Below are 54,597 nucleotides of genomic sequence, written 5' to 3'. Positions count from 1 at the left end.
CTGGGTGACACCGAGAGACGCGGCGGCCGACGGAGCCGCGGCGGCCGGCTGGGTCGCCGGGGCGGTCTGGGCCTGGTCGCCGAGGAGGCTGCCGGGGTCGACGGTCGGCGACTGGTAGCCGCACCGGTACTCCTTCGGCCCGCCGTCCTGGGTGCCAGCGCCGGACGCCCACTGAACGGCGATGGTGCCGCCGACCGCGAGGCCCTTGGCGCCGGCCGCCTTGATGGCGTCGCGGAGGGCGGGCTGGATGCGGGAGTGGATGAAGAGGGTCCGCATCCCGTCGTCGTCGGCGTCGACGCGCTCGTCGGTCTGGACGGTGAGGACGATCTGCCGCTTGACCTGCCCGTTGGGCCAGGTGTCGAGTTCGTCGGTGCGCTCCCACCGCTTCTTCACGGCGTCCCACTTCATCTTGAAGCAGTCCTCGACCTTGGGGTCGGCGGTGATCCGGCCCCGGCAGATGTCGCCGAGCTGGTTGAACTGGAAGGCGCGGACGCCGCCGCCCATGAGCAGGTCGTTAGCTTCGTCGAGCTGGTTACTCACTGTGTTCTCCCTGGGTTGTTGATGCGGGTCGGGTTAGGCCAGGCGATGAGGCCGCGCATCTGGTACGCGGCTTCCTGGTCGAGGTCGCCCCGGCAACCGGTCTGGTCGGCCTCGGGACCGGGGCGTTTGAACGGGCACCACGCGCAGGCGCTGCCGGGCACAGCGGGGACGGCGGGCCACCGATCGGGATTCGCGGCCAGGTCCAGGCCGTGCTCGCCGATCAGGTCGTGGGTGGCGAAGTACCGGTCGACGGCCCAGTCGGCGATGTCGGGCCGGTACTCCTCGGTCCACTCCGCGCTGTCGTTGTAGTCGTGCGAGCGGGCCAGGAACACCAGCCGCACCCAGCGGACCTTGCGGCCGGCTCGTTCGTGGCCACGCCCGTACAGGTGCGCCTGGATGCGGTACTCGGGCTTGACCAGCTCAGTGTTGGGGACCTTCTTGCGCTTGACCTGCCGCAGGGCGGTGACGCCGACGTACTTCCAGTCGACGACCGTCGCGTAGTCGTTGTCGAAGGCGTCGCCGTGGCCGGTGATCGGGTCGACACCCGGTAGGCCCGGGTCGACAGTTAGGGTCTCCTCGACCGCCCATCGGTCGCGGCCGAGCTGCCGATTGTGGAAGTGCAGCGCCTCCTCCATGAGCGTGTGCATGGCGGTGCCCTGCATCGGCGCCCACGGTGGCCGCTTGTCCTCCGGCTGCCGCACCACCCCGGCCAGCTTCATCGCGATCTGCCGCTGGCACGGGGTGCCCAGCTCGGACGGGCCGAGGCGGGTCTGCTGGCTACGGGCCCGGGAGCCGTCGAGGTCGGCGAGGACCTGGCGCATCTCTTCGACGGTCGACGGCGGGGGGCCGGCCGGGACCTGGTGAGGCTCGTTGTCCCATTCCGGAGTCGCCGGCCAGCTGCGGATTCCGTCGTCGCGCATCGGGATCATCAGCGCGTACTGCGGCGGCTGGTTGGCCATCGCGTGCTCGATCCCGGGTGCGATGTCGAGGAGGGTCGACGGCGGGACGATCAGCCCGTCGAGCGTCGGCGTAGTCGCGGGCTCGTCGACGTCGCCGCAGCACCGGCCGAGCCACCCGCCGTCACCGTCGGCGCGGATGTCGTCCATCTCTTCGGTGCGGGTGCCGCAGCTGGAGCAGGTGCCCCGGTAGCTGGCGGTGATCCACGGGCCAAGCGGCTTGTCCGACGGTGTCCGAGGCTGTCCGACAGCGTCCGACGCCAGGGCGGGCAGACAATGGGCGCACTGCGCGGCGATCAGCTCGGTGACGGCGCATCGGGGCTCGGCCGCCGGCGTGGCCGGGAGTCGGAGGTCGGCGATGAGCGCGGCCAGCTCGGCGTCGGACACAGCGGCCGTCACTTGGCACCGTCCGACACAAGCCGGTAGCCGGTGCTAGTCGGTCGGAACCGGTCGAGCCGGATTCGGGTGCGACGGCCGGGCTCGGCTTGTTGCTGTGCTTCGTGGCCGCGTGCCGGCCGGCCGCGCTGGTCGACCAGCTCGACGGTGGCGTGTGTGGCGCCAACCTCGACCACGCGGACCTTGCGGCCAGCGCTGCGGCGGTCGTTGTCGGCCCAGACCTGACCGGGCTCGACGTTAGGCGTGGGCGTCTTCATGCGAGCACCCCGTTGAGGGACGGGACGATGACGGCCTGGTGCGACGCCCGGGTCACCGCCGTATACAGCCACCGGCGGCCGTTGATGTGCCCTTCGATCGACGCGGCGGCCGACCCGAGCTCCTTGACGTGCTCCCGGTACGCCGCGTTGTAGAACACCGAGGACTCGTCGACGACGAGGACGCGGGGCCACTGGCTGCCCTGCGACTTGTGGGTGGTGATGGCCTGGGCGAACGTGGCGGCCACGACGGTCCCCCTGCCGTCGCGCTTCGCCTGCTTCTCCCCCTCCAGGTCCCGGAACCCGGACGCCCACACGCTCAGGGTCCGCTCGTCGCCGGTGTCGTCGCGGACGACCAGCTGGTAGCGGTCGGTGCGGGCGTCCTGGTGGGCGTCGAGGACGTCGAACTGCTGGCCGTTGAACACCTCGGCCTGCCCGGAGTTGGCGAGGCAGATGATCCGATCGCCGGGCTGCGGGCCACCGGTCAGGCCGCGCAGCGCCCGGAGCAGGTGGACGGCCTGCCAGCGGGTGGCGTTGCGGCCGACCAACACCTGGTCGAAGGAGAGCAGCCGGTCGATGGTGAGCCGGTCGAAGCGCCCCGACTCGCCATCGCGGCCGGCGACGTCGTACCCGCGGTCACCCGGCTGCGAGTTGCGGATGGCGGTGGCCATCCGGGTGACGGGGCTGTCGAGGGCGGACCGGTGGATCTCGGTGAGCAGGTGGTCCGGTGCCGCGTTGATGAAGTACCCGCCGCCGTCCACCGGGGGCAGCTGGGCGGGGTCACCGAGGCACAGGATGCGGGTGTTGTAGGAGAGCAGGTCCCGGGCCATACGCTCGCCGACCATCGACACCTCGTCGAGGACGAGGACGTCGGCGCCGTCCAGCTCCGACTCCTCGCGGAGGATCCAGTCCGGGGAGTCGACCTTCGCCTGCTCGCGGCGGATCTCCTGGAGCAGCTCCTCCCGCTCGGTCGGATCGTCGCTGTCGCGCATCTGCTGTTTGAGCTGTTCGAGGTGGGCGCGGACCTTTTCCACAGGCTGGTAGATCAGGCTGTGGACGGTGGACGCGTCGGCGCAGCCCTTGCCGCGGAGCACGTAGGCGGCCTTGCCGGTGAACGCGGCGTAGAGGACGCGGCGGGCGCCGAGCTGCTCCACGATGTGCCGGGCGAGGGTGGTCTTGCCGGTGCCGGCGTACCCGAACAGGCGGAACACCTGCTGGTCGCCGGCCCGGTACCAGTCGCTGATCCGGTCGATGGCTTCGGTCTGCTGCGGGGCGAACTCGAGTCCGCCGGGCCGGGCCGGCACCGTCGCCACCGTGGGGGTGGGTTCGGTGCCGACCAGGTCGGCGAGCTTCACGTCGAGGTCGGTCATGCCGGGTCCTTCGTGGTGGTGTCGATGGGCGGGCAGCCGGCGGTGGTGAAGATGTCCGCGACGGCGGCGGCCGGGTCGCCGAGCTGCTCGCGCATCTCCGCGAGCACCTGCGCGCGGTCCGGCTGCTCCGGGGCGCGCTCGGCGAGGACGGCGGTGGTGTCCATACGGCCGGTCAGCTCGCCCTCCGGGGCGGGGAGGTGCCGGTCCGGGTTGGCCCAGTGGTGCGGGGCGAGGTTGGTCCGGACCACACCCGGCAGCGGGTTGTAGTCGCGGCTGACCGGGTTGGTGATGATGCGGCGCCCGACCGTGTCGACCGGGCCGCCCTTGTCCCAGCGGTGCCGGCCACCCTGGCGAACCTGCTCGGCGGCGGTTGGCCAGGCGATGACGGCACCAGTGTTGATGTCGTGGACGGTCACCGGTCGGCCGCCTTCCGGACGTAGACCGGCTGCCACCCATCGGCGAACGGCGACGACTCGCAGGCGTCGCAGCCCTGGTCGTTGACGGGCCCCTGCGCCTTCTCGTTCCACCACTCGATGTGGCGGCACTCGTGGATGAACATCTGGGAGCCGTCCGAGAAGATGACCGGCTGGAAGGCCTCCAGCTCGTCGCAGAGGGCCGGCATGACGTTCCGTGCCTCGGCGATGAACACGGCGTTCTCGACCTGGGCGGACCCGGAGACGGGGTCCCCGATCTGCTCCGACCACACAAGCCCGTCGGGGTGCGCGGTCCACGGTGCGCGGTCGGCCTCGTTGATGAGGACGCGGAGGGCGGCGACGTCGATGCTCACCGGACCACCGCCGGGCCGTCGATGCGGTCGCCGATGAGCGCCCTGTCGAGCAGGTCGTTGGGCTGCACCTCGTACTGCCCGACCGGCAGGTCGGCGGTGGTCATCGCGGCGTGCATGAGCGCGAACATCGGGCAGTGCATTGGGCACGTCGGCGGGTGCTTCAACGTCCACACGCCGGGTTCGCTGACGACCAGGACGTGCTCAGCGGGGCCGTCCCAGACCGGGGTGTTGGTCTGGTCGGCGTACTCGGTGAGTCCGCGCTGGGCGGAGCGGAGGTCGTTCTCGGCTCCGTCGGCGTGCCGGTTCGCGGCGGTGAGCTGGGCGCGGACCTTGGTCAGTTCGTCGAGCAGGTCGTCGACGCGCCGGTTGGCCTGGTTGAGTCGGATGATCGCGAACGCGGCCACGCCGGCGAGGGCCATCCGGCCGCGGATGTTGGCCTCCAGGTCGGCGGTGAGCTGGGCGCCGTAGATGGGTTCGCCGTAGGTGGCGAGGCGGCGGGTGGTTTCCGGGTCGGCGGCGAGCTGGTCGACGTCGGCGAGGGCTTCGGTGGCCGCCTGCTCCAGGCGGCGGGTGTCGTCGGGGCTGAGGTTCACCGGTTGTCCTTCCGGTTGAAGTCGGCGGGGCGGGCGGTGGGGAGCGCCGCGAGCTGGCGGCGGAAGTCGTCGATCAGGGCCTGCTGGTCGGCGGTGAGGAACACCGTGGTGTCGAGGGGGAGCGCCTCGGTGGTGATGGCCTGGCAGGTGTCGGTGACCTTCCGGCCCTCGGCGCGGGCTTCGAGGGTCGCGTCGATCAGGACGATGAGCGCGATTCCGACGGAGACGCCGAGGGACACGGCGAGCCAGGCCAGCAGCGCGTTGAGCAGCGCATCGTTCACTTCGACCCCCCGGGGATGCGTCGGCGGGGCTGCCGGGTCGGACCGGGGGTGGTCGGTGGGATCAGGCCGAGGATCTCGGCGACCTCGTTCTCGCCCCGGTCGAGGAGGAACTTGAGTGCCTTGGCCTGCCGCTCGGCGCGGTAGAGCTTGTCCTGCTCGGCGGCGGACAGGCGGGCGGTGTTGGTGCCGCCGTCGATCCGGTCGATAGCGCCCATCACTCGACCCCGATCCGGGTGACGGTGAAGGTGCCCCCGTTGTTCCAGCCGCAGAGGATGTAGCCGGTGCCCTTCGTTAGGTCGACGACCACGTCAACCTCCCGGGACCGCAGGTGCGGCGTGGCGTACCGGTAGATGACCTCGGCGAGGTGGTTCGGGCCATCAACCGGATCGGTCTCCAGCGGGGGCACGTTGTGATTGCGGCCGACCCTGGTGAACTCGACCCGGTAGCGGGTGGCCTGCGCGGCGAGCACCGCGCGGCCGGCGTCGAGCAACCGCCAGTAGTCGCCGGACTTGTTGACGTACAGCTCGACCCAGCCGGCGGTCTGCATCTCGCGGATCGCGGCGTTGACCTTCCTGTCGCCGGAGATGTAGCTGTCGCCGATCGCGTCACGGAACACCCGGCCGGCGCGGACCTCGTCGAGCAGGGCGATACGGGTCTTCGTCGGGTGAAGGCTCACGCCGCACCGCCAAGGAGGGCGGGGTCGGTGAGCGCCTTGAGGCCGGGCGCGTGGGCCGGGAGGACGATCGGGGCGTTGGCGAACAGGCCGGTGATGAACTCGGCGCAGTTGCAGTCCTCGTCGATCAGGACGGCCCCGCAGCACGGCTTGAAGGTCACGGGGATGACCAGGTGCTGGGTGGGGACGACGGGAACGATGCACGGGCCCACGCCGCCGGTGTTCGGCCCGCCCGGCGGGATGTGCGGGGTGGATGGCTGCGTCATCACGCACCGGCCTCGGCGGGCTGCGATCCCGGCTCGGCGATCGGTTTCCTGGCGTGCACGCGGACGTTGAGACCGTCCAGCTTGAAGTCGACACCGAGGTGCTCGCCGTTGTCGTCAACCTCGGTGCCGCCGGCCGTGGCCCACGCGGTCACGTCATCAGGCGAGTTGGGGATCATCGAGAAGTTGGCGTACCAGTCGACCGGAAGCCGCTTGTCCAGGATGAGGTCGGCGAGCCGTCGCAGCCCCAGGGCCAGCTCGTACCGCTTTCCCTCGGTGCGGGCGTTGGCGATGTCCTGCTCGGTAGCGATCGTGACCAACTCGCTGGCCTTCCAGCGGACGAGCACCGGTTCCCCGCCGTTGATCGCGGTGAGGGTGGCAGCGACGCGGGGGGTGTGGTCTGCGTCGGTGTACGGGGCGACGTGGGCTACCAGCCACACCATCGGGTCGTAGTCCTGGTCGAGCTGGTGGTTGATGTGGTCGCCGGGGGTGAGGTTGTCTGCCGGGCGGTGCCGGGCGGTACGGTTGCTGGGCATCTGGACTCCTAGCTGATCGGTGGGTGTCCGGGTGGGAAGCCCTCGCCGTGGCTGCGGTGGGGGCTTCGTTCGTTCAGGCCTTCGCCGGTGTGCGGCGGCGGGCGCGCTGGCGGGTGACCCGGTTGCGGGTTTCCTCGATGGCCTTGTCGCGGTCGCTGGTCGGCGTCGGTTCCGGCGCGACGGTGTGGGCGGCGAGGAACGCTTCCAGCTGGGCGTCGGTCAGGTAGATCTCCTTGCCGATCGCGACGTGGCTGAACTGGCGCTTGCGGTCGCGCAGCCGGCGGGGCGGGATCCCGAGCTTCGCCGCGACCTCGCCGAGGGTGGTGAGGTTGGGCAGGGTGAGGGGGGTACGGGTCATCGCGTCCTCTCTTCCGCGGTGACGGTGTGGTCGTTGATCCACGTGATGAAGCTGCTGAGAGGGATGCGGACGGCCCCGTTGCGGCCGTGTCCGGTCTTCGTCGCCTTGAGCGCGCCCGACTTGATGTAGCGGGTGACGCTCCAGCGGGAGACCCGCAGGCGCTCAGCCACTTCATCGATCGTCAGGAATTGCTCTTCCACTGCGACGCCTCCACCTGCTTCACGTTGCTCCGTGATGTGCGATGCCTACGTTAACTTACGACACAACACGAAGCAACACGAAGCAGCGACAGGGTACGAAGTTGTGCCATGTCTCAAGTTGCGTCACCGTGCTATGTCCGATACGGCACGTCGTGCTACAACCTGCTACATGGTGGAGCAGTCCGAACGGGGCCCCGCGTACAACTTCTGGGCGCGGGTGAAGTCCGAACAGGCAACACGGGGCTGGTCCGACTCCGAACTGTTCCGCCAGTCAGGGGTCACACGTAACACGATCAACGGACTGAAGACGCGCAAGAGGGTGGAGGCAGCCACCGTGAACGCCATCGCCGACGCGCTCGACATCCCCCGCGACAAAGCCCACGTACTGGCTGGCCTCGTACCATCAGACGACGAGCAGCCGGACACCGAGGCGGCCGACGCCCGAGAGGCGATCCTGCGCGACCCGATCTACAACGACGAGCAGCGCGCGGCCATGCTCCAGCTCCACGACTTGTTCGCCCGCACCAACCGCGGCGAGAGCTAGCCCGCCTGATCGTCGTCGAGGAGGTCGTCCAGGGCGTCGACCGCAGCCTCCTCGGCCTCCGGCATGAGGTCGCCGTAAATCTCGGACGTGGTCGACAGCTGGGCGTGGCCGAGTCGGCGCGAGATGGCCAGGGGTGTCATCCGCCGATCACTGAACAGCCAGGCGGCGTGCGTGTGGCGGAGGTCGTGTGGGGTCGGCCGCCGGCGTAGCACCCCGGGGCAGTCGCAAGGGGACACCGCGCCCGGCTCGGGGCCGAGGTGGTCACGGCAGCGCGTCCACCCGGCTGCCGCGAGGGCGCCGCACGGCTTACCTCGGTCGTTGGTGCCGTCGTAGTCCCGACAGCGGGCCCGGACCGGACCACCCTCGGGGCGGCGTTCACCGCGGTTCGGCGGCGGGTGCTCGGCGCAGCGGCCCGCCTTGTCGAGCGCAGGGTTCCACCGGCGCTGCAAGAAGTTGCTGTAGTAGATCGGCCCACCACCGGGTGCGGTGAAGAGGAAGTCGGTGTCGGGCCGGTCGGCCAGGCAGGGCTTGAGGGTGGTCATCAGGCTGGCCCGGACCGGTGGCTGGCGGCGGCGCCGGCCTTTGGTCGTGCCGAGGTACCAGCCGCCGCGGCCGTCGCGCTTCCACGCCCGCCAGATCCGGATCCGGTCCTTCTCGCTGGGCTCGGTGGCGGGGCGGACGTGGGCGACGCTGAGTGCGGTCGCCTCGGACCATCGGGCGCCGGTGGCGGCGAGCAGCTCGACGAGCGGCCGGTCCTCGGGGGCGAAGGAGCGGAGCAGGATCTTGTACTCGGCGGGGGTGAGCCGGACCTGGGTGGGCTCGCCGGTGTCGTCGTGCTCGACCTGGTCACGCTTGTACTTGACGCCCTCGGCCGGGTTGTCGGTGATGACCTTGTCCTTGACGGCGGCCTCGAAGATCTGGTTGATGAGGGTGAAGTACCGGGTGACCGTGGTGTTGCGCAGGCCTGGCTCGTCGTCGTCCTCGGGGTCGTGCAGCTGGTTGAGCAGGGTGCCGATGGTGGTGGCGGTGACCTTGTCCATCCGCTGCTTGCCGAACGCCGGGAAGATGCGGTTCTCCAGCTGCGACCGGTAGCCGGCCCGGGTGCCGGGGGTGATGCCGGTCTTGGCCGCGAGCCACTGCGGGGCGTACTCCTCGAAGGTCGCCACGTCGGGCTCAGGCTCGGGTTCGAGGATGCCCATGTCCATGTAGATCTGGTCGCGGGTCCTCTTGCCCCGGTAGCCCTCGACGATCTGCTTGGCTTCCAGGGCCAGCTCTTCGGTGGCGAATATCGGCTGCTGCTTGCGCCCCTGGTGTCGCCAGATGACGCGCCATGACGGGCCGTGCTTCTCGATCGACGCCATGCCGGTGAACCTATGTCCCCATGGGGACAGCGGCAAGGTCCGGAGCGGTGAGTTTCCGTCACCTACCGTGCGGACCGCACATGGTGAATCGGGACAGAGCAGGACACCGACAGGTCATGATCACTGGCCGTGGCAGACTGAAAATCGGAAGGTCGGCGGTTCGACCCCGCCCCTGGCCACATAGCCTTTCGCCGGGCTACAGGAACGCCGACCAGCGAAGCCGCGGGTCGGCGTTCTGCTTTTGGCAGGCGACACGAGAAGCCAGCTTGGCTCGGACCGACCGCTGTTGGCCCCTGGCGGCCGTTGCCACACGCTCGGCCGGTGGTAGTGATCTTCGAGGCCGCCGCCCGCTGTCGTCGGCGCATCGGATGTCCTAGGGTTGCTGCTGACAGTACGAGCACCGCCCGCGGAGGGACACGCGATGGCAGCCCGCAGGACCGCGATTGCGGGGTTCGTGGGCGTGCTGATGCTGCCCTTGGGGTTCGGTGCCGTGATTGCTGGACTCGTCGCGCTGCTGGGTGGTCTGCTCAGCTCCGACGAGGGACCGGCGACGTGTGATGGAAAGGTCATGAGCCCCAGCGACTGGTGCAACATCGTCCGGGACGGACGGGGTGAGCTGGTCAGCTACGAAGAGATGGCGCGGCGCAAGGACAGCAGCAAGAGGGACGGGCTGATCATCGGCAGCGTCTTTCTCGGCGGAGGCACGGTGCTGCTGCTCGGCGGTCGGTCGCTCTTCCGCCGCGCCTCCAGCGTGTCGTGACCCGCCCGGTGATCCGGCCTTCCCCGCAGCGGGGTGGGATCCTGCTGTTTGCGGTGCTTCCGCCGCTACCCCTGCTCGACCACTGCTGAATGTCCCGTGTTCATCGTCCGCACCTACGCTCCCGCCCGTGGACAAGAGGCCTGGCGGGACCGTGGAGACCATCGGAACACTCGGCGCTGTTGTCGGCGGCGCCCTCTTCGTCATGGGCCTGACCGGCGACAGCTATCGCGGCGACCTTCTCGTGGTCGGAGCGCTGCTGGTGATCGCGGGCCTGCTGCTGCGCATCGAGGCAGCCGTGCTGGCAGCCCGCTGGCGCGGACCAAACTTCTGACCTGGCCCGTTCCAACGGACCAGCGGCACCACCGACACATGATCGACTCGACTTCCGTGATGTCGGGGTATCCCAGCGCTCGCGACACCGCGATATCAAGGAAGCCGAGTCGATCACGGTCCGGCAGCGCGGCTCCCGCGGCACCGCACCCGTAGGCGGGTGGCGCGGCGTCAGTGGTCGCGGCGACCCTGCGGGCGGTGCTGCGCCACGCCGCCCTGGATCGCCTCCCATACGCTGCGTCCGGCCTGTCGCAGCGTCTCCCCCGCCTGCTCGGCGAGCTGCGCCGCGCTCTGTGCCGCCGCCTGGGCCGCGCCCGGCAGACCGCCGTCGCCACCCCCGGACGAACCGGTGCCGGCTTCACCCGATTGACCCTGCCGGTCGCGAGACTCCCCGGCCACCGAACCCGACGGCCCCGCCGAACCCGATGGCCCCGCCGAACCCGCCGGACCATGGCCCGTCGCTGCCCGTCGTTGTTCCTCACCAGAATCCTCGGCCCGCCTTCCGTCGGGGTGACGCGGCTGCTCGGGTCGCCCGCCTTCCGGGCGGCGACCCTCCGGAGGTCCGGCCGCCAGCCGACGACCCTCCGCCCCATCGCCCCGCGGGCCCTCCGGACGCCGGCCCTCCGGACGCCCCTCGCTGCCTGACCAGGACCGCCCGCCAGCGGCCCAGGTCCCCCGGCGTGGGGCCCAGGTTTTCCGGCGGGAGGCCCTCCACCGGCGTGAGGCTCCCCACCGGCGTGAGGCGCCGGCCCTGCCCCGGCCGACCAGGACCCGGCCGATCGAGACCCGGCCGCGCCGGAGTCGGCCGGGCGCGGTCGGCGGCGGCGCCCACCCCCCGGCCCGGTTCCTTCGGTACGTCGTCGGAGTGCACTGCCGACGCCCTGACCTCGGCAGCTCCGGCGGCCAGTTGTTGGGTGCTGCGGTTCACGTCGTCGATGGCGGTGCCGGCCGTTCGAGCGAGCGCCTCGATGATCTGCGGGTCGTTGTCGAGCGTGTCGAGGGCCCGCCCCAGGATCCTGGTCAGCTGCTCCAGCCGTACCCGCAGCTGCGCCTCGGCGTGCACTCCGTTGACGTCCAGTTCGCAGCCGCTCAGATGCACCCGTACGCCGGCGTCGACCTGGAGCAGGTTCGCCACCCGGGCCCGCAACGACAGGTCGGCGTCCAGACCGTCGACCGCCAGCCGGATCGAGTCGACGGACAATTTCGGAATGTCGAGCAGGACGTCGGGGTCGGTGCTGTCGACGTCCCGGTCCGGCCCTCGCTGCTGCCTGCTCTCGCTCATGCTCTCCCGCCCCCACCCGCACACCGTCCCGGTCGTCCGGCGCGGTTACCCGCTTTCCCGCGGGCCATCCGGTGCGTGAGGGCTCAGCGACCCGCTGTCCGGAACCGGGCACCGCGCGAAGCTGCACACCCGGGCATCAGCCGGTATGGTCCGGGCCTATGGGACAGGAAATGACTGATCCGGCCGAGTTCCGGCAGGACGTCGACCGGTTCTCCTTACGGTGCAGCCTCCTCGTCCCGGGCTCCGCCGAGCACGCGTTCGCGGTCTTCACCGACGAGCTGACCGACTGGTGGGTCATCGAATACACCTGGTCCGGCCCGGATGCCCTCGTCGAACTGGGCATGGAGCCGCGAGCCGGCGGCATGCTCTACGAGATCGGCCCGTACGGCTTCCGCGCCGACTGGGGCCGGGTGCTCACCTGGGACCCACCGCGCCGGCTGGTTTTCGTCTGGCAGATCGGACCCGACCGGGCCCCGGTGCCGGACCCGGCCCGAGCCAGCGAGGTCGAGGTGCTGTTCCACTCCGAGGGGCCGGAGCGCACCCGGGTCGAGCTGGAGCACCGGCACTTCGACCGGCACGGTGAGGCCGCCGAGGGCTACCGCAAGGCGCTCACCGCAGGCTGGCACGAGCTGCTGACCCGCTACGTCGCCACGGTGTCGGGCCACCCCACCACCTCGGCCTGAGCGGCCCGCCGGGTCACCGGCCGAGTCGCCGATCAGTGCCGAAGCTGGCACCAACGCCCCGACCACCCAGGTGCGCCCGTCGACCCGCCTCCGCTCCCGAGCCGAAGCCGGTGCCGCCCAGCCTTCGCGGCGGTGCGGTGCGTAGCCGCGGGTATTCCTCGGTCAGCCGGCGCTGCACCCGGTCGGATCGGTCGGCCAGCACCAGCGCCACCGACGGTGTGCCCGACTCGCTGGCCGCCGCCGTCTCGGCCGCCCAGAGCCGGCCGCCGATCACCTCCGCGAAACCGGCCAGCCAGGAGCGGCGGAAGGCGGCGGGGTGGTCGTCCGCGGGCACCTCGGTGCCGGCCAGGCCGTGCGCCGCCTGTACGAGCAGTGAGGTGAAGAGCAGGTCGACCCGTTCCAGGTCGCTGGCGAAACCGAACAGGTGCGCGACGAAGCCGTTGCCCTGCCGCCGGCGTACGCAGCGGCAGCGCAGCGGCTCGGCGACCGCGGCAAGCAGGCCGACCTTGTCGCGGGCGTACGGGGCGACGATGTCCAGCACCCGGTCGCCGACCGGGTCGGTGGTCGGGTCCTGGGCGGCGAGCAGCGCCCGGTCCACGCCGTAGCGGGCGATCAGCTCGGTCGCCTTGGCGGTGAACGCGGCCGACTCGGCCGGCGTGCACGCCGGATCCTCGGCCTGGGCCAGCAGCTTACGGACCTTGCTGAGCATGGCCTCGGACATGCCTACAGAGCTACCACACGGGCCGGACAACAACGGGCCGCGTCGGCATTGATCGATACGTATCATCGTCACGATCAATGATCAGTCCAATACGGAAGGTCAGTTAACAGTTCTGGAGGCACGGATGCCACGTCCGACCGCTCGCCTGCTCGCCGTCGCCACGGCCACCGCGCTGCTCTTCGCCGGCACCCCCGCCCAGGCGGCGGAGACCGCACCGATCACACCGGCCAACCCCGGGACGAACGCCTTCGCCCCGCTCGCCACCTGTTACGGCGGGGCGGTCCGGTCGTACTTCGAAACGGGCCGCTACGGCGGTTCGGCCGGTCAGTACCGCACCACCACCCGCTGTCGCGACATCAACGTCCGCAACGCGAGCGTGTACGCCACCGAGGCGTGCGTGATCTTCGTCGACAAGACCGGTGCCTGCAACTACTGGACCTACCTACCGGCCAACTCGGGCTGGATCACGGTGGCGACAAACGTCCGGGACGGGGTCAACTTCCGGGTCCGCTTCGAGAACCTGCGCTACGAGTACGAGCCGCTGATCGCGTACCACGCGTTCTGAACACCCCCGCGCGGTCGCGGCGTCCGCCCCCCGACGGACGCCGTGACCCGGCGGCACCTCACCCGGCGCGGCTGCGCAGGGTGGCGATCGTCGAACCGGCGAGGGTGAGCAGGCAGTCGGGAAGCTGCCCGTCGGCCGCCGCCGCGCCGAACAGCGCCTCCCCGGTCGGTTCGTCCTGGTTGGCGTACGCGCTGACGAAGCGGGCCACCCAGCGGGCGTCGTACCCGGCCTGCTCGATGCCCGGAAAGTCCAGCGCCGCCCCGCTGGCCGCCGGCACGTCACCGAGCATCGTCGCGGCCAGGCACCAGGCGACCCCGTACGCGCCGCTCAGGCCGGCCCGGTCGACGACCGCGTCGAACGCCCCCACCACCGCGTCCCCATCGCCGGCCAGCGCCGACTGGAGCACGGCGGCCGCATCGTCGAACGTCTGCTGTGGTAGATCGGTCACCCAGCGCACAGTAGGACGGGCGGTCAAGCCCGCCGAGCGGTCGTCACTCTCCGTATATAACGCGAGTTACCTGCGCATTACCACACCTCCACGGTCCCGCCGCAGGCGTCGGCACGCTAATGTGCGCAGCGGACCTTCGCCGGAGGAAGGACGACCATGTTCGTATCACGCCGCTCGCGGGTAGCCACACTGGCCACCTGCGCGACGATCCTGCTTGCCACCAGCGCATGCGGGGATGACAAGGCCAAGGAGGCGAGCGCCCAACAGGTGCGCCTCTACGGCACGGACGGCAACATGCTCAACTCCTACCCCGCGGAGCTGAAGGAGCGTGCCAGTCTGGTCAACGGGATGAAGGGCACCACGCCACTCGTCCCGCTGCCGGACGACTTCAAGAGCCGGCTCAAGGTCGTCAATCCGGCGTTGACGGACTACGTGTATTCCGCCGAGACGTACGACGCGGTGGTGATCGCCGTGCTCGCCGCCCAGTTGGCCGGCAGCACCGACCCGGCCGCCATCGCGAAGCAGATCGTCGCCGTGACCAACGACGGGCAGCGCTGTGAGGACCCGGCCAGCTGCCTCGCGCTGTCCCGCAACGGGCAGGACATCGAGTACCGTGGCGTGTCGTTGAGCCGGGCGGGCTTCACCGACAAGGGCGAGCCGGCCACCGCGAGCTACGCGACGCTCACCTTCGACGGTCAGCAGATCAACGACGGCAAGACCGAGTTCGTCGGCGCGGGCATCGAGTCGGCGGCGAGCACCAAGGCGCCGCCGAAGCCGAAGAAGCAGCGCCCCGGTGCAGACCCCGACCAGGAACCGCTGAAGCTGGGCGGCCTGCTGCCGAAGACCGGTGACCTGGCGATCGCCTACCCGCCGATGGCCGCCGGCGCGGCGCTGGCGATCAGGGAGGTCAACGCCGCCGGTGGCGCACTGGGCAAGCCGGTGACCTGGGTCGACGGCGACGACGGGACCAACCCCGCGGTGGCCAAGGCGACGGTGGCCAGGCACGTGACGGCCGGCGTCAGCGTGATCATCGGCGCGGGTGGTTCGGGTATCTCCCGGGCGGTCCTGCCGGACGTGGTGCAGGCTGGGAAGATCCTCTTCTCGCCGTCCAACACCGACAGCGGCCTGACCGACGCGGACGACGAGGGCCTGTACTTCCGCACCGCCCCGCCGGACAGCCTCCAGGGTCGGGCGCTGGCCGACGTCATCCTCCGTGACGGGTCGCAAAAGATCGTCATCGTCGCCCGGAAGGACTCCTACGGTGAGGGCCTCCAGGCCACCGTCCGTGCGGAGCTGGAGAAGGCCGGTGTCGCCGGCGACCGGCTCAAGCTGCTGACGTACGAACCGCCCGCCGACGCCAAGGCGGCCCCGGTCGACTTCAGCGGTGGCGCCAAGGAGATCAAGGACTTCGGCGCGGACGCCGTACTGATCATCGGCTTCGGTGAGTCCGCCCAGGTGATCCGTGGCCTGGCCGACGCCGGGGTGCAGATCCAACAGTAGGCAGCAGCGCAGCCGACAACGGCCGCACCGGCATCGCGCCGGTGCGGCCGTTCCGGTTTCCGCAATCAGCGCGACCGGCGGCGGTCCAGGAACTCGGTCATCCGCCGGTGCTTCTCCTCGTCCTCGAAGAGCACCGCCTGGCTGACCAGGTCGAGCTGCGGGTGCGCGGCCGCGGGCGCGTCCACCGCCAGCTTGGTCAGTCGCAACGCCAACGGTGAGCCCAGGGCGATCTCGTCCAACAGCGCGTGCGCCACCCCCGGCAGCTCCTCGGGCTCCGCCACCACCCGGTTCACCAGGCCGATCCGCAACGCCTCGGCGGCGTCCACCCGCCGGCCGGTGAAGAGCAGTTCCTTGGCCCGACCCTCGCCGACCAACGCGGGCAGCCGGTGCGTCGCGCCGGCGCCGGCCAGGATGCCCAACCGCACCTCCGGCTGACCGAAGACCGCCCGGGCCGTGCAGACCCGCAGATCGCAGGCGTACGCCAGCTCCGCGCCACCGCCCAGCGCCGGGCCGTCGACGGCCGCCACGGTCGGCATCGGCAGCGCCCGGATCCGGGCGAAGGCGGCCGAGTTGATCGCGGCGAGCGCGTCCGTGCGATCCCGTTCGCGGAGCTGGCCGATGTCGGCGCCACCGGCGAAGATACCCGCCGTGCCGCCGGTGAGCAGCAGCAGCCGGGGACGCGCCTCCAGCTCGGCACAGACCTGGTGCAGTTCGGCGATCAGGTCGGCGTCGATGGCGTTGCGCTTCTCCGGCCGGTCCAGGGTGACCACCAGCCGGTCCGGCCGCTCCTCGATGCGCAGCCCGCTCACCGTGCCCGCCTCTCGTTCGCGACTGCGGGGCTCGCAGGCTCACTCCTCGCGCTCACTGGGCCCACCTTCCGTTTGCGACTGCGGGGCTCGCAGGCTCACTCCTCGCGCTCACTGCTTGACACCGCCGTTCCACAGGTAGAAGCCGTGCCCCGACTTCTTACCCAGCCGCCCCTGCGCCACCATCTCCGTCAGCAGCGGCGGCGGCGCGAACCGGTCCCCGTACGCGGCCTGGAGGGTGCGGGCGATGTCCAGCCGTACGTCGAGGCCGACCAGGTCGGTGAGTTCCAGCGGACCGATCGGGTGCCGGTAGCCCAGCACCATGGCCTTGTCGATGTCCGCCGGGCTGGCCACCCCGTCGGCCACCATCCGGATCGCCTCCAGCCCGAGGGTGACCCCGAGCCGGGAGGTGGCGAAGCCGGGCAGGTCGCGTACGACCACCGGGTCCTTGCCCAACCGGCCGGCGAGCGCGACGGCCGCGGCGGTGGTCTCCTCGGCGGTGGCCGGGCCCACCACGATCTCCAGCAGTGTCATCGCCCAGACCGGGTTGAAGAAGTGCAGGCCGAGGAAGCGCTCGGGCGCGTCCAGTTCGGCGGCCAGCTCGCCGATGGCGATGCTCGAGGTGTTGCTGCCCAGCAGCGCCGGGCGCAGCGCGGCGGCGTCCCGCAGCACCGCGCGCTTCAGGTCGAGCCGCTCCGGCACCGCCTCCACGATCACCTCGGGTTCCGGAGCGACCTCGGCGAGGGTGGGCCGCAGCGTCACCCGCTGCCGGTTCGTGGCGGCCTCGTCGGCACTCAGCTTGCCGCGCTGCACCGCCCGCTCCCACAGCTCGGCGAGCCGGTTCAGCGCGGTCGCGCCCCGGGCCTGGTCCACCTCTACCAGCTCGACCGCGTGCCCGGCACCGGCCGCCACGTACGCGATGCCGAGCCCCATCGTGCCGGCACCGACGACCACGAAACGATCGCTCATCACGCCTCCCTGTCCCGCCCGCCGGCACGCGGGGTCACCGCAGCACCGACCCGGGTGTTCCGACCGCTCCGTTCACTCATGGTGCGACCCTATTCAGCACGGCGACCCGGCCCATGCGTGGGGGAGCGCGGGTTCGGGTACTGACGGCCTGTCAACCGAGGGAAGGACCGCATCGACATGAGCCAGGCACCGGAGAGCGTCACCGACACCGAGACCGTGGAGACCCGGGGCGACGAGCGGGTCGAGCTGCTGCGCGCTGACACCAACAACGACGGCCAGACCGACGTGTGGGTGGTGGACACCGACGGCGACGGCAAGGCCGACCTGTTCCAGTTCGACACCGACGGTGACGGCAAGGTGGACATCACCATGGTCGACATTGACGAGGACGGCACCCCGGACGAGGTCGTCGACGGCGACGGCGGTCTCCCGCCCGAGCAGCTTCCCCCGACCGTCCAGGTCTGAGCGGTACGGCGGCCTCCGCGCTCGGCCGGTTCGGGCGCGGGGCCGCCGGTCAGTTTTCGAGGCGGAGGGTGGCGAGGTAGTAGGGCGCGTCGCGGTCGTCCACGTCGATCAGCCGCCAGCCGCTGCCGTGCACCAGCTCGGCGAACTCGTCGGCCGAGCAGACCAGGTAGTCGAACCACTCGGTGCTCAACTCCCGGTAGCGCAGCCGCAGCCGCAGCTGGCCCCCCAGTCGGCCACGTCGACGGTTGCGCTCGTGGTAGCCGGTGTGCACCGGGTCGCGGGTGCCGTAGGGGTCGGTGCCGTGCGCGATGATCCGCGCCCCGGGTCGGGCCAGCGCGGCGAGCGCGGTCAGCAGCCCGGGCGCCCGCTCCCGCCCCTCGAACAGTCCGAGGTTGTTGCCGAGCAGCAGGAATGTGTCGTAACGCGCGCCGTCGGCCAGGTGCGTGTCGACGGTGCCGTGCACCAGTCGCCGGACACCGCGACGCCGGCTCACCGCCAGCGCGCCCGCCGAGGTGTCCAGCCCGGTGACCGGTACGCCGCGCTCCTGGAGCAGCAGCGCGATCCGGCCGGCGCCGGTGCCGATGTCGAGCGTCTCGCCGTGGGCCAGGTCGACCGCGCGGTGGTCGTACGGCTGCCAGTCCGCCGGCCCGTCCAGGTAGTGCGCCGCCGGCGCGCCGTTGATCAGACCGTCGTCCCGTTCGATGATCTCGATGACCGGTCGGGGCAGTCGACCGCCGACCAGCGGTCGGGGACCCACCCCGGTGGCCACGGCGAGCGTGTCCCGCAGCAGCTCACCGACCACGTCACCGATTTGAGGCTGTACCGTCACGACGTTCACGCTATCCGGCCACTCAGCGGCCCACAGCGGCCGTATCCTGGCGGCGTGACCATGCTGGACCGGCTGTCGGCTGAGAAGTACATCCTGCTCACGACCTTCCGCAAGGACGGTCGGGCGGTGCCGACCCCGGTCTGGTCGGTACGCGACGGTGACGCGTTGGCGGTCTGGACCCGGGCCGACTCGGGCAAGGTGAAGCGGATCCGGCACAACGGTGCGGTGACCGTCGCGCCCTGCGACGTGCGCGGCCGGCCACACGGCGCGGAGGTGCCGGCGCACGCGACGATCTACGGGGGCGGCGACACCGGTCGGGTCCGCGACCTGCTCAAACACAAGTACCGCCTGATCGGCCGCCTCAGCCTGCTGGGCAGCCGGCTACGTCGCGGCGAGGGCGGCACGGTCGGCATCCGGGTGACGTTGACCGAGGGGCAGCGTTGATCCTGGACCGGGTCGGGCATGGAAAGGGGCGGCGGATCGAGATCCACCGCCCCTGACCGGAACTATCGGTGCCGGCTCAGTCGCCCTGCCGCTGCTGCGGGATCTGGCCCTGCAACAGCGCCCTGACCTCCGACTCGCGGTAGCGACGGTGGCCGCCCAGGGTGCGGATGGCGCTGAGCTTGCCCGCCTTGGCCCACCGGGTCACCGTCTTCGGGTCGACACGGAACATCGACGCCACCTCGGCCGGTGTGAGTAGCGGCTCTGGTTCGTGCGTTCGCGATGCCATCGGTCACTCCTCCACATGTATAGACATCGGCCGGGGTCCCGCCGGCCGACGCGTCTCCCATGGTCCGGCTAGTCCCCGATGTCCGACATGGGCCGAACGGATGAAGGTCCCTAGACGGACGGATGAACCATGCCCGATTTTTACGACTTTTACACGGCAGAAAGTACCTTATTCGGACTCATGATCACGGTTCGTGATGCGTCAACTACGAGTGCACTTCACCTTGGGAGCGCTCCAAGGTCGATATGCCCTAGTTGCACCGCTCCAGCAGCTGCACCGCGCGCCACCGGGCCACCAGCTTGTCGTACGCGGCGGACGCCTCCTCGGCCTCGCCGCGCGACAGCCCCGCGAGGCCGCCGGCAACCAGCTCGGGCGAGTCGTCCGCGGCGAGGGTCTCGTCGGAGAGCAGGTCGACCAGACCGCCGTAGTCCAGCTCGACCACGGACCGCGGGTGGAACTCCTCCAGCCAGCGGGCCGCCTCCTCCACCGCCTCGGTGATCGGCGCCTCGCCCACCGACTTGCGCAGCACCGACAGCGCCCGCGACGAGCGGCGTCGCGCCTTGGAGATCTCGGTGCGGTAGCGCAGTGCCCGTCGGCCCGGCTGGGTGACCAGGTCCCGCTCCGTCGGGTCGAAGAGCACGAACCACCGCAGCGGTACGCCCCAGGTGGCGATCTGCTCGTGCACGCGGGGCACCCCGTGCTCCAGCACCCGGGCACCACTGCGCCAGTCGTCCACCACCGCCCTGGCCTGGCCGGCGAGCACCGGTGGCACGAAGGCGTCGGCAAGCACCGGAGGCACCCCGTCCCGGGCGCTGAGCGCCGCCTCAGCGACCCGGATCCGCAGGTTCCACGGGCAGACCAGCAGGCTGTCGTCCGTCTCCAGGACGTACGCCTCCTCCGGCAGGTCCGGCAGCCGGGTCCAGCCAGCGCCCAGCGCCTCGATCACCGCCGTCCGCTGCCGGCCGGGCCCTTCGACCGGGGCGACCGCGCGCCCCTCCGAGACATAGCGGCGCCAGTAGCTCTGCCGGTCTCGGTCGAAGGCGGCCAACGGTTCGTACACGCGCAGGTAAGAAGCGAAGAGCGACGGCACCGCGCGATCCTCCCACGAACCGCAGCCGTACGCGGCCAGCGGCCGGAGCACGCGCGCCGTAACGTGGGACGGCGGTGGCGCGTCGACGCCGGCACGGCGGCCGATACTAGGCTCGATCACACCGGCAGCATCCCCGCCGGGGTCCACCAGGTCCGCGTCCCACAAGGGCGCACACCACCGTAGGAGCCAGCCATGGGCGTATTCGCGAGCACCGACGACCCGGTATCCACCGGTCACGAGCAGGTCGTGTTCTGCCAGGACAAACAGAGCGGCCTGAAGGCGATCATCGGGATCTACTCCACCGCGCTGGGGCCGGCGCTCGGCGGCACCCGCTTCTACCCGTACGCCAGTGAGGACGCCGCGCTCGCCGACGTGCTCGACCTGTCCCGCGGGATGGCGTACAAGAACGCGCTCGCCGGTCTGGACCTCGGCGGCGGCAAGGCCGTCATCTGGGGCGATCCGGAGCAGGTCAAGAGCGAGGCGTTGCTGCGCGCGTACGGCCGCTTCGTGGAGTCGCTCGGCGGCCGCTACTACACCGCCTGCGACGTCGGCACCTACGTGGCGGACATGGACGTGGTGGCCCGGGAGACCAGCTACGTGACCGGGCGCAGCGTGGAGCACGGCGGCGCGGGCGACTCGTCGATCCTCACCGCCTGGGGCGTCTTCCAGGGGATGCGGGCCGCGGCCGAGCACGTGTGGGGCACCCCGAGCCTGCGGGGTCGGCGGGTTGGCGTGGCCGGCCTGGGCAAGGTCGGCAAGTACCTCACCGGGCACCTGCTGGAGGATGGCGCCGAGGTGGTCGCCACCGACGTCAACCCGAACGCGCTGGCGTGGGTCCGCACCAACCACCCGCAGGTCACCCTCGTCGACGACTCCAGCGCGCTGGTCGCCGCGGACATCGACGTGTACGCCCCGTGCGCGCTGGGCGGGGCGCTGAACGACGACACCGTGCCGGCGCTGCGCGCCAAGGTGGTGGCCGGGGCGGCGAACAACCAACTCGCCCACCCGGGCATCGAGAAGCTGCTGGCCGATCGAGGCATCCTCTACGCCCCGGACTACGTGGTCAACGCGGGTGGCGTCATCCAGGTGGCCGACGAGATCGAGGGCTTCAACTTCGACCGGGCGAAGCTTCGGGCGACCCGGATCTACGACACCACCAGCGAGATCCTGCGCCTGGCTGACGCCGAGGGCGTGCCGCCGGCGGTGGCCGCCGACCGGCTGGCGGAGCGGCGGATGGCGGACGTCGGGCGGCTTCGCGCGATCCACCTGCGCTGAGCGTTCCCGGAGGCGGATCGACCGGATCCGCCTCCGGGCCTCCTGCGCCGACCCGCCTCGGTAGGCTGAGGCGGAGTCGATTTTTTGCGTGGTTTGTCCGGTGTCATGGGTGCCAAACGTTCCGCTCCTTACCCGGTACACTGGGTGACGGCCGGATCGACGCGACGCGCAGAGCCGGCCGACGGTAACCCGAGGTGCCGAACGGTGGCATCCCCATGTACCGTAAGAGCCACGAGAGATGCCTGACGTCATCGGGGCCCGCCTTCGGGCTGCCCCGCATTCTGTGCGAGGGGGTCGAGCCATGGGGCGCGGCCGTGCTAAGGCCAAGCAGACGAAGGTGGCCCGGGAGTTGAAGTACCACTCCCCGAACACCGACCTCACCGCCTTGCAGCGCGAACTGGCGGGTGCTGGTAAGTCTGAGCACCACTTCGACGACGACTCTAAAGAGTTCGTCGACGACGATGATGAGGATCACGCGGACGACGACCCGGATCCCTGGGTCCGTCCGACCCGCTGACCTCTCGACGCAGCTGAGCACGCGGCAACCCCCGCGTGCTCACGCACGTTCCGTGCAGGTGTAGTCGCCGACGATCAGGGGCCTGGCCCGACCGGAGCCACTCCGGCCGCTCGACAGGCCCCTGACGACGGCGGCTTTCAGCGCGGTCGGTTGTTCCAGTTGTAGAACGTCGGGATGTTCTCGAAGTGGTTCCACGCGCAGACCGCGCTGGCACCACCCCCGCCCGGCACCTCCGAGCGCAGCCGCCGTGCGTTCTCGGCCTCCTGGAGCAGCGCGACGAGCGCGGGAGCCGCCTCCCGTACCCGTTCGGTGACTGCGTTGTCCGCTTCGTGTTCACGCCGCCGGTGACTGGTGGTCTCGGGCATGCTCCAACACTCCCTCCAATAGGCGGATCTTGCTGTTGCGGCAGTGCTCGGTCTCCGTACCGTCAAAACGCCCCAGCTCGAAGTACCGGTTGGCCGCGTGGCCACCGCCACAGAAGCCGAAGTACGGGCAGGAGGCCCGGCACGCCTCCACCCCCGCCAGGAACTCCCCGACCCACGGCGTCGCCGCCGCACCGCCGAGGATCTCCGCCAGTGGGGTGGTCAGCACGTTGCCGCTGCTGAAATCGCCGTAACGGGGGTCGGTGAAGCCGGCCAGCTCCGGGGAGAGCACGACCACCGAGCCGTCGTGACCGATCGTCGGAATCGGGTCCAGTTGGCGGGGCAGCACCGCGTCCGCCGAGTTGTCGAGCACCGCGGCGGCGTACCGCAACGACCACTCGACCTCGCGGAGATGGATCCGGGGCTCCCGGCGCCACGCCGCGACCAACTCCGCCCAGAAGGCGGTGACCGCCGACGGGTCATGGCGGTTGTCCCGGGTGTTGACCCCTTCGGTCTCCTCGATGTTGATGCCGAGCACGTCGCAGCCCAGGTCGAGGAAGTAGTCGTACAGCTCGGTGGCGAGCCCCGGCTCCGGCCGGGACACCACGGCCAGCGCGGAGAAGGACAGACCGCGGCGGCGCAGCATCGTGACGCCGCGCAGGATCCGGTCGTACGCCGGCTGACCGCCACGGTTGACCCGGTCACCGTTGCGGGCCCGGGGCCCGTCCACGCTCACGCTCACCCGCATCTGGTGCCGGGCGAAGAAGTCACACCAGTCGTCGTCGATAAGGGTGGCGTTGGTCTGCACGTGGTGCTCGACCTCAGGCCCGAACGGCGCCATCAGGTCGGCCAGGTGCGCCCGGCCGGCCGCCAACGGCTCACCGCCGTGCCACACCACGGAGAACCGGCCAGCCGCGGCCCAGGGGTTGACCGCCTCCGCCACCGCCTCGGCCACCGCCACCGACATCGGCCGGTCGACCGCCCGAAACGGCAGGTAGCAGTACGCGCAGTCGAGGTTGCAGAGGGTGGTCGGCTGCATGACGACGTACGACGGGACGGCGGCCAGGCCGCGCATCCCGCTGAACGACTGTCCCCGAGCAGCCATCGCCCTCCTCCGCCATCCCTGAAGGGTGCCCTTCAGGCTAGGCGGCGATGGCCACTCGGGTGAAGCCCTGATCAGGTGCCCGTACGATCACCAAGAAGTGATCATCCCCGGGTGTGCTGGCCGACCATCTGCACGTTGCCGGTGCCCTCGATGATTTCGCCGGCCTGCCATGCCTCGACCCCACGGCCGGTCAGCGTGGCCAGCGCCCGGTCGGCGTCCTCGGCCGACACGATCGCGAACATGCCGACACCCATGTTGAAGGTCGACTCCATGTCCTGGTCGTCGATCCGACCCTTTGACTGGATCAGGTCGAAGATCGGCTGCGGCTTCCAGGTGGACCGGTTGACCACCGCGTCGACGTGCTCGGGCAGCACCCGGACCAGGTTGCCGGGGATGCCGCCGCCGGTGATGTGCGACAGCGCCCGCACCTCCGCCTCGGCGATCAGCTTGAGGCAGTCCTTGGCGTAGATCTTGGTCGGGGTGAGCAGCTCCTCGCCGAGGGTGCGCTGCCGACCGAAGTCGTCGATCACGATGTCCAGGCGCATCCGGGCCGCGCCGAGCAGCACGTGCCGGACCAGCGAGTAGCCGTTGGAGTGCAGGCCGGACGAGCGCATGGCGATCACCACGTCGCCGACCTCGACCCGATCGGGGCTGAGGATGTCGGCCTCCTCGACCACCCCGACGCCGGTCGCGGAGATGTCGTACTCGTCCGGGCGGAGCACGCCGGGGTGCTCGGCGGTCTCCCCGCCCAGCAGTGCGCAGCCGGCGTAGCGGCAGCCGTCGGCGATGCCCGCGCCGATCTCGGCGACCTTGTCCGGCACGACCTCGCCGGTGGCGATGTAGTCGAGCAGGAACAGCGGCTCGGCACCGCAGGCCACCAGGTCGTCCACGACCATGGCGACCAGGTCGATGCCGACCGTGTCGTGGATGTCCATCTGCTGGGCGATGACCAGCTTGGTGCCCACCCCGTCCGTCGAGGACGCCAGGATCGGGCTCTTGTACTTCTTCGTGTCCAGCCGGAACAGGCCGGCGAACCCACCGAGGTCACCAAGCACCTCGGGGCGGCGGGTCTGGCGCACCTTCGACTTGAGCAGCTCCACCGCGCGGTCGCCCGCGTCGATGGACACCCCGGCGTCGGCGTACGAGACCGAGCGTTTGCGCGCCTGACGGCCAGCGCCGGCCGTCCAGGGCTGGCGGTCACCACCGGCGCCGGTCGGGCTGCTTCCTGCGCCGCTGCGCTCGGACACGTGCGTCACGGTTCTCCCCTTTGGTTCTCGGTGCCGCGCCGGCGGTGGCCGGGCCGCGCCGGTTGGTGCTACGGGCGGTTTGCGGTAACGCCACCCGGAGTGGCGACGGACGAGCCGTTGGTGTGCGGGGCCTCCGGCGTCGAGTTCGCGACCCGTCGGCCCACCCCTTCGAGCACGTGCTTGCCGATCAGGTTGCCGGCCGGCAACTCGATCGGGTACTCCCCATCGAAACACGCCCGACACAGCCGGGTCTTCGGCTGCTCGGTCGCGGCGATCAGGCCAGGAAGCGAAACGTAACCCAGCGTGTCGGCGCCGATGGAGCGCCGGATGCCGTCGTTGTCCAACCCGTTGGCCAGCAGCTCCGCCCGGGTGGCGAAGTCGATGCCGTAGAAGCACGGCCAGCTGACCGGCGGGGAGGAGATCCGGACGTGCACCTCCAGCGCGCCCGCCTCCCGCAACATCCGGACGATGGCGCGCTGGGTGTTGCCGCGCACGATCGAGTCGTCCACGACCACCAACCGCTTGCCCCGGACGTTCTCCCGCAGCGGGTTGAGCTTGAGCCGGATGCCGAGCTGACGCAGGGTCTGCGACGGCTGGATGAAGGTGCGCCCCACGTACGGGTTCTTCATCAGGCCGGCGCCGTAGGTGATGCCGGAGGCTTCCGCGTACCCGATCGCGGCCGGGGTGCCCGACTCGGGCACCGGGATCACCAGGTCGGCCTCGACCGGGTGCTCCTTCGCCAACTGCCGACCGATCTGCACCCGCGCCGCGTGCACGTTGCGCCCGGCGATGGTGGCGTCCGGGCGGGCGATGTAGACGTACTCGAAGAGGCAGCCCTTCGGCTCCGGCGCGGCGAACCGGGTGGAGCGCAGCCCGTTCTCGTCGATCGCGATCAGCTCGCCCGGCTCGACCTCGCGGACCACGCTGGCGCCGACGATGTCCAGTGCGGCCGTCTCGCTGGCCACCACCCAGCCGCGCTCCAGGCGGCCGAGCACCAGCGGACGGACGCCGTGCGCGTCGCGGGCCGCGTAGAGCGTCGACTCGTCCATGAAAACGAAGCTGAACGCGCCGCGCAGTTGGGGCAGCACCTCCAGCGCGGCCGCCTCGACCGACAGGTCCGGTCGGCCGGCGAGCAGCATCGTCACCAGGGAGGTGTCGTTTGTCGAGCCGTCCGCGATGAGGCCGCGCTCGGCGACCTCCTTCTCCAGCTCGGCGGTGTTGACCAGGTTGCCGTTGTGGGCCAGCGCGATGGTCGTGCCCGAGGTGGTCGAGCGGATCGTCGGCTGGGCGTTCTCCCAGTTCGACGCGCCGGTCGTGGAGTATCGGGCGTGCCCGATCGCCAGGTGACCGCGCAGACTCGCCAGGGTCGGCTCGTCGAAGACCTGGGCCACCAGGCCGAGATCCTTGTAGACCACCACACCGGAACCGTCGCTCACCGCCATGCCCGCGGCCTCCTGGCCGCGGTGCTGGAGTGCGTAGAGGCCGAAGTAGGTCAGGTTGGCGACCTCTTCGCCGGGGGCCCAGACGCCGAAGACGCCGCAGGCATCCTGGGGGCCAGGTCGTTGGGGGTCAAGGTCGTGGCTCAGCCGGCCGTCGCCTCGGGGCACCTACCGCTCCCTCATGCTGGTCTGGACCGGCCGGGCGGGATCAAGGATGGATCCGCACTCCGCTGCCGGGACCACTGTCGTCGCCTGACAGTGTACGCGAGTCGCCGTCGATACAGAAAGTCACGATTCCTGCGCGAAGCGTTACGGTGAGTAGGACATCCGGTTGACTAGAGGGGCAGGTAGGCCGAGAGGTCCGCGCGGTTCCCACTCACCTGAAGGCGACCCTCCGTGACCGCCTGATCCCAGTCGAGCCGCCCGGTGGCCAACTCCAGCCAGGTATCCGGGGCCATCTCGACCACATTTGGTGGATTTCCTCTGGTGTGTCGAGGTCCCGGTACGCACTGGATCGCACCGTATGGTGGGACACGCACCTCCACCGATCGGCCGGGGGCGCGCTCCGCGAGGACGGCCAACAACGACCGGACCGCCTCTCGGAACACCGGCCGTTCGGGCGTACGCCCCTCGTCGAGCGCCGACAACGCCGCTACAACGGCGGCGGACTTACTGTGCGGAGAGGACACGACGGGACGATACGACCCCCAGGCCAGACACCGGACGCTGGCCCTGGGTCGCGCTGACGCAGTCGGACAAGGCATAGTTGCCGACGGCGTATTCGTACCGTGATGATCCCCGGCCCGGCGCCCCGCCGGTCAGAGGGAAGTCAGCCCGGAAGGCGGTGGACGTGTCAACACACCGACGTGCCTGGAAGCAGCGGGCCGGTGTGGTCGTAGCGCTGGTTGCCGGCGCTCTGCTCGCCGTCCCCGCCACACCGGCAATGGCCGCAGACGTCGACGTTTCCCCCGGCTCGGTCACCGTAAACGCCGGCAGCGACGCCACGATCACCGTGCGCGTCACCGGGGGTGACGACGACGAGTCGGCGAAGGTCAGTCTCTCCGGCCTGCCGTCCGGCGTCAGCTGCGCCAGTGGCTGCGGCGATGTCAAGCTCTCCGGCGGCGGCCTGGGAACCAGCCCGAAAGGGTCGGTGCTGGTCCGGATCGCGGCCAGCGCCAACGCTGGCGACGCGACCGCGACCATCACGGTGGCGGTCGAGGCCGCTTCGGGTCCAGACACCGCCAACGTTGCGCTGACGGTGAAGGGCAAGGCCGCGCCGCCGCCGCCGCAGAACCAGACGGTACGGTCGATCTCCGGCAAGGTGATCTCGCAGGCCGACAGCAAGGCGGTCGCGAACGCGGTGGTCATGCTGCGGGACAGCACCGGCCGGCAATTCGACACCACAAGCGACGGCAGCGGCAACTTCCGGTTCAACGGGACCACCGAGAAGCCGATCGCGCCCGGCCGGATCGACCTGGGTGCCTCCTTCGACAACGTGGTCAACACCAAGACCATCAACGCTGCCGCTGGGCAGTCCCTCAGCGGCCAGCGGATCAGCCTCGCGCTCAAGGTCGAGGTGACGCCCTCCGCGACCCCCTCCGCCACCCCCGAGGCCACGCCCACCGACGAGGCCCTTGAGGAGGGCACCGAGGAGGAGCCGAGCGAGGAGGCCAGCCCGGGTGCCGCGAACAACGCCTCGAACAACGAGGACAGCGGCGGTGGCTTCAGCTCGTACCTGATCATCCTGCTCGGTGGCCTGCTGGTGGCCGCCGGTGTCGGCACGATCGTGCTGCTCTGGATGAAGCGCAAGGAGAACGGCGACGACGACGCCCCGGCAGAGGCTGGTGGCGGCGGTGTGGTGCCGCCGGCGCGAGGCGGGTTCCGTGGCGCGGACGACCAGACCAGGGTGGTCGGCGGTCGGCCCGGCGGCGGCGCGGACCCGACCATGGTCGGCGGTGCGGCGCTGAGCGAGGCACCGACGATGATGCACCGCCCGGTGGTCGACGACGTCCCGCCCGACCCGTACGGCGCTCCGGCGCCGGCGTACGGCGGCGCGGGTCAGCAGGGCTGGGGCGGTGCCGGCTACGGCGACGAGCCAGCGCCTGGCGGTTACGGTGCCGGTGGCTATGGCAACGCGCCCGCGTCGGGTGGCGGCTACGGCGCTCCGGCCGGCCCGGCCGGCCCGGACGGCGGCTACGGCGCTGGCGCGGCCGGTGACGGCTACGGAGCCGCACCCGGTTCCGGTGCCGGCTACGGTGCGCCGACCTCCGGCGGTGGTTACGGCAACGATCCGGCCGCCGGTGGCGGCTACGGCAGCCGTGACTACGACGCTCCGGCCGGGACCGCCGCCTACCCGCCGGCTCCCGCTGGCGGCGCGGCCTACGGCGAGCGGTACGACGAACCAACCGGCCGGTACACCGGTGACAGCACCCAGTACCCGGCACCGGCCGACCCGTACGCCACCGGCGTCTACCAGCCGGAGCAGGGGCAGGGGTACGGCCAGCCCGACCCGGCTCCGTACGGCGGTCGCGCGGCCGAGCCGACCGCGGGGTACGGCGGCGCCGAGTCCGGCGGTTACGACCAGGGCGGCTACGGTCAGCCCGCCGGCGGCGGCTACGACCAGGGCGGCAACTACGGCCAGGAGCCCCCGCAGCAGCGCGGCGGCGGCTACGACGAGCGCGGTTACGACCAGGGCGGCTACGGCCAACAAGCCGGCCGAAACCGACCGGACACCCCGCCGACCGAGCGGGGCGGCCGACGCCTCGACTGGCTGGACGACTGACCCCACCACAGCACATGAAAACGCCACCCGGATCTCCGGGTGGCCGTTTTCGCGGCAAGACCCACTCGCGATCAATGAAGTCGGGCCATCCCGCAGACCTGGATACCCCGATTTCCTGGAAGCCGAGTTGATCACGGAGTACGGGCCGCCGAATGCGGGCGGCCGGCGCGGCCGGACGGCCCGAGCGGCCGGCGCGGCCAGACGGCCCGAGCGGCCGGCGCGGCCCGAGCGGTCAGGCGGCGGAGAAGACGCCCTGGTGCAGCACCGGCACGACGTCCGACACGCCGATCCGGACGGCGATGTCCACGTCCCCGGCGAAGCCGTTCTCGGTCAGCTCCCGCCCGGAGACGCTGCCCCGCACCGCGGCCGGCACATCCGGCGTGCTCGCCAGCGCGGCGAGTGCCATGGCCGCCTCCACCGAGAGCCCACCGGGCACACCGGAGAGCGCGTCCAGGACGGAGGCGGCACCGAGCTGGTCCTCCACGGACGGGCGCAGCGAGCCGTCCGGCCACCGCTCCCCGGAAGCGATCACGCCGATCGGAGCGTCCACCGTGCCGTACCCCTGGCGGCGCAGCCAACGCCCGACGGCCCGTGCGTTACGCAGACAGCCCGCGACCACCGGCAGGCCGGTGCGCTGGCGGCGGCGCTGATGGCGGAGCCGTTCGGCGAGGGCAGCACCAGGTCCGCCACCACGGGTGCGGTGCTCAGCGCGGCGGGCGAGAGCGACCACGGATGGGCCGCTGTCACCTGCCGCCGACCGACCGCGGCGACCGCCCCGACCCGCACGGCGTACTCGGCGGCCTGCGCACCCCACGGAAACGGGTGCACCCGCATGCCACGGGCGAGCGCCACCTCCACGGCGGTGGTGAACGACAACACGTCCACCACCACCAGCGCGGCACAGACCCGACCGAGTTCGGCAGCCCCGGTCAGCCCCCAGTCGAACCGGGCGCCGGAACCGGGTTGGCCGTAGACGGTGGCCGCCACCGCCTCAGCGCTCGTCAGGCGCCGGTTCGGTGACACCGGAGTCAGACTCGGACACCGCACCGGACCGCTCGGAGCCGATCGGCTCGACCGCGCCGGTCTCCGGGGAGGGCCCCGAAGAGGCGATCGGCTCGGAGACCACCTCGGCCGGGTCGACCGGCTCGGCCGGGTCGCCCGGCAGCGGAACGGCCTCGACCGCACCGGCCACGCCGGCGGCCGGCGCGGGCACCTCGACGGCCGCCGAGCCGCCGAACAGGCGGGGCAACGTCTCGGTGTGGGCGGCGCGCAGTTCGTCCAGCTCGATCCGGAACTGGCCGTGCACCTCCAGCGCATTGCCGGACGGGTCGGTGACGCCGATCAGCTCGAACGGCACGCCCCGCTCGGCGCAGAGCGCCGCGAACGCCTTGTCGTGACCGCGCGGAACCGACACCAGCGCCCGCGTGGCGGACTCGCTGAACAGGTAGACGAACGGCATCGAGCCCTCGGCGAACTGCTCCGGCACGGCGATCCGGGCACCGACGCCGCGACGCAGGCAGGACTCGACCAGGCTCTGGGCGAGGCCCCCGTCGGAGAGGTCGTGTGCCGAGCTGAGGTGACCGACGCGGGCCGCCTCGGCCAGCAGGTCGGCGAGCGCCTTCTCCCGGGCGAGGTCGACCTGCGGCGGGATGCCGCCGAGGTGCTCGTGCGTCACCCAGGCCCACTCCGAGCCGGACAGCTCGACGTTCGTCTCGCCGAGCAGGTAGAGCTGGTCGTGGTCGCCACCGGCGCGCGGCACGAAGCCCATCGGCACCCGGTTGGCGACGTTGTCCAGCACGCCCAGCACGCCGACCACCGGGGTCGGGTGGATGGGCGCGGCGCCGGTCTGGTTGTAGAAGCTGACGTTGCCGCCGGTCACCGGGATGCCGAGCTCGAGGCAGCCGTCCGCCAGGCCGCGCACGGCCTCGGCGAACTGCCACATCACGCCCGGGTCCTCCGGCGAGCCGAAGTTGAGGCAGTTGGTGACGGCGATCGGCTTCGCGCCGGTCACCGCGACGTTCCGGTACGCCTCGGCCAGGGCCAGCTTGGTGCCGTTGTACGGGTCCAGCCGGGTGTAGCGGCCGTTGCCGTCCACCGACAGCGCCACGCCGAGCCCGGTCCGCTCGTCGATCCGGATCACGCCGCCGTCCTCCGGCTGGGCGAGCACCGTGTTGCCCAGCACGTAGCGGTCGTACTGCTCGGTGACCCAGGTCTTGTCGGCCAGGTTGGGCGACGCGATCATGCGCAGCACGGTCTCCCGCAGCGCCTGCGGGTCGGCCGGGCGGGGCAACGTCTCGGCCCGGTCGGCCTGGAGCAGGATCAGGTCGGCCGGCTCCCGCATGGGCCGGGCGTAGACCGGGCCGTCGTCGACGAGCGAGCCCGGCGGCACGTCCACGACCAGGTGGTCCTGCCAGGTGATCAGCAACCGGCCCGGACGGCCGTCCGGCTCCGGGGCGGTGACCTCGCCGATCGCGGTGGCGAGCACGCCCCACTTCTCGGCGGTCTTGAGCACCGCGTCGAGCTTGTCCGGCTCGACGACCAGCAGCATCCGCTCCTGCGACTCGCTGGCCAGGATCTCGTGCGGGTCCATCGAGGGCTCGCGCAGCGGCACCCGCTCAAGCCAGACCCGCATGCCGGTGCCGGCAGCGGCGGCGGTCTCGGTGAGCGCACAGGTCAGCCCGGCACCGCCGAGGTCCTGGATGCCGACGACCAGTTGGCCGTCGTACAGCTCCAGGCACGCCTCGATCAGCAGCTTCTCGGTGAACGGGTCGCCGACCTGCACGGCGGGGCGGCGCTGCTGGCTGGCCTCGTCGAAGGTGGCGCTGGCCAGCACCGAGACGCCGCCGATGCCGTCGCGACCGGTCTTGGCACCCATCAGAACGACAACGTTGCCCGGCCCGGCGGCGGCCTTGTTCTGCAGCCGGTCGACCGGCAGCACGCCCAGGCAGAGCGCGTTCAGCAGCGGGTTGCCCTGGTAGGAGGGGTCGAAGACCAGCTCGCCACCGATGTTGGGCAGGCCGAGGCAGTTGCCGTAGCCGCCGACACCGGCGACCACGCCGGTGAGCACCCGGGCGGTGTCCGGGTGGTCCGCGGCACCGAAGCGCAGCGGGTCCATCACCGCGACCGGGCGGGCGCCCATGGCGAGGATGTCCCGGACGATGCCGCCGACGCCGGTGGCCGCGCCCTGGTACGGCTCGACAAAGCTCGGGTGGTTGTGCGACTCGACCTTGAAGGTCACCGCCAGCTCGTCGGAGATCCGCACGACGCCGGCGTTCTCGCCGATGCCGGCGAGCAGCCGGTCGCTGTGCGGGGCCTTCTCACCGAACTGGCGCAGGTGCACCTTGCTCGACTTGTAGGAGCAGTGCTCGCTCCACATGATCGAGTACATGGCGAGCTCGGACTGCGTGGGCCGGCGGCCGAGGATCTGCCGGATCCGGTCGTACTCGTCGTCGCGCAGACCCAGCTCGGTGTACGGCTGAAGTTCGCCGGGGGTGCCACCGGCACGCGGCACGGTGTCCACGCCCTCGGTCCAGACGACGGCGGCCGGCGACGCCGGGTTGGGCTCGGCCGGCTGCGTCGGGGCGGTGTACGCCTCCGGGGTGTCCCGCACCGGATCCGGATGGGTGGTCATGACCTCTCCTCGCTGCGCTGGTGCCCGCCGGAGTCGCTCCTCGCACTCACGGCACCACTTCTGGTTCGCGACTGCGGGGCTCGCGGAACCGGCTCACTCCTCGCACTCACGCTGGCGCCCCGACCAGGTGCTTGAGGGCCGACGTGAAGAAGCCGAGACCGTCGAGCGAGGGGCCGGTGAGCGCCTCCACCGCGTGCTCGGGGTGCGGCATGATGCCGACCACGTTGCCGGCGGCGTTGGTGATCGCGGCGATGTCGCGCTGGGACCCGTTGGGGTTGCCGCCGACGTACCGGGCCACCACGCGACCCTCGGCTTCGAGCTGGTCCAGCGTCGCGGTGTCCGCGACGTAGCAGCCCTCGCCGTTCTTGACCGGGATCAGCACCTCCTGGCCGGGCTGGAACGCGTTGGTCCACGCGGTCCCGGCCGACTCGATGCGGAGGACCTGGTCCCGGTTGCGGAAGTGCAGGTGCTGGTTTCGGGTGAGCGCGCCGGGCAGCAGGTGCGCCTCGCACAGGATCTGGAAGCCGTTGCAGATGCCGAGCACCGGCAGGCCACCCTGCGCGGCGTCCACGATCGTCTCCATCACCGGGGCGAACCGGGCGATGGCACCGCACCGCAGGTAGTCACCGTAGGAGAACCCGCCGGGCAGGACGACCGCGTCCACGCCGTGCAGCTCCGCGTCGCCGTGCCAGAGCCGGACCGGCTCGGCGCCGGCGATCCGGACGGCCCGGGCCGCGTCCCCGTCGTCGAGCGAGCCGGGGAAGGTGACCACACCGACCCGGGCGGTCACGAGCGGGCGTCCGCGGTCTCGTCGGCCTCGACCAGGCGGACGGTGAAGTCCTCGATGACCGGGTTGGCGAGCAGTTTGTCGGCAATCTCCCGAGCACGGTCCAGGTCCGGTTCACCGGTGAACTCGATCTCGATCCGCCTGCCGATCCGAACCGAGGCGACATCACCGACGCCGAGCCGGGGCAGCGCGTTTGCGACGGCCTGGCCCTGCGGATCGAGGATCTCGGGCTTGAGCATGACGTCGACGACGACGCGAGGCACTGGGCACTCCTGACTGTGTACGCAGTTGGGTGCCGACCCACAACGGGCGAGCGCAGCCAGCGTACCTGGCAGATACCGCCACGGACGCACCGGCCGGCCGCAGTTCAGGCAGTGATCAACATTACCGACGCCCAAGGCGACCCGCCAGGCGCGAAAGGTGACCCGAGCAGGGCATTCAAGGCGCAGCAGGTGGCCGAATCGTTACATTGATCAATCTCAATCGGAGGCTTGATAACGATCACGGCGGGCTCTACTGTACATCGACGTAAGTCGATTGGGCGTCGGCGGGAACCCCCGCTGCCGCCCCTTCCCGCACCCGGCGACCCCGGGCCCGCCCCGTCCAAGGAGTCCACCCGATGCGCATCCGCCCCCTGCTCGCCCTGCTCGGCACCGCGATGATCGGCGTCTTCGGCGCCTCATCCGGAGCCGTCGCCGCCCCCGCCGGCCCGCAACCCATCATCGGTGGTGACACCGTCTCCTCCGCGCCCTGGGCCGCCGCGGTGCTCAGCAACGGCTCGTTCACCTGCTCCGGAAGCGTCATCGCCCCGCAGTGGGTGCTCACCGCCCGGCACTGCATCAGCGGCACCATGTCCGTCCGGGTCGGCAGCGTGAACCGCACCTCCGGCGGGGTCACCCGTACGGTCAGCGCCACCTACACCCGCAGCGACCTCGCGCTCATGCGGCTCTCCAGCGCGGTCAGCACCTCGACGGTGACCCTGGCCAACAGCAACCCGCCGATCAACTCCACGAACTCGATCTACGGGTGGGGCATGACCTGCTACAGCGGCTGCTCCGCGTCGACCGTGCTGAAGACCGCCACCGTCCGGGTGACCAGCAACAGCGTGACCGACGCGTACGGCGGGCAGGCGATCCGCAGCACCAGGATCAACGGCAACGCCTGGCGTGGCGACTCGGGTGGCCCGCAGTTCTACAACGGCCAGCAGGTCGGCGTCGCCTCCACCGCCGACGGGCAGAGCATCCAGAACTACGGCAGCGTCGCGTACAACCGGGCCTGGATCACCGCGACGGCCGGTGTCTGACGGTTAGCGCCGCGGCGCGCGGATGGTCGGTCCCGTGCCGGCCGTCCGCGCCGCGCCGTTTTGCAGCATCCGATCAGGTGAACAAGGCACCCGATCGGGTCACGCCACTCCTGACAGCATCAGAAACGTGCTGGTCGTGACGACGGAGCAACTACCTGGGTACGAGATCCGCCAGGTTCTCGGTGAGGTGGTGTCATCGATGGCCAGGACGCGCAACCCGTACCGCGAGGGTGTCAAGAACCTGCGCGGTGGCGCGTACGACCCGATGGCCCCGGACAACCTGACCCGGTGGCGCACCGACTCGGTGGCCCGCCTCGGCGAGGAGGCGCTACGACTCGGCGCGAACGCGGTGATCGGCATGCGCTTCGACAGCCGGGACTGCGGCGAGATGTGGATGGAGATCTGCGCGTACGGCACGGCGGTGGTCGCCGTACCCAAGATGCCCGAGGTGATGCCACCCGACCAGCCGGCGGTGGCGGCGGGCAGCACGCACGAGGCGGGCTTCACCGAGTCGCCAGGCGGCATCGCCGAACCGGCCAGCGCCCCCAACCTCCGCACCGCCGCCGAAACCCCCACCGGCGACTAACCCCCCACCCCACCGCGTTGATCATGAAGTTGTTGCCACTCCGACCGGCGTGTCCTGGCGATAACTTCATGATCAACAGGGGCAGGGGGTGCGGGTTAGAGGATGGGGGGTGGGGAGTAGGTGGCTGCTTCTGGGTGGGTTTCGACCACCTTGGTGATGCGTCGGGTGATGGCGGCCACCTGGGCCTGGGCGCGCCCACGAAGGCGCTGCGGTCGGCGACCAGAGCGTCGATGTCGGCCCGGGACAGGCCGAGCCGGCCGTCCGCCGCCAACCGGTCGAAGAAGTCGTTCTCCGGCACGCCCTTCTCCCGCATGGCCAGGGCCACCGCCACCGCGTGCTCCTTGATCACCTCGTGGGCGACCTCCCGGCCGACGCCCCGCCGGACCGCCGCCACCAGGATCTTCGTGGTCGCCAGGAAGGGCAGGAACCGCTCCAGCTCCCGGTTGATCACCGCCGGGTACGCGCCGAACTCGTCGAGCACGGTGAGGAAGGTCTGGAACAGCCCGTCGGCGGCGAAGAAGGCGTCCGGCAGGGCCACCCGGCGGACCACCGAGCAGGACACGTCCCCCTCGTTCCACTGGTCCCCGGCCAGCTCACCGACCATCGACAGGTAGCCCCGGATGATCACCGCGAAGCCGTTCACCCGCTCCGACGAGCGGGTGTTCATCTTGTGCGGCATCGCGCTGGAACCGACCTGACCCGGTTTGAAGCCCTCGGTCGCCAGCTCCTGACCGACCATCAGCCGAATCGTGGTGGCCAGCGACGACGGCGCGGCGGCGGTCTGGGCCAGCGCGGCCAGCACGTCGAAGTCCAGCGAGCGCGGGTAGACCTGCCCGACACTGTCCAGCACCCTTGAGAAACCGAGGTGCTCGGCGACCCGCCGCTCCAACTCGGTCACCTTGTCGGCGTCGCCGTCGAAGAGGTCGAGCTGGTCGGCCGCCGTGCCGACCGGTCCCTTGATCCCTCGCAACGGATAGCGGGCGATCAGCTCCTCCAGCCGCTGGTACGCGATCAGCAGCTCCTCCGCCGCCGACGCGAAGCGCTTGCCCAGCGTGGTGGCCTGCGCCGCCACGTTGTGCGAACGACCGGTCATGACCAGCTCGGAATGCTCGTGAGCCAGCCAGGCCAACCGGGCGAGGGTGGCCACCACCCGGTCCCTGATCAACTCCAGCGAGGCACGCACCTGGAGCTGCTCGACGTTCTCGGTGAGATCCCGCGAGGTCATCCCCTTGTGCACGTGCTCGTGCCCGGCGAGCGCGCTGAACTCCTCGATCCGGGCCTTCACGTCATGCCGGGTGACCCGCTCGCGCTCCGCGATCGAGGCCAGGTCGACCTGGTCGAGCACCCGCTCGTACGCCTCGACCACCCCGTCCGGGACCGGCACGCCCAGATCGCGCTGAGCGCGGAGCACAGCGAGCCAGAGCCGCCGCTCCATCCGGACCTTCTCCTCCGGAGACCAGAGGGCGACCAACTCGGGCGAGGCGTACCGGTTGGCCAGCACGTTGGGGATCGTCGTCACGTACCTCATTCTCCCGCACCGGGCGGGCAGCCCTGGAAGGAGCCCCGAGGAAGGGCGGCACCGGGCGCGTGCCCGGCGAGGCTCAGCGCTCCAGGATCGCCGTCACGCCCTGGCCGCCGGCCGCGCAGATCGAGATCAGGCCGCGCCCACCGCCCTTCTCCGCCAGCAGCTTGGCCAGGGTCGCCACGATCCGCCCGCCGGTGGCGGCGAACGGGTGCCCGGCGGCCAGTGACGAGCCGTTGACGTTGAGCCGGTCGGTGTCGATCGCGCCCAGCGGCGCGTCCAGGCCGAGCCGGTCCTTGCAGAACTCCGGCGACTCCCAGGCCGCGAGGGTGGCCAGCACCTGCGAGGCGAACGCCTCGTGGATCTCGTAGTAGTCGAAGTCCTGCAACGTCAGACCGGCTCGGGCCAGCATCCGGGGCACCGCGTACGCGGGGGCCATCAGCAGCCCCTCGTCGCCGTGCACGAAGTCCACCGCCGCCGTCTCCGACCAGCCGAACCAGGCCAGCACCGGCAGGTGGTGCGCGGCAGCCCACTCCTCGCTGGCCAGCAGCACTGTGGACGCGCCGTCGGTCAGCGGCGACGAGTTGCCGGCGGTCATGGTGGCCTGCTCGGCGTCCGGGCCTCGAGTGCCGAAGACCGGCTTCAGCGCGCCGAGCTTCTCCACGCTGGTGTCCGGACGCAGGTTCTGGTCCCGGGTCAGCCCGAGGTACGGGGTCATCAGGTCGTCGAAGAAACCGCTGTCGTACGCGGCGGCCAGCCGCTGGTGTGAGCGCAGCGCCAGCTCGTCCTGGGAGCGCCGGTCGATCTGCCAGCGCAGCGCGGTGCGGGCGGCGTGGTCACCCATGGAGAGGCCGGTACGCGGTTCGGCGTTGCGGGGAATCTCCGGCTTGAACGGCTGGAGCGGGCGCAGCTTCGCCGCGATCTTGAGTCGTTCGCCAAGCGTGCGGGCGGAGTTGAGCTTCAGTAGCGTGCGGCGCATCTCCTCGTTGACCGCGAGCGGGGCGTCGGAGGTGGTGTCGACGCCGCCGGCGATGCCCACCTCCAACTGACCGAGGGCGATCTTGTTGGCGACCAGGATCGCCGCCTCCAGGCCGGTGCCGCAGGCCTGCTGGATGTCGTACGCCGGGGTGTGCGGGTCGAGTCGGGAGCCGAGGACCACCTCCCGGCTGAGGTTGAAGTCGCGGGAGTGTTTGAGCACCGCCCCGGTGACCACCTCGCCGACCCGCTGGCCGGCCAGCCCGTAGCGGGCGATCAGGCCGTCGAGCGCGGCGCCGAGCAGGTCCGCGTTGGACGCGTCCGCGTAGCGGGAGTTCGAACGGGCGAAGGGGATGCGGTTGCCCCCGATGACCGCGACGCGCCGGATGCTCTGCACGATCCGCCTCCTGGAGATGTGTTTGCCCAAACCCTACTCGCCAGTAGGCTACGCCCATGACCGACAGGTACGCGAGCTTCGTCCAATCGGCCGCCGGCCGCGCGCTGGTCAAGCGCCTCGGGCTGCCCGATCCGCCCCGGCTGCGTCGGCACCACCCCGGCGACCCGTTGCTGCCCGGGCCCGCCCTGCTCGGCGCGGCCACCGGCGGTTGGCTCGCCGAACCGGTCGCCGCGATCCTGACCGGTGCCGGGGTCGAGCTACCCGACGACGCCGGGGCAGCGGACCGCTTCGGCGCCCTGGTGTACGACGCCACCGGGATCACCGACTCGACCGACCTGCGGCAGCTCTACGACTTCTTCCACCCGCGGGCCCGGTCCGTGCTGCCCAGCGGCCGGGTGATCGTGCTGGGCACCCCGCCGCAGGAGTGCCCCACCCCTCGTGAGGCGACCGCCCAGCGCGCCCTGGAAGGGCTGGTCCGCAGCATCGGCAAGGAGTTCGGCCGGGGCGTCACCGCGCAACTCGTCTACGTGACCGGTGCCGAGGGCACCACCCACACCAGCCTGGAGTCGACTCTCCGGTTCCTGCTGTCCGGCCGGTCCGCGTACGTCTCGGGGCAGGTCATCCGGGTCGGCGCCAACGCGGCGACCGCCCCGGCGGACTGGGACCGCCCGCTGGACGGGCAGGTCGTGCTGGTCACCGGAGCCGCCCGAGGTATCGGCGCGGCGCTGGCGAAGGTGCTCGCCCGGGACGGCGCACGGGTGGTGGCGCTGGACATCCCGGCCGCCGGGGACGCCCTGGCGGCGGTGGCGAACGACATCGGCGGCACCGCCCTCCAGCTCGACCTGACCGCACCGGACGCGCCGACCCGGCTTGCCGAGCACCTGGCCGGCCGGCACGGCCGAGTCGACGTGGTGGTGCACAACGCCGGCATCACCCGGGACAAGACGCTCGGCCGGATGGACGCCGACCGGTGGGACCAGGTGATCGACGTCAACCTCTCCAGCCAGGAGCGGATCAACGACGTCCTGCTGGCGCGGGAGCTGATCCCGACCGGCGGGCGGATCGTGTCGGTCTCCTCGATCGCCGGGATCGCCGGAAACCGAGGCCAGACCAACTACGCCACCAGCAAGGCCGGTGTGATCGGGTTGGTCGACGCACTCGCGCCGGCCCTGCGCGAGCGGGGGATCAGCGTCAACGCCGTCGCTCCCGGCTTCATCGAGACCCGGCTGACCGCGCGCATCCCGCTGGTGGTCCGCGAGGCGGGCCGGCGGATGAACAGCCTGGCCCAGGGCGGGTTGCCGGTGGACGTGGCCGAGACGATCAGCTGGCTGGCCTGGCCGGCGTCCGGCGCGGTCAGCGGCAACGTGATCCGGGTCTGCGGCCAGAGCCTGCTGGGGGCGTGATGGACGGCGCGGAGGACGACCTCTCTCTGCACGAGCTGATCGACGGCCGACCGAGGCGCTGTCGGCGCAGACCCAGGCCGCGGCACGCCGGCCCGAGTCGGACGGCCGCACCCTGGTGCAGCTGTCCAGGATGCCGGCGGCCGGCGCGCTGTACCGGCGGGCCGTGCTCGGTGCGGTGCCCGGCGTCGGCGGCGGCCGGCGCGGAACCGACCTGCCGGCGGTCGAGTTGGCGGTCAGCGGAGTGACAGTCGACCGGGCGCACCTGGCCGACTACGACCGGGTCTGCGGATTCCGTCTCACCGACCGACTTCCAGCCACCTTTCCGCACGTCATGGGCTTTCCGCTGACGCTGCGGCTGATGACCGCGCCGGGCTTCCCCATCCCACTGACCGGCGTGGTGCACGTCGGCAACCGGATCACCGTGCACCGCCCGATCACCGCCGACGAGACCCTCGACTTCAGCACGTACGCGGCGAACCTGCGCCCGCACGATCGGGGCCGGCAGGTGGACGTGGTGCTGGTCGGCTCGGTCGACGGGGAGGAGGTCTGGCGCGGCGTCTCGACGTACCTGGGTCGGGGCCGTACGTCCGGCGGCGGTGCGCGGGGCGAGCGTCCCGAGGCACCGGCCGCGACGGCCCGCTGGCGGGTGGAACCCCGTGTCGGCACGGGGTACGCACGGGTCTCCGGGGACCACAACCCGATCCACACCTCCCGGCTCGGGGCGCGGCTGTTCGGGTTCCGTCGGCCGATCGCCCACGGCATGTGGAGCAAGGCGCGCTGCCTGGCCGCTCTGGAGAGTCGACTGCCGGACGCGTACACGGTCGAGGTCGCGTTCAAGCTGCCCGTACCGCTGCCGAGCACGGTGAGCTTCACCCTCCTGCCGGACGGCGGGTTCGCGCTGCACGACTCGCGCGGTCGACCGCATCTGGCGGGTCTGCTGCGCTGACGCGTTCCGGGGTTGGCAGGGGCACCTTCGTACGCTAAGTTGTTCTCACAACGAGATGTTCTCAGAATGAGAGTGACATGGTGAACGAGCAGGAGTTCCTGGCGGCGTACGACCCCCGGGCCTATCCGTCGGTCGCGGTGACCGTCGACGTGGTGGCGCTGACCATCCGCGAGGACGCCCTGCACCTGCTACTGATCCGGCGCGGCCAGGCACCCTTCGCGGGGCACTGGGCGCTGCCCGGCGGCTTCGTCCGCCCCGACGAGGACCTGACCGCCGGCGCTCGGCGGGAGTTGGCCGAGGAGACCGGGCTCGGCGGCGAGACGCTGCGTCGCGTACACCTGGAGCAGTTGGGCAGCTATGGCGCACCCGACCGTGACCCGCGGATGCGGGTCGTCTCGGTCGCCCACCTCGCGTTCGCCCCCGACCTGCCCGATCCGGCCGCCGGCAGCGACGCCGACGAGGCGATCTGGTTGCCGGTGACCGCGTTGACCAGCCGCCAGCTCGCCTTCGACCACGGCCGAATCATCGACGACGCGCTGGAGCGGGCCCGGTCCAAGCTGGAGTACACCCCGCTCGCCACCCGCTTCCTGGCCGCCGAGTTCACCATCAGCGAGCTACGCGCCGTCTACGAGACGGTCTGGGGTCACCCGCTGCACGCCGGCAACTTCCACCGCAAGGTGCTCTCGGTGCCGGGCTTCGTGGAGAGCACCGGCACCCACACCGAGCGTGGCGGCGCCCGGGGTGGCCCCCGGGCCCGGCTCTACCGGGCCGGCGATGCCCGGCTGCTGCACCCGGCGCTGCTGCGCCCCGCCCGAGAGGAGACGGTGCGGTGAGGGCCGTGGAGGCGATCGGCCTGGTCGCGGCCGCCCGCACCGACGCCGACCTGTTCGGCGCGGAGCAGCCGGCCCGCCGCTACCGCGAGCTGGTAGCGGCCCTGCACCCCGACCGCCTGCCGGCCGACCCGGCGGTACGCGCCGAAGCCCTCGACGCGTTCGTCCACGTCACCACCCGGTGGCAGGCCCGACGGGTCACCGTCCTCGGCGACTACCGGATCGGCGCCCCGGCCCACTCGGGCGACCTGGCCGACCTCTACGACGTCGGCGCCGACCGACTCCTCAAGCTCCCCCGACGGCCCACCGACAACGATCTGATGGCCCGCGAGGCGCACGCCCTGCGCACCATCGCCGAGCGCGGCGACCCGCGCTACCTGCCGTACCTGCCCCGGCTCGTCGACGAACTCCGGCACCGCGACGCCACCACCGGCGCGGAACGGCGGATCAACGTCGTCGCCACCGCACCCGACCTGCACGATCTCCACGAGGTGCGACACGCGTACCCGGACGGGCTGGACGGCCGCGACGTCGCCTGGATGTGGCGGCGACTGCTGGTGGTGCTCGGCCTGGCCCACCGGGCGGGCATCGTGCACGGCGCGGTGCTGCCGCGACACGTGCTGATCGAGCCGGACGCCCACGGCGTGGTGCTCGTCGACTGGTGCTTCTCCGCCCCCATCGGCGGCACGATCCCCGCGCTGGTGCCCGGCCACCAGGACTGGTATCCGCCGGAGGTCGTCCAGCAGCGGCCCTGCGGGCCGGGCACCGACATCTGGATGGCCACCCAGTGCATGACCTCGCTGCTGGACCGACACGCGCCGCGCGAGCTGCGCACCTTCGCCCAGGGCTGCCGGCAACGCTTCCTGTCCCACCGGCCCGACGACGCCTGGCGACTGCTCCGCGAACTCGACCAGGTGCTGGACCGGATCTACGGGCCACGCACCTTCCGACCCTTCACCCTCACCCCCTAGGGAGTTGTCATGGGCAGTGGAATCTGGTCCACCGACGTGTACGACGCCGCCGACCGCTACCGCCGGTCCACCGGCGGCAGCGCCTTCTCCTACAGCGACAGCGGGGCACGCACCGTGCACCCCGCACTCGACCCCAGGGACGCGACCCGGGAGAGCCGCGACTCCGCCGAGCACCCCCGGTCGACCCCGGTCGCGGTGCTCTTCGACGTGACCGGGTCGATGCGCACGGTGCCGCGCGTGCTACAGACCAAGCTGCCGCAGCTGCTCGGGCTGCTGCAACGGCAGGGCTACGCCAGCGACCCGCAGATCATGTTCGGCGCGATCGGTGACGCCACCTGCGACCGCGTGCCGTTGCAGGTGGGCCAGTTCGAGTCGGACAACCGGATGGACGACGACCTCGGCCGGATCGTCCTCGAAGGCGGCGGTGGCGGCCAGATGACCGAGTCGTACGAGCTGGCCATGTACTTCATGGCCCGGCACACCGTCACGGACAGCTGGGAGAAGCGCGGCCGGCGCGGCTACCTGTTCGTCATCGGCGACGAGCTGGCCTACCCACGGGCGAAGTCCCGGGAGGTGTCCAGGGTGATCGGTGACGACCTGGCCGAGGACCTGCCGCTACGACAGATCGTCGACGAGGTGACCCGCCGCTGGGACACCTACTACCTGCTGCCGGCCGGCAGCCACTACGCCGGCAACGCCACTGTGCTCGACTTCTGGCGTGGCCTGCTCGGGCAGAACGCCGTGGTCCTCGACGACCTCGACGCGGTCTGCGAGACCATTGCGCTCACCGTCGGCCTCGGCGAGCAGGCCATCGACCTGGACGAGGGTCTGCGCCACCTGGACCGCGCCGGCTCCAGCGCCACCGGGACCGTGTCGAAGGCGCTGGCCCGGCTCGGCCGGGGACGGCGGGCCGAGGTGTCCACGCTGCCCACCCTCACCGACACCACCGACGGGGTGACCCGGCTGTGAGGCACCTGGCGGTGGTCGACCTCGGCTACGGCGACGCCGGTAAGGGCACCGTGGTGGACTGGCTCTGCGCCACCCGTCCGGTGCACACGGTGGTCCGCTTCAACGGGGGCGCGCAGGCGGCACACAACGTCGTGCGGCGCGACCGGCGGCACCACACGTTCGCGCAGTTCGGCGCCGGCACGTTCCATCCCGGTGTGCGTACGCACCTGTCCCGGCACGTGGTGGTGGACCCGCTGGCGCTGGCCGCCGAGGCCGACCACCTCGCCACGGTCGGGGTGCCCGACGCGCTCGACCGATTGACCATCGACGGGGACGCGCTGCTCGCCACCCCGTACCACCGGGCCGCCAACCGGGCCCGGGAGACCGCCCGGGGAGCCGACCGGCACGGCTCCTGCGGGCTGGGGGTGGGCGAGGCCGTCGGGTACGGCCTCGCCACCCCGACGACGCGCCCCGGGTCGTCGACTGCCGCGACCCGGCGCTGCTGCGCCGCCGGCTGACCGTCCTGCGGGACCGGCTGACCGCCGAGCTGGGCCCGCTGGACGCGCCACCGGTCGAGGCCTGCCTGCCTGCGTTCACCGGGTTCGCCGGGCGGGTCGCGATCGTGGACGGAAGCTGGCTCGCCGGGGCGCTGCGCGCCGGGACCTGCGTCTTCGAGGGCGCGCAGGGGGTGCTGCTCGACGAGTGGCACGGCTTCCACCCGTACACCACCTGGAGCACCACCACGTTCGCCAACGCCGACAGCCTGCTCGCCGAGGCGGGCCAGGCCGGTGAGCTGACCCGGGTCGGGGTGCTCCGGGTGGTCACCACCCGGCACGGGCCCGGCCCGCTGGTGACCGAGGACCCGGCCCTGCCGCTGGCCGACCCGCACAACCCGACGAACCAGTGGCAGGGCCGGTTCCGGTTCGGTCACTTCGACGCGGTAGCCCACCGGTACGCCCTCGACGTCGTCGGCGGCGTCGATGGCCTGGCCCTGACCCACCTCGACCTCGCCGGTCCCGGGCTGCGGATCTGCCGCCGCTACGACACCACCGACCGGCTCACCCCGGGCCCACCCGGCGACCTGGACCGGCAGGCCGCGCTCACCGCCCGCCTACTGCGCTCCCGTCCGGTCTACGACGACCCACCGGCCGACTGGGCGGCGGCGGTCAGCGCGGAGCTGGGCACCCCGGTGGTGCTGACCTCGGCTGGTCCCACCGCCGGGGACAAGACCCCGCTCGGCCCGCTGCTCACCGCACCGGCGCTGGTCCGCGCCGGCTGACCGGCAGAGCCGTGAAGGGCGTTCCGGCGACTCGACCACCGGGCGGCCCGTCCCCGGCGAGCATGAGTGCATGGACGCCCTGCTCGACCTCCTCCGTGGGACGGTCACGTCACCGTGGGTGTACCTGCTGATCTTCGGGCTCACCGCGGTCGACGCGTTCTTTCCCGCGGTGCCGGGCGAGGCAGCGGTGATCACCGCCGGGGTGCTGTCGGCCAGCGGCGGCCACCCCGCCCTGGTCCTGGTGATCGTCAGCGCCGCCGTCGGCGCGCTTGTCGGCGACCACGTCTCGTACGCCATCGGTCGGGGCGGCGGCGCGCAGCGGCTGGCGCGGCTGCCGAACGGCAGCGCCGACGGGCCAGCTCAGAGTGGGCCCGGCGGGCGGTGGACCGGCGCGGCGGAATCATCCTGACCACCTCCCGGTACCTGCCGGGCGGCCGGACCGCCGTGACCCTCACCATGGGCGCGGTGGGCTATCCCCGCCGGGCGTTCCTGCTGTACGACAGCATCGCGACCGTCAGCTGGGCGGTGTACTGCGGGCTGCTCGGCTACTTCGGTGGGCTCGCCTTCGAACGGGAGCCGATCAAGGGACTGCTGGTCGGCGTGGGGATCTCGGTGATCGTCACCTTCGGCCTGGAGGGAATTCGTTGGCTGCGCCGCCGGGCACACCGTCGCGCGGCGTCGCACCGCTGACCGGTGTCGGCCGGTCACGTCACAGCAGGTCGGCGTCGTGCACCAGGATCGCCAACTGCACCCGGTTGCCCGCGTGCAGTTTCGCCAGCGCCCGGCTGACATGCGCCTTCACCGTGGCCTCGCTCATCGTCAGCCGCCGGGCGATCTCCGCGTTGCCGTGCCCGAGCGCCACCTCCCGGACGATCGCCAGCTCCCGCTCGGTGAGCGCGGCGAGCCGCTCGCGCGCCGTGTCCCGGCGGCCCGGACCACGCTCGGCGAACGAGCTGATCAGTCGCCGGGTCACCGTCGGGGCCAGCATCGCGTGCCCGGCGGCCACCGTACGGACGGCCGCGGCCAACTCGCGGGGTGGGGTGTCCTTGAGCAGGAAGCCGACCGCGCCGGCCCGCAGCGCCCGGTGCACGTACTCGTCGAGGTCGAAGGTGGTCAACATGATCACCTTCGGGCCGGCGGCGACCACCTCGGGCGCGACGGTCAGCCCGTCGACGCCCGGCATCCGCACGTCGAGCAGCACCACATCGGGGCGTAACCGGTGGGCCTGCTCCAGCGCGCCGGCGCCGTCGGCCGCCTCACCGACGACCGTGATGTCCGCCGCCGCCTCGAGGATCAACCGCAGCCCGGCCCGGACCAGTTGCTCGTCGTCGACCACCACCACCCGGATCACGCCGCACCCGCCAGCGGAAGCAGGGCCCGGACCAGGAATCCGCCGTCCACCGCGGTGGCCTCCAGCCGGCCGCCGAGCAGCTCCACCCGCTCACGCAGCCCGAGCAGCCCCTGCCCGGCACCGGGCAGCGCCGACCGGCGGTCGGACGGGCCGTTGCGGACCACCACCTCCAGCCCGTCGGGCAGGTAGCGCAGGCAGACGACCGTCTCGGCGTCGGCGGCGTGCTTGCGCACGTTCGTCAACGCCTCCCGGACCACCCGATACGCGGTGCGCCCCAGGGTCGCCGGTAGTGCCGGCGGCACGCCCTCGTCCTGCCGGGACACCCGCAGACCGGCGGTACGGGACTCCTCGATCAGCTCGTCCAACGCGTCGAGTCCCCGCTCCGGCACCACGGCCGGGCCGGCCTGCCGCAGCACGCCCAGCACCTCCCGCAGGTCGGTGAGCGCCTGCCGGCCGGTCGCCCGGATCAGCGCGGCGGCCTCGACGGTGGCCGAATCGGCGGCGGTCACCTCCAGCGCTCCGGCGTGCACCACCATGAGCGAGACCCGGTGCGCCACCACGTCGTGCATCTCCCGGGCGATCCTGGTCCGCTCCTCGGCACGAACCCGGTCGGCGTGCGCCTCCCGCTCGCGTTCCAACCGCTCGGCCCGGTCCCGCAGCGCGGCGAGGGTGTCCCGGCGGGCTCGCACCCAGAGGCCGAAGACCAGCGGAAGCCCGACCAGACAGGCGGCGAGCAGCAGCACGTTGCCGGTGGTGGCGGTGGTGATCCGACGCGGGCCACCCACCGCCAGCCCGACCAGCACCCCACCGGCCAGCACCACTGCCACACCGGCGAGGTAGCCGGCGAGTCGCCGGCCACGCAGCCGCAGACCCGCCTGGTACGAGGCGACCACCCCGGCCGCCGCCGCGGCGAGCACCAGCCATCCGACCGCCGCGGCCAGGAACAACGGCCAGCGGCGGGTCCGGACGGTGGCGGTGGCCCAACCCGAGGACACCGCGAGCACCAGCACGACGGCACCGGGCAGCGGCGAGCGGACGCCGATGTCACCGGCGGCGCTGGCCCAGACCGCTGCCGCGACCGTGACGGCGAGCAACAGTGGGGCGTACCGCTGGACGGCCCGCCGGACGGCGGCGGGGCTGGAGGCCACCCAGCGAGCGTAGGGCTTCGCGAACGGATCGGCCCGCCCCGCGCCGCCGGACCGGGGCGGGATGGGGGAAGACCCCGAGCCGTCGTCCGGGCCGGCCGCTACCAAAGTAGTGCCGCCTGCCTGACCACTGGCCGATGGCGGCGACCGCCACCCGCAGCAGCATCAGCATCATGGATCTGCTCGACCTGCTGCACCAGACGATGTCCTCGCCCTGGGTGTACCTGGCGATCTTCGCGATCGCGGTGCTCGACGGCTTCTTTCCCGTCGTGCCGAGCGAGACGGCGGTGATCACCGCTGGGGTGTTCGCGGCCGCTGGCGCGCCGTACCTGCCGCTGGTGATCGTGGTGGCCGCCGCCGGAGCGCTGGTTGGTGACCACGTCTCGTACGCCATCGGCCGCAAGGGTGGCACCCGCCTGCTCGACCGGCTGCCGCCCGACGGCCGACGCCGCAGGGCCATCGACTGGGCCCGTCGGGGAATCGCGACCCGGGGCGGCCTGATCCTCACCGTGGCCCGCTACGTGCCGGGGGGCCGGACCGCTGTCACCCTCACCATGGGCGCGGTGCGGTATCCCCGGCGGCGTTTTCTGGCCTTCGACGCGCTCGCCGCCGGCTCCTGGGGGCTCTACTCGGCGGTGGTCGGCTACGTCGGCGGGCTGGCCTTCGAGCAGAACCCGCTGCGCGGCCTCCTGCTCGGTCTGGGTCTCGCCCTGACCGTGACGCTTGTCGTGGAGGTGGTCCGCTGGCTCCGCAACCGTCGTCGATCCGCCCGGCCGACTCCCGCGAGCCAGCCGGTGGCGCGGACCCCGGTGCGGTGATCCGGGTCGGTCAGTGCGTCGGCGGTCGCCAGGTCACGCCGTGCAGGAGCTGGGCCGCGCCGAGCCAGGCGACGTTCATCATCCGGGTGGCGGTCTTCTCCGGGTCGGCCTCCGGGTGGTCGGCGAGCCAGTCGGCCAGCGACTCGCTCGCGCCGACCAGCGCGTACGCGACGACCTCCAGATCGACGGCGGCGATCTCGCGGCCTTCGGCGCGCAGCGCGTGGTCGAGCATCCCGGCGACCACCTCGACCAGCCGGGCCCGCATGGCGGCCAGCTCACCGGCGAACGGTTGCTCGCCCCGGGCCTGCCGGTAGAGCACCGCCCAGCCGTCCCGGTGGGCGCCGACGAAGCCGAAGAACGCCCGTAGCCCGCGCCAGAGCCGCTCGTCGGCCGGCAGGTCGGGGGCCGCCGCCCCGGCGATGGCCTGCATCATCCGGGTGCCCTCCCGGTGCAGGCAGGCGACGAAGAGCTCCTCCTTGGTGCCGAGGTACGCGTAGACCATGGGTTTGGAGATGCCGGCGTCCTCCGCGATCTCGTCCATGCTGGCGGCGTGGAAGCCGCGCCGGGAGAAGACCCGCACGGCCGCGTCGAGCATCTGCTGCTCGCGGACGGCACGTGGCAGGCGCTTGAAGGCGGGGACGGTGGACACCTTGCGAGCATACCTACTCGTGCGTAGGGTTACGCGCGAGTAGCCAAACTTCCGGAAGGCGCACCTGATGACTGACTTCGACCCGGCCACCTTCGCCAACGTCGGCCCCAAGGAGTTCGCCCAGCTGGTCAAGTCCACCCCGGACGACAAGATCGCCAAGGCGATGTCCGGTGACCTGCGCGGCAAGATCCTCGGTGAGGTGTTCGGCCGGATGCCGTCGCTGTTCCGCGCGGACCGGGCCGGTTCCACCAACGCGGTCATCCACTGGATCATCACTGGTCGCCCCGACGGCGGCAACGACACCTACGAGGTGGTCATCGCCGACGGCACGTGTGTCGTGAACGAGACCCCGCAGCACGACCCGAAGCTCAGCCTGACCATGGGCCCGGTCGAGTTCCTGAAGATCGTCTCCGGTGGCGCCAACCCGGTGATGATGTTCATGACCGGCAAGCTGAAGGCGAAGGGCGACCTCGGCCTCGCCGCCAACATCGCCAACCTGTTCGACATCCCCAAGGCCTGACATGGCTGAGTTCTCGCTCGACCTGAACGAGGAACAGCGGGATCTACGCGACTGGGTGCACGGCTTCGCCGCCGAGGTCGTGCGCCCGGCCGCCGCCGAGTGGGACGAGCGCGAGGACACCCCGTGGCCGGTGATCCAGGAAGCCGCCAAGGTCGGCCTCTACGGCTTCGAGTTCCTCGCCACCTGCTGGGCCGACCCGACCGGGCTCTCCCTGCCGATCGCCAGCGAGGAACTCTTCTGGGGTGACGCCGGCATCGGCCTGAGCATCTTCGGCACCTCGCTCGCCGTCGCCGCCATCTACGGCGCCGGCACCCCCGACCAGATGATCGAGTGGGTGCCGCAGTGCTTCGGCGACGTCGACTCGCCGGCCGTCGCCGCGTTCTGCACCAGCGAACCCGAGGCCGGCTCCGACGTCGGCGCGATGCGCACCCGGGCCGTCTACGACGAGGCCACCGACGAGTGGGTGCTGACTGGGCAGAAGGCGTACGCCACCAACGGCGGCATCGCCGGAGTGCACGTGGTCACCGCCTCCGTCGACCCCACGCTCGGCTCCCGAGGTCAGGCGGCGTTCGTCGTACCGCCCGGCACCCCCGGCCTGGCCGCCACCCGCAAGCTGCGCAAACTCGGTCTTCGCGCGTCACACACCGCCGACGTCTTCCTCGACGGGGTACGCGTACCGGGCCGTTGCCTGCTCGGCGGCAAGGACTCGCTTGACGAGCGGTTGGCCCGGGCCCGTTCCGGTCAGCGGTCCACCGGGCAGGCCGCGATGCGCACCTTCGAGCTGTCCCGGCCCACCGTCGGCGCGCAGGCGCTCGGCGTGGCCCGGGCCGCCTACGAGTACGCCCTGGACTACGCGAAGGAACGGGTCCAGTTCGGACGCCCGATCATCGAGAACCAGGCGGTCGCGTTCGCGCTGGCCGACATGCGGATGGAGATCGACGCGGCGCGGCTGCTGGTGTGGCGTGCCTCGTGGATGGGCCGCAACAACCGCCCGTTCACCGCGGGCGAGGGGTCGATGTCCAAGCTCAAGGCCGGCGAGGTGGCGGTGTCGGTCACCGAGAAGGCGGTGCAACTGCTCGGTGGGGCAGGTTTCCTGCGCGACCACCCGGTCGAGCGCTGGTACCGGGACGCCAAGATCTACACCATCTTCGAGGGCACCTCGGAGATCCAGCGGCTGGTCATCTCCCGGGCGGTCTCCGGGATGCAGATCCGCTGACCCGGTGGCCCGGCCCGCCTCGGCGAAGCCGGGCCATCCGGTCCGCCTCCGCCGGGGGCGGGCCATTCGGTCCGGAGAATCCCACCACGTGTGCCGTCTTCGTCACCCCATGCCGACGCCGACTGGGCCGCCGACCGCGCCCGGTGCATGATCAAGGAAAGAAGCCCTGGTGGGCGGGGAGCCGCGTCGCCCCGTCCGCGCACCACCCCGAGGAGGTCTGCGGCATGGACCTGCCGTTCATGGTCGCCACGCTGACCCGTCGCGGGCTGCTCACCCCCGGCAGCCCGATCCGGGTCGCCTCGCAGCTCAACGCGTTGCGGACCTGGGGGTGGAGCCTCGCCGGCGAGCTACGCCAGGCAGCCGCCCGGGATCCCGGCCGGCCGGCCGTCATCGACGAGGACGGCGTCGAGCTGACCTACCAGGACCTGCTCGACCGGGCCGAACGGATGGCCCGGTCGATGCGGGCCGGGCTCGGCGTGCAGGCCGGCGACCGGATCGGCGTGCTCTGCCGCAACCACCACGGGCTGATCGAGACGATCGTCGCCGCCACCCTGCTCGGCGTCGACGCGGTACTGGTCAACACCGGGCTCTCCGCCGCCCAGCTGGCCACCGTCGCCGAGGAACAGCGACTGCGGGTGCTGGTACACGACGACGAGTTCGCCGAGCGGGTCCTCGGCCTCCCCGCCGAGCTGCCCCGACTCGACGAACGCGCCCGCGAAGAGTTGGTGGCCGGGGCACTGCCGGGTGACCTGCACCCGCCGGAGCGCGACGGCCGGATCATCGTGCTGACCTCCGGCACCACCGGCACACCCAAGGGCGCCCGCCGGCCGACGCCCGGCGGCTTCGGCCCGCTGGTCTCCATCATCGACCGCATCCCCCTGCACGTCCGGGACCGGGTGCTGATCGCCGCCCCGATCTTCCACACCTGGGGACTCGCCGCCCTACAGGTCTGCCTGGCACTGCGGGCCACCATCGTGCTGCACCGCCGCTTCGACCCGGCCGCCACGCTCGCCGCCCTGACGACGCACCGATGCGACGCGCTGTTCGCCGTACCGGTGATGCTGCAACGGCTGCTGGAGGTGACCCCGCCGGAGCCACGCCCCCCGCTCACTGTCGTCGCGGTCAGCGGGTCCGCCCTGCCCGGCGGGCTGGCACCGAAGTTCATGGACGCCTACGGGGATGTGTTGTACAACCTCTACGGCTCCACCGAGGTCTCCTGGGCCTCCATCGCCGGCCCGCAGGATCTGCGCCAGGCACCGACCACTGCCGGCCGACCACCGCACGGCACCCGATTGGCGATGCTCGACGACGACGGCCAGCCGGTGCCGGACGGGCGGGTCGGGCGGATCTTCGTCGGCAACGAGATGCTCTTCGAGGGCTACACCTCCGGTGCCAGCCGGGAAACCCACGACGGACTGCTGGACACCGGTGACCTCGGCCGGCTCAACGCCGACGGGCTGCTCTTCGTCGACGGCCGGGCCGACGACATGATCGTCTCCGGTGGGGAGAACGTCTTCCCGTCCGAGGTGGAGGACCTGCTCGCGCAACTGCCGCAGGTCCGCGAGGCAGCCGTGATCGGCGTACCCGACGACGAGTACGGCCAGCGCCTGTCGGCGTTCCTCGCCCTACACCCCGGCGAGACGCTCGACCCCGAGGCGGTACGCGAGTACGTCCGGCACTACCTGGCCCGATTCAGCGTCCCCCGAGACGTGGTCTTCGTGAAGTACCTGCCCCGCAACGCCACCGGCAAGGTGCTCGCCCGCGAGCTGCGCCGCTACTACGGCTGAGTTGACCCGCCGGGAATGGTGATCCGGCCGTCGATCGCGGTTGCGGCGATATCGGTACGGTGCTGCGAGCCGGCCAACCGCACCCCGTCCACCAGCGCGTACGCGGCATCCCGGGCGGCGGCCAGATCGGCGCCGGTGGCCGTACCGCAGAGGACCCGGCCGCCGGCGGAGAGCAACGCGCCGTCGTCGGCCCGGCGGGCGGTGCCGGCGTGGATGATGCCCGGGCCGTCCGCGCCGGTGATCACGTCGCCGGTGCGCGGCGCGGCCGGATAGCCCCGCGAGGCGAGCACCACGGTGACCGCGCTGCCGTCCCGCCACCGCAGCGGCGGATGCTCGGCCAGCGTGCCGGTGGCCGCCGCGTGCAGCAGCCCGCCCAGTGGAGTCTCCAGCAACGCGAGCACCACCTGGGTCTCCGGGTCACCGAAGCGGGCGTTGAACTCGATCACCCGAGGGCCGGCAGCCGTGATCGCGAGCCCGACATAGAGCAGCCCGGCGAACGGGGTGCCCCGACGACGCATCTCCGCGAGCGTCGGGTGAACCACGTCACGCAGCACGTCGTCGACCAGGCCGGGCGGGGCCCACGGCAGCGGTGCGTACGCGCCCATGCCGCCGGTGTTCGGCCCGGTGTCGCCGTCGCCGAGTCGCTTGAAGTCCTGGGCCGGCAGCAGCGGCAGCGCCGCCTCGCCGTCGGTGACCACGAAGAGGCTGACCTCCGGGCCGGCGAGGAACTCCTCGACCACGACCCGCCCGCACTCCCGTGCGTGCGCCAGCGCGGCCGACCGGTCGTCGGTCACCACCACGCCCTTGCCGGCGGCGAGCCCGTCGTCCTTCACCACGTACGGGGCACCGAACTCGTCCAGCGCCCGCGCGGTGCTCTCGTCGTCCGTGCAGACGTACGCCCGGGCGGTCGGCACACCGGCGGCCGTCATCACGTCCTTGGCGAAGGCCTTGGAGCCCTCCAACTGGGCAGCCGCACCGGACGGACCGAACACGGCGATGCCCTTGGCTCGGATCGCGTCGGCGACCCCGGCGACCAGCGGCGCCTCGGGCCCGATCACCACCAGGTCAGCCGCGGTCTCCACGGCCAACGCCGCCACCGAGGCCGGATCGGAGGCATTGACCGCCCGCACCTCGGCAACCCCGGCGATGCCCGGGTTACCGGGCGCGGCGATCAGCGCGTCAACAGCCGGATCCGCCACCAGACCAAGGGCGAGCGCATGCTCCCGCCCGCCCCCACCAACCAAAAGAACCCGCACGCCGAGATCCTACTGCCCCCCGCGCACCCCTCGTTGATCATGAGGTTATTGCCAGTCGCGCCGGCGTTTCTTGGTAATAACTTCATGATCAACAAGGGGTGTGAGTGGTGCCGTTAGAGGGGGGTTGGGGGCGGTGGGGGGCGGCGGCGATCGCCTGACGGACGGTCCAGGGGATGTAGTCGGGGCGGAGGGTGTCCGACCAGGTGAAACGGAGAACGGTCCAGCCGGCGTTGACCAGTCGGTTCTGCCTGCGTCGTCCGCGAAGGCTGCTTCGGGAGCACCGTGCGGGCCGCGGCCGTCGGCCTCGGCGATGATCCGTGGCCCTCGCCAGCCAAGGTCACCAATGCCCAGCAGGTACCCGTCATCGTCGCGGACCTCAAGTTGCAACACATCGGGCGGCACCCCGCCGTCGACACAGCGGAGACGGGTCCGCGTCTCGAGCGGCGACTGCGCACGCCCATCAGCCTCGGCGAGGTAACCACGAGCCGCGAGCGCACCGCGACGCCCCCGTACGAGGCGCGGGATGGAGAGCAGGTCATCGGCGTTGACGATTCGACGGTTCAGCGCGGAATCCAGCACGCTCACCGCCGAATACCGGTCAGTTCGCAGACACAGGTCGGCGAGGGTCCGTAGCGGCGCGGTGACGGTGATTCCGTCTAGCCGCACGGCGTGCTCCGGCGGGATGACGAACTGGTGGACCAGCACCTCCGGCTGGGCAGGGCGAGCCGGCCTGGCGAGCGGGCCGGGAACCGATAGGTGAATCTGCTCCGTCGCTCGCAAGCCGGCCAGGCCGTGCAACTCGGCGGCAGTGGACAGCACGGCTGTCGCCGCTGGGCCGAACGAGGCGACCACCGCCCTGATCTTGGCGCGGCGGGGTGTGCCGTCGTACAGATCGGCGTCCACGAGATAACCACTCCGCGCCACCGCCCGCCAGCGGCCAGCGCGGCACAACCGCTGCACCTCGTGCGCGGTCAGGCCGGCGGATCGCGCCTGCGCGAGCGTCACGATCCCGTCCCTGGCGGCCGCGATCCGCCGCACCACGTCCAAGGCGTCCACCCGACCACCCTGACGCCCCCAGAGGCCCCAAAAAACCCCCTGTGGACAAACCCCCGCCCCCTGTGGATAACTCAGTCGCCCCGCCTGGTTGATCATGAAGCTATTGTCCCTGGCGGCCGCGATCCGCCGCACCACGTCCAAGGCGTCCACCCGACCACCCTGACGCCCCCAGAGGCCCCAAAAAACCCCCTGTGGACAAACCCC

The 54,597-nt window shown here is 71.6% G+C and carries 60 protein-coding genes, 1 tRNA gene and 4 pseudogenes (1 of these 65 only partly in view); 25 read left to right on the top strand and 40 right to left on the bottom strand.

What is annotated here, in order from left to right; all coding sequences use genetic code 11:
* The 14 genes from JM949_RS00885 to JM949_RS00820 form a co-directional block, all read right to left on the bottom strand.
* On the bottom strand, nt 1-540 hold the 5' portion of the coding sequence (locus JM949_RS00885; RefSeq protein WP_203146546.1) for a hypothetical protein. It extends 129 nt beyond the left edge of the window; only the first 540 of its 669 coding nucleotides appear in the window; it begins with the start codon at nt 538-540; its stop codon lies beyond the left edge, outside the window.
* On the bottom strand, nt 537-1,895 hold the full coding sequence (locus tag JM949_RS00880) for a hypothetical protein (RefSeq protein WP_203146545.1): 1,359 nt from the start codon (nt 1,893-1,895) through the stop codon (nt 537-539). Before JM949_RS00880 ends, JM949_RS00885 begins: the two co-directional genes overlap by 4 nt.
* Nucleotides 1,892-2,149, bottom strand: a complete 258-nt coding sequence (locus JM949_RS00875) for a DUF6354 family protein (protein ID WP_203146544.1) — start codon at nt 2,147-2,149, stop codon at nt 1,892-1,894. The genes JM949_RS00880 and JM949_RS00875 overlap by 4 nt, the downstream gene beginning before the upstream one ends.
* Nucleotides 2,146-3,516, bottom strand: coding sequence for an ATP-dependent DNA helicase (locus JM949_RS00870; protein ID WP_203146543.1), 1,371 nt, complete (start codon nt 3,514-3,516; stop codon nt 2,146-2,148). Before JM949_RS00870 ends, JM949_RS00875 begins: the two co-directional genes overlap by 4 nt.
* On the bottom strand, nt 3,513-3,932 hold the full coding sequence (locus JM949_RS00865) for a hypothetical protein (RefSeq protein ID WP_203146542.1): 420 nt from the start codon (nt 3,930-3,932) through the stop codon (nt 3,513-3,515). Before JM949_RS00865 ends, JM949_RS00870 begins: the two co-directional genes overlap by 4 nt.
* A complete protein-coding gene (locus tag JM949_RS00860) occupies nt 3,929-4,303 on the bottom strand; it encodes a hypothetical protein (RefSeq protein ID WP_203146541.1) in 375 nt (124 codons plus the stop codon). Before JM949_RS00860 ends, JM949_RS00865 begins: the two co-directional genes overlap by 4 nt.
* Entirely contained in the window at nt 4,300-4,896 is a 597-nt protein-coding gene (locus JM949_RS00855; RefSeq protein WP_203146540.1) for a hypothetical protein, read from the bottom strand. The genes JM949_RS00860 and JM949_RS00855 overlap by 4 nt, the downstream gene beginning before the upstream one ends.
* Nucleotides 4,893-5,177 (bottom strand): hypothetical protein, encoded by a 285-nt coding sequence (locus JM949_RS00850; RefSeq protein WP_203146539.1) that lies wholly within the window; start codon nt 5,175-5,177, stop codon nt 4,893-4,895. The genes JM949_RS00855 and JM949_RS00850 overlap by 4 nt, the downstream gene beginning before the upstream one ends.
* On the bottom strand, nt 5,174-5,392 hold the full coding sequence (locus tag JM949_RS00845) for a hypothetical protein (RefSeq protein WP_203146538.1): 219 nt from the start codon (nt 5,390-5,392) through the stop codon (nt 5,174-5,176). The genes JM949_RS00850 and JM949_RS00845 overlap by 4 nt, the downstream gene beginning before the upstream one ends.
* A complete protein-coding gene (locus JM949_RS00840) occupies nt 5,392-5,853 on the bottom strand; it encodes a hypothetical protein (RefSeq protein WP_203146537.1) in 462 nt (153 codons plus the stop codon). The genes JM949_RS00845 and JM949_RS00840 overlap by 1 nt, the downstream gene beginning before the upstream one ends.
* Nucleotides 5,850-6,116 carry a hypothetical protein gene (locus JM949_RS00835; RefSeq protein ID WP_203146536.1) on the bottom strand — a complete coding sequence of 89 codons (267 nt, stop codon included), beginning with the start codon at nt 6,114-6,116 and terminating at the stop codon, nt 5,850-5,852. The genes JM949_RS00840 and JM949_RS00835 overlap by 4 nt, the downstream gene beginning before the upstream one ends.
* Entirely contained in the window at nt 6,116-6,649 is a 534-nt protein-coding gene (locus JM949_RS00830; RefSeq protein WP_203146535.1) for a hypothetical protein, read from the bottom strand. Before JM949_RS00830 ends, JM949_RS00835 begins: the two co-directional genes overlap by 1 nt.
* A 73-nt stretch (nt 6,650-6,722) precedes the next feature.
* Nucleotides 6,723-7,007: a MerR family transcriptional regulator gene (locus JM949_RS00825; protein WP_203146534.1), complete on the bottom strand. Its 285-nt coding sequence runs from the start codon at nt 7,005-7,007 to the stop codon at nt 6,723-6,725.
* Nucleotides 7,004-7,207 (bottom strand): helix-turn-helix domain-containing protein, encoded by a 204-nt coding sequence (locus JM949_RS00820; protein WP_203146533.1) that lies wholly within the window; start codon nt 7,205-7,207, stop codon nt 7,004-7,006. Before JM949_RS00820 ends, JM949_RS00825 begins: the two co-directional genes overlap by 4 nt.
* A 169-nt stretch (nt 7,208-7,376) precedes the next feature.
* Between JM949_RS00820 and JM949_RS00815 the strand changes: the two genes are divergently transcribed.
* On the top strand, nt 7,377-7,751 hold the full coding sequence (locus tag JM949_RS00815) for a helix-turn-helix domain-containing protein (protein WP_203146532.1): 375 nt from the start codon (nt 7,377-7,379) through the stop codon (nt 7,749-7,751).
* Here the strand turns inward: JM949_RS00815 and JM949_RS00810 are convergent.
* On the bottom strand, nt 7,748-9,112 hold the full coding sequence (locus JM949_RS00810) for a tyrosine-type recombinase/integrase (RefSeq protein WP_203146531.1): 1,365 nt from the start codon (nt 9,110-9,112) through the stop codon (nt 7,748-7,750). The two genes, JM949_RS00815 and JM949_RS00810, sit on opposite strands and share 4 nt — an antisense overlap.
* 108 nt (nt 9,113-9,220) lie before the next feature.
* Here JM949_RS00810 and JM949_RS00805 point away from each other — a divergent pair.
* From JM949_RS00805 to JM949_RS00795, 3 genes are all read left to right on the top strand, one after another.
* Nucleotides 9,221-9,291, top strand: a tRNA-Phe gene (locus tag JM949_RS00805).
* Between the two features lie 242 nt (nt 9,292-9,533).
* A complete protein-coding gene (locus tag JM949_RS00800) occupies nt 9,534-9,872 on the top strand; it encodes a hypothetical protein (RefSeq protein ID WP_203146530.1) in 339 nt (112 codons plus the stop codon).
* A gap of 151 nt (nt 9,873-10,023) precedes the next feature.
* Nucleotides 10,024-10,203 (top strand): hypothetical protein, encoded by a 180-nt coding sequence (locus tag JM949_RS00795; RefSeq protein ID WP_203146529.1) that lies wholly within the window; start codon nt 10,024-10,026, stop codon nt 10,201-10,203.
* Between the two features lie 170 nt (nt 10,204-10,373).
* On the opposite strand, the gene JM949_RS00790 is transcribed toward JM949_RS00795, so the two are convergent.
* On the bottom strand, nt 10,374-10,601 hold the full coding sequence (locus JM949_RS00790) for a hypothetical protein (protein WP_203146528.1): 228 nt from the start codon (nt 10,599-10,601) through the stop codon (nt 10,374-10,376).
* A 79-nt stretch (nt 10,602-10,680) separates the two neighbouring features.
* Entirely contained in the window at nt 10,681-11,484 is an 804-nt protein-coding gene (locus tag JM949_RS00785; RefSeq protein ID WP_203146527.1) for a hypothetical protein, read from the bottom strand.
* A 158-nt stretch (nt 11,485-11,642) separates the two neighbouring features.
* On the opposite strand from JM949_RS00785, the gene JM949_RS00780 reads away from it, so the two are divergent.
* The gene (locus JM949_RS00780) at nt 11,643-12,167 is read left to right on the top strand and encodes an SRPBCC family protein (protein WP_203146526.1); all 525 of its coding nucleotides are present in this window, start codon (nt 11,643-11,645) and stop codon (nt 12,165-12,167) included.
* A 13-nt stretch (nt 12,168-12,180) separates the two neighbouring features.
* Here the strand turns inward: JM949_RS00780 and JM949_RS00775 are convergent, their stop codons facing one another.
* Entirely contained in the window at nt 12,181-12,888 is a 708-nt protein-coding gene (locus tag JM949_RS00775) for a DUF2786 domain-containing protein (RefSeq protein ID WP_203146525.1), read from the bottom strand.
* Between the two features lie 124 nt (nt 12,889-13,012).
* Here JM949_RS00775 and JM949_RS00770 point away from each other — a divergent pair, with 124 nt between their 5' ends.
* Nucleotides 13,013-13,453, top strand: a complete 441-nt coding sequence (locus JM949_RS00770) for a hypothetical protein (RefSeq protein WP_203146524.1) — start codon at nt 13,013-13,015, stop codon at nt 13,451-13,453.
* A 58-nt stretch (nt 13,454-13,511) separates the two neighbouring features.
* On the opposite strand, the gene JM949_RS00765 is transcribed toward JM949_RS00770, so the two are convergent.
* On the bottom strand, nt 13,512-13,901 hold the full coding sequence (locus tag JM949_RS00765) for a hypothetical protein (RefSeq protein WP_203146523.1): 390 nt from the start codon (nt 13,899-13,901) through the stop codon (nt 13,512-13,514).
* Between the two features lie 156 nt (nt 13,902-14,057).
* On the opposite strand from JM949_RS00765, the gene JM949_RS00760 reads away from it, so the two are divergent.
* Nucleotides 14,058-15,401, top strand: coding sequence for an ABC transporter substrate-binding protein (locus JM949_RS00760; RefSeq protein WP_203146522.1), 1,344 nt, complete (start codon nt 14,058-14,060; stop codon nt 15,399-15,401).
* A gap of 65 nt (nt 15,402-15,466) precedes the next feature.
* Here the strand turns inward: JM949_RS00760 and JM949_RS00755 are convergent, their stop codons facing one another.
* Both JM949_RS00755 and JM949_RS00750 read right to left on the bottom strand, forming a co-directional pair.
* Nucleotides 15,467-16,210 carry an enoyl-CoA hydratase/isomerase family protein gene (locus JM949_RS00755; RefSeq protein WP_203146521.1) on the bottom strand — a complete coding sequence of 248 codons (744 nt, stop codon included), beginning with the start codon at nt 16,208-16,210 and terminating at the stop codon, nt 15,467-15,469.
* Between the two features lie 108 nt (nt 16,211-16,318).
* The gene (locus tag JM949_RS00750) at nt 16,319-17,176 is read right to left on the bottom strand and encodes a 3-hydroxyacyl-CoA dehydrogenase family protein (RefSeq protein WP_203146520.1); all 858 of its coding nucleotides are present in this window, start codon (nt 17,174-17,176) and stop codon (nt 16,319-16,321) included.
* A gap of 177 nt (nt 17,177-17,353) precedes the next feature.
* Between JM949_RS00750 and JM949_RS00745 the strand changes: the two genes are divergently transcribed.
* On the top strand, nt 17,354-17,641 hold the full coding sequence (locus JM949_RS00745; RefSeq protein ID WP_203146519.1) for a hypothetical protein: 288 nt from the start codon (nt 17,354-17,356) through the stop codon (nt 17,639-17,641).
* A 49-nt stretch (nt 17,642-17,690) separates the two neighbouring features.
* Here JM949_RS00745 and JM949_RS00740 read toward each other — a convergent pair whose 3' ends face one another.
* A complete protein-coding gene (locus tag JM949_RS00740) occupies nt 17,691-18,470 on the bottom strand; it encodes a class I SAM-dependent methyltransferase (RefSeq protein WP_203146518.1) in 780 nt (259 codons plus the stop codon).
* Nucleotides 18,471-18,524: 54 nt separating this feature from the next.
* On the opposite strand from JM949_RS00740, the gene JM949_RS00735 reads away from it, so the two are divergent.
* Nucleotides 18,525-18,914, top strand: a complete 390-nt coding sequence (locus JM949_RS00735; RefSeq protein WP_203146517.1) for a PPOX class F420-dependent oxidoreductase — start codon at nt 18,525-18,527, stop codon at nt 18,912-18,914.
* Nucleotides 18,915-18,990: 76 nt separating this feature from the next.
* On the opposite strand, the gene JM949_RS00730 is transcribed toward JM949_RS00735, so the two are convergent.
* Together JM949_RS00730 and JM949_RS00725 are read right to left on the bottom strand one after the other, a co-directional pair.
* Nucleotides 18,991-19,200 carry a BldC family transcriptional regulator gene (locus JM949_RS00730; protein ID WP_007073996.1) on the bottom strand — a complete coding sequence of 70 codons (210 nt, stop codon included), beginning with the start codon at nt 19,198-19,200 and terminating at the stop codon, nt 18,991-18,993.
* Nucleotides 19,201-19,450: 250 nt separating this feature from the next.
* Complete coding sequence (locus tag JM949_RS00725; protein WP_203146611.1) at nt 19,451-20,290, bottom strand: hypothetical protein; 840 nt, start codon at nt 20,288-20,290, stop codon at nt 19,451-19,453.
* Nucleotides 20,291-20,482: 192 nt separating this feature from the next.
* On the opposite strand from JM949_RS00725, the gene JM949_RS00720 reads away from it, so the two are divergent.
* Both JM949_RS00720 and JM949_RS00715 read left to right on the top strand, forming a co-directional pair.
* Nucleotides 20,483-21,565: a Glu/Leu/Phe/Val family dehydrogenase gene (locus tag JM949_RS00720; RefSeq protein WP_203146516.1), complete on the top strand. Its 1,083-nt coding sequence runs from the start codon at nt 20,483-20,485 to the stop codon at nt 21,563-21,565.
* A gap of 301 nt (nt 21,566-21,866) precedes the next feature.
* Nucleotides 21,867-22,082 carry a DUF3073 domain-containing protein gene (locus JM949_RS00715; RefSeq protein ID WP_030332207.1) on the top strand — a complete coding sequence of 72 codons (216 nt, stop codon included), beginning with the start codon at nt 21,867-21,869 and terminating at the stop codon, nt 22,080-22,082.
* 137 nt (nt 22,083-22,219) lie between these two features.
* Here JM949_RS00715 and amcA read toward each other — a convergent pair whose 3' ends face one another.
* The 5 genes from amcA to JM949_RS00690 all read right to left on the bottom strand — a co-directional run bounded on the left by amcA (nt 22,220) and on the right by JM949_RS00690 (nt 26,924).
* The gene (gene amcA, locus JM949_RS00710; RefSeq protein ID WP_203146515.1) at nt 22,220-22,447 is read right to left on the bottom strand and encodes a multiple cyclophane-containing RiPP AmcA; all 228 of its coding nucleotides are present in this window, start codon (nt 22,445-22,447) and stop codon (nt 22,220-22,222) included.
* The gene (gene amcB, locus JM949_RS00705; RefSeq protein WP_305070577.1) at nt 22,416-23,519 is read right to left on the bottom strand and encodes a cyclophane-forming radical SAM peptide maturase AmcB; all 1,104 of its coding nucleotides are present in this window, start codon (nt 23,517-23,519) and stop codon (nt 22,416-22,418) included. The genes amcA and amcB overlap by 32 nt, the downstream gene beginning before the upstream one ends.
* 131 nt (nt 23,520-23,650) lie before the next feature.
* The gene (purM, locus tag JM949_RS00700) at nt 23,651-24,805 is read right to left on the bottom strand and encodes a phosphoribosylformylglycinamidine cyclo-ligase (RefSeq protein ID WP_110562795.1); all 1,155 of its coding nucleotides are present in this window, start codon (nt 24,803-24,805) and stop codon (nt 23,651-23,653) included.
* 59 nt (nt 24,806-24,864) lie between these two features.
* The gene (purF, locus tag JM949_RS00695; RefSeq protein WP_203146513.1) at nt 24,865-26,403 is read right to left on the bottom strand and encodes an amidophosphoribosyltransferase; all 1,539 of its coding nucleotides are present in this window, start codon (nt 26,401-26,403) and stop codon (nt 24,865-24,867) included.
* Nucleotides 26,404-26,570: 167 nt separating this feature from the next.
* Nucleotides 26,571-26,924, bottom strand: coding sequence for a sterol carrier family protein (locus tag JM949_RS00690; RefSeq protein ID WP_309231946.1), 354 nt, complete (start codon nt 26,922-26,924; stop codon nt 26,571-26,573).
* Nucleotides 26,925-27,085: 161 nt separating this feature from the next.
* Between JM949_RS00690 and JM949_RS00685 the strand changes: the two genes are divergently transcribed.
* Nucleotides 27,086-29,017: a carboxypeptidase regulatory-like domain-containing protein gene (locus tag JM949_RS00685; RefSeq protein ID WP_309231945.1), complete on the top strand. Its 1,932-nt coding sequence runs from the start codon at nt 27,086-27,088 to the stop codon at nt 29,015-29,017.
* Between the two features lie 232 nt (nt 29,018-29,249).
* Here the strand turns inward: JM949_RS00685 and JM949_RS00680 are convergent.
* The 4 genes and pseudogenes from JM949_RS00680 to purS form a co-directional block, all read right to left on the bottom strand.
* Nucleotides 29,250-30,064: pseudogene (locus JM949_RS00680) on the bottom strand (2-phosphosulfolactate phosphatase).
* A complete protein-coding gene (gene purL, locus JM949_RS00675; protein ID WP_203146511.1) occupies nt 30,009-32,648 on the bottom strand; it encodes a phosphoribosylformylglycinamidine synthase subunit PurL in 2,640 nt (879 codons plus the stop codon). The pseudogene JM949_RS00680 and the gene purL overlap by 56 nt, the downstream one beginning before the upstream one ends.
* Nucleotides 32,649-32,754: 106 nt before the next feature.
* Nucleotides 32,755-33,438, bottom strand: coding sequence for a phosphoribosylformylglycinamidine synthase subunit PurQ (gene purQ, locus JM949_RS00670; protein WP_203146510.1), 684 nt, complete (start codon nt 33,436-33,438; stop codon nt 32,755-32,757).
* On the bottom strand, nt 33,435-33,698 hold the full coding sequence (gene purS, locus JM949_RS00665; RefSeq protein ID WP_030491392.1) for a phosphoribosylformylglycinamidine synthase subunit PurS: 264 nt from the start codon (nt 33,696-33,698) through the stop codon (nt 33,435-33,437). The genes purQ and purS overlap by 4 nt, the downstream gene beginning before the upstream one ends.
* 356 nt (nt 33,699-34,054) lie before the next feature.
* Between purS and JM949_RS00660 the strand changes: the two genes are divergently transcribed.
* Both JM949_RS00660 and JM949_RS00655 read left to right on the top strand, forming a co-directional pair.
* Nucleotides 34,055-34,738: a S1 family peptidase gene (locus tag JM949_RS00660; protein WP_203146509.1), complete on the top strand. Its 684-nt coding sequence runs from the start codon at nt 34,055-34,057 to the stop codon at nt 34,736-34,738.
* Between the two features lie 22 nt (nt 34,739-34,760).
* Nucleotides 34,761-35,324, top strand: a complete 564-nt coding sequence (locus JM949_RS00655; protein WP_203146508.1) for a YbjQ family protein — start codon at nt 34,761-34,763, stop codon at nt 35,322-35,324.
* Nucleotides 35,325-35,419: 95 nt separating this feature from the next.
* Here the strand turns inward: JM949_RS00655 and purB are convergent.
* A pseudogene (gene purB, locus JM949_RS00650) lies at nt 35,420-36,843 on the bottom strand (adenylosuccinate lyase).
* A gap of 82 nt (nt 36,844-36,925) precedes the next feature.
* The gene (locus tag JM949_RS00645) at nt 36,926-38,218 is read right to left on the bottom strand and encodes an acetyl-CoA C-acetyltransferase (protein WP_203146507.1); all 1,293 of its coding nucleotides are present in this window, start codon (nt 38,216-38,218) and stop codon (nt 36,926-36,928) included.
* Between the two features lie 56 nt (nt 38,219-38,274).
* On the opposite strand from JM949_RS00645, the gene JM949_RS00640 reads away from it, so the two are divergent.
* The 7 genes and pseudogenes from JM949_RS00640 (at nt 38,275) to JM949_RS00610 (ending at nt 45,285) form a co-directional block, all read left to right on the top strand.
* Nucleotides 38,275-39,621, top strand: coding sequence for a 3-oxoacyl-ACP reductase (locus JM949_RS00640; RefSeq protein ID WP_203146506.1), 1,347 nt, complete (start codon nt 38,275-38,277; stop codon nt 39,619-39,621).
* Between the two features lie 58 nt (nt 39,622-39,679).
* The gene (locus JM949_RS00635; RefSeq protein ID WP_203146609.1) at nt 39,680-40,567 is read left to right on the top strand and encodes a MaoC/PaaZ C-terminal domain-containing protein; all 888 of its coding nucleotides are present in this window, start codon (nt 39,680-39,682) and stop codon (nt 40,565-40,567) included.
* 77 nt (nt 40,568-40,644) lie between these two features.
* The gene (locus JM949_RS00630) at nt 40,645-41,400 is read left to right on the top strand and encodes an NUDIX hydrolase (protein WP_203146505.1); all 756 of its coding nucleotides are present in this window, start codon (nt 40,645-40,647) and stop codon (nt 41,398-41,400) included.
* A complete protein-coding gene (locus JM949_RS00625) occupies nt 41,397-42,368 on the top strand; it encodes a protein kinase family protein (RefSeq protein ID WP_203146504.1) in 972 nt (323 codons plus the stop codon). The genes JM949_RS00630 and JM949_RS00625 overlap by 4 nt, the downstream gene beginning before the upstream one ends.
* A gap of 9 nt (nt 42,369-42,377) precedes the next feature.
* Nucleotides 42,378-43,337 carry a hypothetical protein gene (locus JM949_RS00620; protein WP_203146503.1) on the top strand — a complete coding sequence of 320 codons (960 nt, stop codon included), beginning with the start codon at nt 42,378-42,380 and terminating at the stop codon, nt 43,335-43,337.
* A pseudogene (locus tag JM949_RS00615) lies at nt 43,334-44,595 on the top strand (adenylosuccinate synthetase). The gene JM949_RS00620 and the pseudogene JM949_RS00615 overlap by 4 nt, the downstream one beginning before the upstream one ends.
* A gap of 70 nt (nt 44,596-44,665) precedes the next feature.
* Nucleotides 44,666-45,285 (top strand): annotated as a pseudogene (locus tag JM949_RS00610) (DedA family protein).
* Between the two features lie 19 nt (nt 45,286-45,304).
* Here the strand turns inward: JM949_RS00610 and JM949_RS00605 are convergent.
* Both JM949_RS00605 and JM949_RS38900 read right to left on the bottom strand, forming a co-directional pair.
* On the bottom strand, nt 45,305-45,985 hold the full coding sequence (locus JM949_RS00605) for a response regulator (RefSeq protein WP_407664674.1): 681 nt from the start codon (nt 45,983-45,985) through the stop codon (nt 45,305-45,307).
* A complete protein-coding gene (locus JM949_RS38900; protein WP_203146501.1) occupies nt 45,943-47,094 on the bottom strand; it encodes a sensor histidine kinase in 1,152 nt (383 codons plus the stop codon). Before JM949_RS38900 ends, JM949_RS00605 begins: the two co-directional genes overlap by 43 nt.
* Nucleotides 47,095-47,228: 134 nt before the next feature.
* On the opposite strand from JM949_RS38900, the gene JM949_RS00595 reads away from it, so the two are divergent.
* The gene (locus JM949_RS00595; RefSeq protein WP_238432348.1) at nt 47,229-47,909 is read left to right on the top strand and encodes a DedA family protein; all 681 of its coding nucleotides are present in this window, start codon (nt 47,229-47,231) and stop codon (nt 47,907-47,909) included.
* A 10-nt stretch (nt 47,910-47,919) separates the two neighbouring features.
* Here JM949_RS00595 and JM949_RS00590 read toward each other — a convergent pair whose 3' ends face one another.
* On the bottom strand, nt 47,920-48,558 hold the full coding sequence (locus JM949_RS00590) for a TetR/AcrR family transcriptional regulator (RefSeq protein ID WP_203146500.1): 639 nt from the start codon (nt 48,556-48,558) through the stop codon (nt 47,920-47,922).
* 67 nt (nt 48,559-48,625) lie between these two features.
* Here JM949_RS00590 and JM949_RS00585 point away from each other — a divergent pair, with 67 nt between their 5' ends.
* The 3 genes from JM949_RS00585 (at nt 48,626) to JM949_RS00575 (ending at nt 52,081) form a co-directional block, all read left to right on the top strand.
* Complete coding sequence (locus tag JM949_RS00585; RefSeq protein WP_203146499.1) at nt 48,626-49,078, top strand: SCP2 sterol-binding domain-containing protein; 453 nt, start codon at nt 48,626-48,628, stop codon at nt 49,076-49,078.
* 1 nt (nt 49,079) lies between these two features.
* Nucleotides 49,080-50,294: an acyl-CoA dehydrogenase family protein gene (locus tag JM949_RS00580; protein WP_203146498.1), complete on the top strand. Its 1,215-nt coding sequence runs from the start codon at nt 49,080-49,082 to the stop codon at nt 50,292-50,294.
* 224 nt (nt 50,295-50,518) lie between these two features.
* Complete coding sequence (locus JM949_RS00575) at nt 50,519-52,081, top strand: AMP-binding protein (RefSeq protein ID WP_203146497.1); 1,563 nt, start codon at nt 50,519-50,521, stop codon at nt 52,079-52,081.
* Here JM949_RS00575 and purD read toward each other — a convergent pair.
* Both purD and JM949_RS00565 read right to left on the bottom strand, forming a co-directional pair.
* A complete protein-coding gene (gene purD, locus JM949_RS00570) occupies nt 52,072-53,337 on the bottom strand; it encodes a phosphoribosylamine--glycine ligase (protein WP_203146496.1) in 1,266 nt (421 codons plus the stop codon). The two genes, JM949_RS00575 and purD, sit on opposite strands and share 10 nt — an antisense overlap.
* Before the next feature lie 45 nt (nt 53,338-53,382).
* Nucleotides 53,383-54,393, bottom strand: coding sequence for a type IV toxin-antitoxin system AbiEi family antitoxin domain-containing protein (locus JM949_RS00565; protein ID WP_238432347.1), 1,011 nt, complete (start codon nt 54,391-54,393; stop codon nt 53,383-53,385).
* Nucleotides 54,394-54,597: the final 204 nt, after the last annotated feature.

It is taken from the genome of Micromonospora tarensis (assembly GCF_016803395.1).
Lineage (GTDB): Bacteria > Actinomycetota > Actinomycetes > Mycobacteriales > Micromonosporaceae > Micromonospora > Micromonospora tarensis.
This window is presented reverse-complemented; position numbering and strand designations above follow the sequence as displayed.

What these genes read in the sequence shown, in the direction of transcription:
- JM949_RS00875 (WP_203146544.1), bottom strand. Translation starts at nt 2,149, where the DNA reads ATGAAGACGCCCACGCCTAACGTCGAGCCCGGTCAGGTCTGGGCCGAC.
- JM949_RS00870 (WP_203146543.1), bottom strand. Translation starts at nt 3,516, where the DNA reads ATGACCGACCTCGACGTGAAGCTCGCCGACCTGGTCGGCACCGAACCC.
- JM949_RS00845 (WP_203146538.1), bottom strand. Translation starts at nt 5,392, where the DNA reads ATGGGCGCTATCGACCGGATCGACGGCGGCACCAACACCGCCCGCCTG.
- JM949_RS00835 (WP_203146536.1), bottom strand. Translation starts at nt 6,116, where the DNA reads ATGACGCAGCCATCCACCCCGCACATCCCGCCGGGCGGGCCGAACACC.
- JM949_RS00830 (WP_203146535.1), bottom strand. Translation starts at nt 6,649, where the DNA reads ATGCCCAGCAACCGTACCGCCCGGCACCGCCCGGCAGACAACCTCACC.
- JM949_RS00825 (WP_203146534.1), bottom strand. Translation starts at nt 7,007, where the DNA reads ATGACCCGTACCCCCCTCACCCTGCCCAACCTCACCACCCTCGGCGAG.
- JM949_RS00815 (WP_203146532.1), top strand. Translation starts at nt 7,377, where the DNA reads ATGGTGGAGCAGTCCGAACGGGGCCCCGCGTACAACTTCTGGGCGCGG.
- JM949_RS00810 (WP_203146531.1), bottom strand. Translation starts at nt 9,112, where the DNA reads ATGGCGTCGATCGAGAAGCACGGCCCGTCATGGCGCGTCATCTGGCGA.
- JM949_RS00800 (WP_203146530.1), top strand. Translation starts at nt 9,534, where the DNA reads ATGGCAGCCCGCAGGACCGCGATTGCGGGGTTCGTGGGCGTGCTGATG.
- JM949_RS00785 (WP_203146527.1), bottom strand. Translation starts at nt 11,484, where the DNA reads ATGAGCGAGAGCAGGCAGCAGCGAGGGCCGGACCGGGACGTCGACAGC.
- JM949_RS00780 (WP_203146526.1), top strand. Translation starts at nt 11,643, where the DNA reads ATGGGACAGGAAATGACTGATCCGGCCGAGTTCCGGCAGGACGTCGAC.
- JM949_RS00775 (WP_203146525.1), bottom strand. Translation starts at nt 12,888, where the DNA reads ATGTCCGAGGCCATGCTCAGCAAGGTCCGTAAGCTGCTGGCCCAGGCC.
- JM949_RS00770 (WP_203146524.1), top strand. Translation starts at nt 13,013, where the DNA reads ATGCCACGTCCGACCGCTCGCCTGCTCGCCGTCGCCACGGCCACCGCG.
- JM949_RS00760 (WP_203146522.1), top strand. Translation starts at nt 14,058, where the DNA reads ATGTTCGTATCACGCCGCTCGCGGGTAGCCACACTGGCCACCTGCGCG.
- JM949_RS00750 (WP_203146520.1), bottom strand. Translation starts at nt 17,176, where the DNA reads ATGAGCGATCGTTTCGTGGTCGTCGGTGCCGGCACGATGGGGCTCGGC.
- JM949_RS00745 (WP_203146519.1), top strand. Translation starts at nt 17,354, where the DNA reads ATGAGCCAGGCACCGGAGAGCGTCACCGACACCGAGACCGTGGAGACC.
- JM949_RS00730 (WP_007073996.1), bottom strand. Translation starts at nt 19,200, where the DNA reads ATGGCATCGCGAACGCACGAACCAGAGCCGCTACTCACACCGGCCGAG.
- JM949_RS00720 (WP_203146516.1), top strand. Translation starts at nt 20,483, where the DNA reads ATGGGCGTATTCGCGAGCACCGACGACCCGGTATCCACCGGTCACGAG.
- JM949_RS00715 (WP_030332207.1), top strand. Translation starts at nt 21,867, where the DNA reads ATGGGGCGCGGCCGTGCTAAGGCCAAGCAGACGAAGGTGGCCCGGGAG.
- amcA (WP_203146515.1), bottom strand. Translation starts at nt 22,447, where the DNA reads ATGCCCGAGACCACCAGTCACCGGCGGCGTGAACACGAAGCGGACAAC.
- amcB (WP_305070577.1), bottom strand. Translation starts at nt 23,519, where the DNA reads ATGCGCGGCCTGGCCGCCGTCCCGTCGTACGTCGTCATGCAGCCGACC.
- purL (WP_203146511.1), bottom strand. Translation starts at nt 32,648, where the DNA reads ATGACCACCCATCCGGATCCGGTGCGGGACACCCCGGAGGCGTACACC.
- JM949_RS00660 (WP_203146509.1), top strand. Translation starts at nt 34,055, where the DNA reads ATGCGCATCCGCCCCCTGCTCGCCCTGCTCGGCACCGCGATGATCGGC.
- JM949_RS00655 (WP_203146508.1), top strand. Translation starts at nt 34,761, where the DNA reads ATGGTCGGTCCCGTGCCGGCCGTCCGCGCCGCGCCGTTTTGCAGCATC.
- JM949_RS00640 (WP_203146506.1), top strand. Translation starts at nt 38,275, where the DNA reads ATGACCGACAGGTACGCGAGCTTCGTCCAATCGGCCGCCGGCCGCGCG.
- JM949_RS00630 (WP_203146505.1), top strand. Translation starts at nt 40,645, where the DNA reads ATGGTGAACGAGCAGGAGTTCCTGGCGGCGTACGACCCCCGGGCCTAT.
- JM949_RS00620 (WP_203146503.1), top strand. Translation starts at nt 42,378, where the DNA reads ATGGGCAGTGGAATCTGGTCCACCGACGTGTACGACGCCGCCGACCGC.
- JM949_RS00595 (WP_238432348.1), top strand. Translation starts at nt 47,229, where the DNA reads ATGGCGGCGACCGCCACCCGCAGCAGCATCAGCATCATGGATCTGCTC.
- JM949_RS00585 (WP_203146499.1), top strand. Translation starts at nt 48,626, where the DNA reads ATGACTGACTTCGACCCGGCCACCTTCGCCAACGTCGGCCCCAAGGAG.
- JM949_RS00580 (WP_203146498.1), top strand. Translation starts at nt 49,080, where the DNA reads ATGGCTGAGTTCTCGCTCGACCTGAACGAGGAACAGCGGGATCTACGC.
- JM949_RS00575 (WP_203146497.1), top strand. Translation starts at nt 50,519, where the DNA reads ATGGACCTGCCGTTCATGGTCGCCACGCTGACCCGTCGCGGGCTGCTC.